The 56755-nt window shown below is 60.6% G+C and carries 52 protein-coding genes, 2 tRNA genes and 1 other RNA gene (1 of these 55 cut by a window edge); 20 read left to right on the top strand and 35 right to left on the bottom strand.

What is annotated here, in order from left to right; genetic code table 11:
• Positions 1–774: the 3' end of a DEAD/DEAH box helicase gene (locus HMPREF3148_RS02970; protein WP_049063054.1), read on the top strand. 1830 nt of this gene lie to the left of the window's left edge; only the last 774 of its 2604 coding nucleotides appear in the window; the start codon falls outside the window, past its left edge; the stop codon is at positions 772–774.
• 129 nt (positions 775–903) lie between these two features.
• The gene (locus tag HMPREF3148_RS02965; protein WP_049152498.1) at positions 904–1701 is read left to right on the top strand and encodes a TIGR02391 family protein; all 798 of its coding nucleotides are present in this window, start codon (positions 904–906) and stop codon (positions 1699–1701) included.
• A 133-nt stretch (positions 1702–1834) separates the two neighbouring features.
• On the opposite strand, the gene HMPREF3148_RS02960 is transcribed toward HMPREF3148_RS02965, so the two are convergent.
• Entirely contained in the window at positions 1835–2503 is a 669-nt protein-coding gene (locus HMPREF3148_RS02960; RefSeq protein WP_049147642.1) for a hypothetical protein, read from the bottom strand.
• Positions 2504–2934: 431 nt separating this feature from the next.
• Between HMPREF3148_RS02960 and HMPREF3148_RS02955 the strand changes: the two genes are divergently transcribed.
• Positions 2935–3297: a hypothetical protein gene (locus HMPREF3148_RS02955; RefSeq protein WP_129721063.1), complete on the top strand. Its 363-nt coding sequence runs from the start codon at positions 2935–2937 to the stop codon at positions 3295–3297.
• 155 nt (positions 3298–3452) lie between these two features.
• On the opposite strand, the gene HMPREF3148_RS02950 is transcribed toward HMPREF3148_RS02955, so the two are convergent.
• The 5 genes from HMPREF3148_RS02950 to thrC all read right to left on the bottom strand — a co-directional run bounded on the left by HMPREF3148_RS02950 (position 3453) and on the right by thrC (position 8395).
• The gene (locus HMPREF3148_RS02950) at positions 3453–5087 is read right to left on the bottom strand and encodes a CTP synthase (RefSeq protein ID WP_049062571.1); all 1635 of its coding nucleotides are present in this window, start codon (positions 5085–5087) and stop codon (positions 3453–3455) included.
• Between the two features lie 194 nt (positions 5088–5281).
• Positions 5282–5812, bottom strand: coding sequence for an NUDIX hydrolase (locus HMPREF3148_RS02945; RefSeq protein ID WP_049062570.1), 531 nt, complete (start codon positions 5810–5812; stop codon positions 5282–5284).
• Positions 5813–5859: 47 nt separating this feature from the next.
• Complete coding sequence (locus HMPREF3148_RS02940; protein ID WP_236081506.1) at positions 5860–6741, bottom strand: trypsin-like serine protease; 882 nt, start codon at positions 6739–6741, stop codon at positions 5860–5862.
• Between the two features lie 28 nt (positions 6742–6769).
• On the bottom strand, positions 6770–6937 hold the full coding sequence (locus HMPREF3148_RS13640; protein ID WP_165033296.1) for a hypothetical protein: 168 nt from the start codon (positions 6935–6937) through the stop codon (positions 6770–6772).
• Positions 6938–6946: 9 nt separating this feature from the next.
• The gene (gene thrC / locus HMPREF3148_RS02935) at positions 6947–8395 is read right to left on the bottom strand and encodes a threonine synthase (protein ID WP_034656791.1); all 1449 of its coding nucleotides are present in this window, start codon (positions 8393–8395) and stop codon (positions 6947–6949) included.
• A 38-nt stretch (positions 8396–8433) separates the two neighbouring features.
• Here thrC and HMPREF3148_RS02930 point away from each other — a divergent pair, with 38 nt between their 5' ends.
• Positions 8434–9735 (top strand): MFS transporter, encoded by a 1302-nt coding sequence (locus HMPREF3148_RS02930; protein WP_049152493.1) that lies wholly within the window; start codon positions 8434–8436, stop codon positions 9733–9735.
• Here HMPREF3148_RS02930 and HMPREF3148_RS02925 read toward each other — a convergent pair.
• From HMPREF3148_RS02925 to HMPREF3148_RS02900, 6 genes are all read right to left on the bottom strand, one after another.
• Positions 9732–10451 (bottom strand): AAA family ATPase, encoded by a 720-nt coding sequence (locus HMPREF3148_RS02925; RefSeq protein WP_049062568.1) that lies wholly within the window; start codon positions 10449–10451, stop codon positions 9732–9734. The genes HMPREF3148_RS02930 and HMPREF3148_RS02925 overlap by 4 nt on opposite strands.
• Positions 10452–10502: 51 nt before the next feature.
• Entirely contained in the window at positions 10503–10712 is a 210-nt protein-coding gene (locus HMPREF3148_RS02920) for a hypothetical protein (protein WP_049062567.1), read from the bottom strand.
• 171 nt (positions 10713–10883) lie between these two features.
• A complete protein-coding gene (locus tag HMPREF3148_RS02915) occupies positions 10884–11324 on the bottom strand; it encodes a hypothetical protein (RefSeq protein WP_049062566.1) in 441 nt (146 codons plus the stop codon).
• Between the two features lie 21 nt (positions 11325–11345).
• Positions 11346–11663: a hypothetical protein gene (locus tag HMPREF3148_RS02910; protein WP_005528589.1), complete on the bottom strand. Its 318-nt coding sequence runs from the start codon at positions 11661–11663 to the stop codon at positions 11346–11348.
• A gap of 112 nt (positions 11664–11775) precedes the next feature.
• Positions 11776–14874, bottom strand: a complete 3099-nt coding sequence (locus HMPREF3148_RS02905) for a bifunctional [glutamine synthetase] adenylyltransferase/[glutamine synthetase]-adenylyl-L-tyrosine phosphorylase (protein ID WP_049062565.1) — start codon at positions 14872–14874, stop codon at positions 11776–11778.
• A gap of 24 nt (positions 14875–14898) precedes the next feature.
• On the bottom strand, positions 14899–16230 hold the full coding sequence (locus HMPREF3148_RS02900) for a glutamine synthetase family protein (RefSeq protein WP_005528586.1): 1332 nt from the start codon (positions 16228–16230) through the stop codon (positions 14899–14901).
• Between the two features lie 186 nt (positions 16231–16416).
• Between HMPREF3148_RS02900 and HMPREF3148_RS02895 the strand changes: the two genes are divergently transcribed.
• Both HMPREF3148_RS02895 and HMPREF3148_RS02890 read left to right on the top strand, forming a co-directional pair.
• Positions 16417–17514 (top strand): DUF2786 domain-containing protein, encoded by a 1098-nt coding sequence (locus tag HMPREF3148_RS02895; RefSeq protein ID WP_049062564.1) that lies wholly within the window; start codon positions 16417–16419, stop codon positions 17512–17514.
• Between the two features lie 92 nt (positions 17515–17606).
• Complete coding sequence (locus tag HMPREF3148_RS02890; protein ID WP_005528582.1) at positions 17607–19307, top strand: CYTH and CHAD domain-containing protein; 1701 nt, start codon at positions 17607–17609, stop codon at positions 19305–19307.
• 87 nt (positions 19308–19394) lie between these two features.
• Here the strand turns inward: HMPREF3148_RS02890 and HMPREF3148_RS02885 are convergent, their stop codons facing one another.
• The gene (locus tag HMPREF3148_RS02885) at positions 19395–19577 is read right to left on the bottom strand and encodes a hypothetical protein (protein ID WP_049062562.1); all 183 of its coding nucleotides are present in this window, start codon (positions 19575–19577) and stop codon (positions 19395–19397) included.
• Positions 19578–19774: 197 nt separating this feature from the next.
• Between HMPREF3148_RS02885 and HMPREF3148_RS02880 the strand changes: the two genes are divergently transcribed.
• Positions 19775–21043: a galactokinase family protein gene (locus HMPREF3148_RS02880; RefSeq protein WP_049062561.1), complete on the top strand. Its 1269-nt coding sequence runs from the start codon at positions 19775–19777 to the stop codon at positions 21041–21043.
• A gap of 50 nt (positions 21044–21093) precedes the next feature.
• Here HMPREF3148_RS02880 and HMPREF3148_RS02875 read toward each other — a convergent pair whose 3' ends face one another.
• The 5 genes from HMPREF3148_RS02875 to HMPREF3148_RS02855 form a co-directional block, all read right to left on the bottom strand.
• Entirely contained in the window at positions 21094–22497 is a 1404-nt protein-coding gene (locus HMPREF3148_RS02875) for an RNB domain-containing ribonuclease (RefSeq protein WP_049062560.1), read from the bottom strand.
• Between the two features lie 27 nt (positions 22498–22524).
• Positions 22525–22964, bottom strand: an RNA gene (gene rnpB / locus HMPREF3148_RS02870) — RNase P RNA component class A.
• A gap of 15 nt (positions 22965–22979) precedes the next feature.
• A complete protein-coding gene (locus HMPREF3148_RS02865; protein ID WP_046646290.1) occupies positions 22980–24155 on the bottom strand; it encodes a bifunctional RNase H/acid phosphatase in 1176 nt (391 codons plus the stop codon).
• Positions 24155–24868: a zinc ribbon domain-containing protein gene (locus HMPREF3148_RS02860; RefSeq protein ID WP_005528570.1), complete on the bottom strand. Its 714-nt coding sequence runs from the start codon at positions 24866–24868 to the stop codon at positions 24155–24157. The genes HMPREF3148_RS02865 and HMPREF3148_RS02860 overlap by 1 nt, the downstream gene beginning before the upstream one ends.
• On the bottom strand, positions 24869–25729 hold the full coding sequence (locus tag HMPREF3148_RS02855; protein ID WP_049062559.1) for a Nif3-like dinuclear metal center hexameric protein: 861 nt from the start codon (positions 25727–25729) through the stop codon (positions 24869–24871).
• A gap of 110 nt (positions 25730–25839) precedes the next feature.
• On the opposite strand from HMPREF3148_RS02855, the gene HMPREF3148_RS02850 reads away from it, so the two are divergent.
• Genes HMPREF3148_RS02850 through HMPREF3148_RS02840 form a run of 3 tightly spaced genes read left to right on the top strand, consistent with a single transcriptional unit; the run spans position 25840 to position 27955 of the window.
• A complete protein-coding gene (locus tag HMPREF3148_RS02850) occupies positions 25840–26328 on the top strand; it encodes a low molecular weight protein-tyrosine-phosphatase (protein ID WP_005528566.1) in 489 nt (162 codons plus the stop codon).
• Between the two features lie 10 nt (positions 26329–26338).
• A complete protein-coding gene (locus HMPREF3148_RS02845) occupies positions 26339–27286 on the top strand; it encodes an SURF1 family cytochrome oxidase biogenesis protein (protein WP_049062558.1) in 948 nt (315 codons plus the stop codon).
• 27 nt (positions 27287–27313) lie between these two features.
• Positions 27314–27955, top strand: coding sequence for an HAD hydrolase-like protein (locus tag HMPREF3148_RS02840; protein WP_049147671.1), 642 nt, complete (start codon positions 27314–27316; stop codon positions 27953–27955).
• 348 nt (positions 27956–28303) lie between these two features.
• On the opposite strand, the gene HMPREF3148_RS02835 is transcribed toward HMPREF3148_RS02840, so the two are convergent.
• Both HMPREF3148_RS02835 and HMPREF3148_RS02830 read right to left on the bottom strand, forming a co-directional pair.
• Positions 28304–28376: transfer RNA gene (locus HMPREF3148_RS02835), tRNA-Val, on the bottom strand.
• A 67-nt stretch (positions 28377–28443) separates the two neighbouring features.
• Positions 28444–28881, bottom strand: a complete 438-nt coding sequence (locus HMPREF3148_RS02830) for a DUF3052 domain-containing protein (protein ID WP_223197441.1) — start codon at positions 28879–28881, stop codon at positions 28444–28446.
• Between the two features lie 184 nt (positions 28882–29065).
• Here HMPREF3148_RS02830 and aceE point away from each other — a divergent pair, with 184 nt between their 5' ends.
• On the top strand, positions 29066–31822 hold the full coding sequence (aceE, locus tag HMPREF3148_RS02825; protein ID WP_049152386.1) for a pyruvate dehydrogenase (acetyl-transferring), homodimeric type: 2757 nt from the start codon (positions 29066–29068) through the stop codon (positions 31820–31822).
• 381 nt (positions 31823–32203) lie between these two features.
• Here aceE and HMPREF3148_RS02820 read toward each other — a convergent pair whose 3' ends face one another.
• Complete coding sequence (locus tag HMPREF3148_RS02820) at positions 32204–33214, bottom strand: alpha/beta fold hydrolase (protein WP_049062874.1); 1011 nt, start codon at positions 33212–33214, stop codon at positions 32204–32206.
• 53 nt (positions 33215–33267) lie between these two features.
• Here HMPREF3148_RS02820 and HMPREF3148_RS02815 point away from each other — a divergent pair, with 53 nt between their 5' ends.
• Together HMPREF3148_RS02815 and HMPREF3148_RS02810 are read left to right on the top strand one after the other, a co-directional pair.
• Positions 33268–33573 carry an acyl carrier protein gene (locus HMPREF3148_RS02815; protein WP_005528551.1) on the top strand — a complete coding sequence of 102 codons (306 nt, stop codon included), beginning with the start codon at positions 33268–33270 and terminating at the stop codon, positions 33571–33573.
• A complete protein-coding gene (locus HMPREF3148_RS02810) occupies positions 33570–34355 on the top strand; it encodes an HAD-IIA family hydrolase (RefSeq protein WP_046646281.1) in 786 nt (261 codons plus the stop codon). Before HMPREF3148_RS02815 ends, HMPREF3148_RS02810 begins: the two co-directional genes overlap by 4 nt.
• Here HMPREF3148_RS02810 and HMPREF3148_RS02805 read toward each other — a convergent pair.
• On the bottom strand, positions 34352–34750 hold the full coding sequence (locus HMPREF3148_RS02805) for a hypothetical protein (RefSeq protein ID WP_046646280.1): 399 nt from the start codon (positions 34748–34750) through the stop codon (positions 34352–34354). The two genes, HMPREF3148_RS02810 and HMPREF3148_RS02805, sit on opposite strands and share 4 nt — an antisense overlap.
• A 302-nt stretch (positions 34751–35052) precedes the next feature.
• Between HMPREF3148_RS02805 and HMPREF3148_RS02800 the strand changes: the two genes are divergently transcribed.
• Positions 35053–35997 (top strand): CE1 family esterase, encoded by a 945-nt coding sequence (locus HMPREF3148_RS02800; protein ID WP_049152385.1) that lies wholly within the window; start codon positions 35053–35055, stop codon positions 35995–35997.
• Between the two features lie 23 nt (positions 35998–36020).
• Here HMPREF3148_RS02800 and HMPREF3148_RS02795 read toward each other — a convergent pair whose 3' ends face one another.
• From HMPREF3148_RS02795 to HMPREF3148_RS02760, 8 genes are all read right to left on the bottom strand, one after another.
• Complete coding sequence (locus HMPREF3148_RS02795) at positions 36021–36821, bottom strand: serine hydrolase domain-containing protein (RefSeq protein WP_049152382.1); 801 nt, start codon at positions 36819–36821, stop codon at positions 36021–36023.
• A gap of 63 nt (positions 36822–36884) precedes the next feature.
• Positions 36885–38564, bottom strand: a complete 1680-nt coding sequence (locus HMPREF3148_RS02790; protein WP_070508640.1) for a mechanosensitive ion channel domain-containing protein — start codon at positions 38562–38564, stop codon at positions 36885–36887.
• Between the two features lie 66 nt (positions 38565–38630).
• Positions 38631–39734, bottom strand: coding sequence for a trimeric intracellular cation channel family protein (locus HMPREF3148_RS02785; RefSeq protein ID WP_049147686.1), 1104 nt, complete (start codon positions 39732–39734; stop codon positions 38631–38633).
• Between the two features lie 158 nt (positions 39735–39892).
• Positions 39893–41470 (bottom strand): phospho-sugar mutase, encoded by a 1578-nt coding sequence (locus HMPREF3148_RS02780; protein WP_049147688.1) that lies wholly within the window; start codon positions 41468–41470, stop codon positions 39893–39895.
• 27 nt (positions 41471–41497) lie between these two features.
• Positions 41498–42145, bottom strand: a complete 648-nt coding sequence (gene deoC / locus HMPREF3148_RS02775; RefSeq protein ID WP_034656786.1) for a deoxyribose-phosphate aldolase — start codon at positions 42143–42145, stop codon at positions 41498–41500.
• Between the two features lie 10 nt (positions 42146–42155).
• Positions 42156–43577: an MFS transporter gene (locus tag HMPREF3148_RS02770; RefSeq protein WP_005528510.1), complete on the bottom strand. Its 1422-nt coding sequence runs from the start codon at positions 43575–43577 to the stop codon at positions 42156–42158.
• 20 nt (positions 43578–43597) lie between these two features.
• Positions 43598–44347: a purine-nucleoside phosphorylase gene (deoD, locus tag HMPREF3148_RS02765; protein ID WP_049062880.1), complete on the bottom strand. Its 750-nt coding sequence runs from the start codon at positions 44345–44347 to the stop codon at positions 43598–43600.
• 104 nt (positions 44348–44451) lie between these two features.
• A complete protein-coding gene (locus tag HMPREF3148_RS02760) occupies positions 44452–45387 on the bottom strand; it encodes a sugar-binding transcriptional regulator (RefSeq protein WP_049152377.1) in 936 nt (311 codons plus the stop codon).
• 220 nt (positions 45388–45607) lie between these two features.
• On the opposite strand from HMPREF3148_RS02760, the gene HMPREF3148_RS02755 reads away from it, so the two are divergent.
• Complete coding sequence (locus tag HMPREF3148_RS02755) at positions 45608–46969, top strand: lipase family protein (RefSeq protein ID WP_049062883.1); 1362 nt, start codon at positions 45608–45610, stop codon at positions 46967–46969.
• Between the two features lie 45 nt (positions 46970–47014).
• Here HMPREF3148_RS02755 and HMPREF3148_RS13980 read toward each other — a convergent pair whose 3' ends face one another.
• The 5 genes from HMPREF3148_RS13980 to HMPREF3148_RS02730 form a co-directional block, all read right to left on the bottom strand.
• On the bottom strand, positions 47015–47893 hold the full coding sequence (locus tag HMPREF3148_RS13980; RefSeq protein WP_223197443.1) for a trimeric intracellular cation channel family protein: 879 nt from the start codon (positions 47891–47893) through the stop codon (positions 47015–47017).
• A 101-nt stretch (positions 47894–47994) separates the two neighbouring features.
• The gene (locus HMPREF3148_RS02745; protein WP_049062887.1) at positions 47995–48351 is read right to left on the bottom strand and encodes a hypothetical protein; all 357 of its coding nucleotides are present in this window, start codon (positions 48349–48351) and stop codon (positions 47995–47997) included.
• A 74-nt stretch (positions 48352–48425) separates the two neighbouring features.
• The gene (locus HMPREF3148_RS02740; RefSeq protein ID WP_049062888.1) at positions 48426–48875 is read right to left on the bottom strand and encodes a Panacea domain-containing protein; all 450 of its coding nucleotides are present in this window, start codon (positions 48873–48875) and stop codon (positions 48426–48428) included.
• A gap of 152 nt (positions 48876–49027) precedes the next feature.
• Positions 49028–49101, bottom strand: a tRNA-Ile gene (locus HMPREF3148_RS02735).
• A gap of 219 nt (positions 49102–49320) precedes the next feature.
• Complete coding sequence (locus tag HMPREF3148_RS02730; RefSeq protein WP_049062890.1) at positions 49321–49746, bottom strand: hypothetical protein; 426 nt, start codon at positions 49744–49746, stop codon at positions 49321–49323.
• A gap of 153 nt (positions 49747–49899) precedes the next feature.
• Between HMPREF3148_RS02730 and HMPREF3148_RS14115 the strand changes: the two genes are divergently transcribed.
• From HMPREF3148_RS14115 to HMPREF3148_RS02710, 5 genes are all read left to right on the top strand, one after another.
• Positions 49900–50415, top strand: a complete 516-nt coding sequence (locus HMPREF3148_RS14115; protein WP_253687851.1) for an AAA family ATPase — start codon at positions 49900–49902, stop codon at positions 50413–50415.
• 98 nt (positions 50416–50513) lie between these two features.
• Positions 50514–51233, top strand: coding sequence for an AAA family ATPase (locus HMPREF3148_RS14110; RefSeq protein ID WP_253687849.1), 720 nt, complete (start codon positions 50514–50516; stop codon positions 51231–51233).
• A 345-nt stretch (positions 51234–51578) separates the two neighbouring features.
• Entirely contained in the window at positions 51579–53051 is a 1473-nt protein-coding gene (locus tag HMPREF3148_RS02720) for a DUF3375 domain-containing protein (protein ID WP_049062892.1), read from the top strand.
• The gene (locus HMPREF3148_RS02715) at positions 53048–53686 is read left to right on the top strand and encodes a DUF4194 domain-containing protein (protein WP_049062893.1); all 639 of its coding nucleotides are present in this window, start codon (positions 53048–53050) and stop codon (positions 53684–53686) included. The genes HMPREF3148_RS02720 and HMPREF3148_RS02715 overlap by 4 nt, the downstream gene beginning before the upstream one ends.
• Before the next feature lie 20 nt (positions 53687–53706).
• The coding region (locus HMPREF3148_RS02710; RefSeq protein WP_246818798.1) for an ATP-binding protein at positions 53707–56755 on the top strand (3049 nt) is incomplete at its 3' end.

Below are 56755 nucleotides of genomic sequence, written 5' to 3'. Positions count from 1 at the left end.
GAGAGTGAGCTGACGAATAGGCTCATGCGAACGGGGCTTTTCCAGGCGACGAAAGAAAATGACGCGGTGCTGCGCCGTAGCATTGTCCCGACGTTTATGAAAGCCTCCGGGGTTGAGAAGTGGACTGTCAAGGCCAAGGAGTCCGCAGTGGTGAGTCTGCTGGACATGGTAAAGCAGGAAGCGAAGGCTGCGGTTGCGAAGAACACGTTCACTGAGGTCACTGTCCACCCAGTAACTCTGCCGGTGCAGACCTCCTACATCCTTCCCGTTGGCCGGACGGTACAGAAACCGCTGGAGAACGTGAACCAGAAGACGCGCACCAAGGACGCTGGGTTTGCAGCCAAGCAGTACTACGGACCATGGGACAAAGGCTTGTTCGACGCCGCCGCCTTCGACTCGTTTACTGCCGAGTACCAACTCGCCCGGCTACTCAACTTCGACCCGAACGTGACGTGGTGGACGCGTATCTATGAGGACAACGGGGCGAAGGTCGCCTACACCACGCGCAACGACTATATTCCTGATTTCGTCGTGCTGGGCACAGACGGAACCTATTGGATTATTGAAGGTAAGGCCGACGACAAGCGCGAGGACGAGATCGTTTTACGCAAGCGTGAAGCCACCGAGCGTCTATTACGTTCCCTGGTGGCTCACCCGGACTACCAGGACGCCACCTGGGCGTACCTGATTGCGTTCGAGAGCGACATTCGCAACAGCGACTCGTTTGCAGAGCTCATTAGTATTGGCTGCGTGGAGAGGATGCTGCCGAGTTAAGAATCAAGTCGCCTAGGTTTGAGGCCCCTGCTGCATGAGCGCCCACTCAGGCACTCGTGCAGCAGGGGTTTTGTCCGTCCTCCCGTGAGGTGTCTTGCCAACGCAATCAAGGAAATAGACTCTAAGTCTATGAGCACACCGTCATTCCCATCTGCAACGCTTACCTCACTAGCCAAAGCTATCGGCGACACGGAAAATGGTCTCACCGGCCGCGAGATCGAGCAACTCCTTCACCAGCTCAACATGTACGACCCTGGCGAAATTACAAAGTGGAAGCGACTGGTAGCCGCTTTTGACCACTCCCAACGCACCCGCGGCAACGCCGACCGCGTAATCACGTTCCTCGCACGCGCCTTCGCTCCGGCCCGCTACGTCCACAACTCAGAACTGTTTGACATCAGGCGACGCCTCATCAACCCAGTTCTTGTGCTCCACGGTCTCAAGGTAAACGATGAGGGTGGAATAGCACGGACAAAGGGCGCATCGACCCCAATGGAAGCCCAGCGACTCACCAACACAGTGCGGGAGGAGCTAAACCGACGTGGTACCCACAAGGAGGTCCTGGCCTACTGCGAGGAAGAGATTCTGCGCCACGGTTACCTTCACGCGGTCTTGGAAGCCTCAAAGTCCGTGTTTCAGCGCTTGCGGGACATGACGGGTTTGGGCATCGACGGTTCGGCATTAGCAGACGCGGCACTGTCTACAAAGAGTGGCATCTTAGCCATCAACAGTCTTAACACCGAGACTGAGCAAAACGAACAAAATGGGCTGTGTAATCTCGTGAAGTCGATTGGTGGCTTGTATCGAAACCCGACCGCACACGACCCGAGACTGAACCGAATAGTGACAGAAACGGAACTCTACGAGGCATTGTCGCTGCTGTCGTATGTTCACCGGCGCCTCGACGACGCTACTTTAAGAGCTTAGCCACGGACACAGCCGGTTTCGCAATGGGAATTAGTGGAACATTTTCGTGGGAAACTGAGACTCGGGGCCTGCATTAGCACAGTTCAGGAAGTTATTTATAAATGCCCAGCGGGGTCCGTGTTCAGTTTTTCTGTTATTGCAGTCGCTTCTTGCCGATGAAACTTAGCCTACGAGCTTGTCGAAGTTCCCATGGCTGAGTCAGCGGACCAACGGATGGTCTTGGGGTTTTGCGTGGTTTCCATCGCCCTGGATTGACGAACGGCAGTTTGGAAACGAAGCGATTCCTCCACACCCACTCCTCTAAGTCCCCGTTCAAGTCGAAGCGGATGGCTCCAGGTTTCAGACCGACTCCATCAGGTTGAAGCCACGCCACACCAAATCTGATCCCATCAATGAGTTCCTTCTGGATCATTGAAACTACACTGACCCTCTCATCTTCACATGTGAGCTTAGGGATGGGCTCTTCAAATCCAGTCCGATCACTCACTCCGTCCTTCCCCCAAGTGTATGGGATCACCTGGTAGTACTCGGCTGGCCCCGTAACCTCGAAGGACACCATGAACGGAACATACTCGTGCCTCATTCCCGCGAGCGCCTCGTCTATTTTCACGGCATCTTCTGAGCTGACATCTTCACGAGAGATGTGCTTAACACTGATATTCATTCCACGACCGCCGTTGGAAGTTGTCGCTTCGTGAAGCTGACGCCAGGACAGAAGCAGCGCAACAAGCGAAACAAACAGCGCCGCTGCTGCGACGAATAATGAAAGAGTATCGAATGGTAGATGTTCCACATTTCCCATCTAATCAGTTTCAGCGGGAAAGCCACGCGGTCTTTCGGGAAGGTTTTCCTTGATGCCCCGTTCGCTTGCACGCCAAATAGAAACGCAGCGACACCGTGCGACACTAACCTGACTCGCCCTTCTGACGCTTGCAGCGTGAGCACTTTCGGTTGGGGTAACCGCGTGAACTTAACCTGGTTGACCTGCGTAAAGCTCCGGCGCCGTGAAATCAGAGGGGGTTTCGTCGTGAAGGGTCACTGTGGGGGTGTGTTCGCACTGGTCAAAGAGAAACGCAAATGTCCCCCTCTGTTTAGAGCTACCACCCGCGCTTCTGGGCGCGGGTTCTGGCGTTTTAGCAGGCTTTCGACTCCGATTCTTTGCGAGCGTACAATCAGCGGCGTCGGCCCCCTCATCTCAGTAGAAAATGAATGCAGCGCGTTAAGGTGAAGGTTATGCCTTTAACCTTTGTTTCCTTGGCCCAAGCAAACATGCCTGCGATCAGGGAGATTCTCGTGCCTTTGCCGCGCGATGGCATCTTTCTTCTAACCTCAACGCTGCTACTGGAGACCTCCTTCCCCGGCGCGCGTGACTTCTATGCCACCGCTTGGCGCTACGCCTATTCCGACTGCGAACTCTTCTTTGCGCTCGCTTCCCGCGGTGAACTGCTCATCACCGTCGACGACGCCGTCCTAGTCTGCGTTGACTCTTCGCATCCGTGGACCTCCTACGAGGAGGTCTTCGACTCCATCGCCTCCGGCCGCATCTTCGTGGTCGAGGACGCAGACACGCTTCGCGACGTCGTCAAGCACCACTAAGCTCCGCATCGGCTACCAACCTGCGTCCGCACCACGGCATCCCCAACGCACCCCTGCATTCGAAGCATCTTTCCGCCCCAAACACCCCATCGAGGCAGCACAAGATGGTCAAAGTGCACATCAACCGCTGACGCTGAGCGCACTTTCGGCTGTTTTTAGCTCAGCGCAGCAGCAACCAGCCCGTTAAACAGCGGGTGCGGACGCGTCGGGCGCGACTTGTACTCCGGGTGCGCCTGGGTAGCCACCATGAATGGGTGCTCAGGGTACTCAACAAACTCCACCAGCTTTCCATCGGGCGAAGTGCCGGAGAATACGAGGCCGGAGCCCTCAGTAATCTGCTCGCGGTAGGCGTTGTTGACCTCGTAGCGGTGGCGGTGACGCTCAGAGACCTCGGTGGCTCCATAGGCCGCAGCCACAACGGAGCCTTCCTGCAACGTCGCCGGGTATGCGCCCAAGCGCATGGTGCCACCCAAATCGGCTTCGCCGGCTACTGCCGCCTGCTGCTCCTCCATCGTCGCAATAACCGGCGATGGCGTATTCGGGTCGAACTCCGTCGAGGACGCATCCGAAATACCCGCCCGTCGCGCCGCCTCAAGCACCGTGCACTGCAGCCCCAAACACAAGCCCAGGAACGGAACCTTCTTCTCACGGGCATAAGACACCGCCGCAATCTTGCCCTCAATCCCGCGCACGCCAAATCCGCCCGGCACCACAATCGCATCGAGCTCGCCCAGCTGGCCGGCTGCGTCGGTCTCGCAGTCATCTGAGGTAATCCACTTAATGTTTGCCTTCGCATGGTGGGCAAATGCGGCGTGGCGGATAGCCTCCGCCACCGACAGATACGCATCCTGCAGGTCAATGTACTTGCCTACGATGCCCACGGTGACCTCGCGCTGCGGGTTGTGCACGCGATCGAGCAGATCGCCCCACTGCGTCCAATCCACATCACGGAATGGCAGCCCCAGCTTGCGAATCACAAAGGTATCCAGGTGCTCCCTGTAGAGCACCTCCGGAATGTCATAAATGGACGGCGAGTCTGGGCAGGACACTACGCCTTCCTCGTCTACGTCGGTCATCAGCGCGATCTTGTGCTTCAGGCCATCTGGCACCACGCGGTCGCAGCGCAGCACCACCGCATCCGGCACAATGCCGATGGAGCGCAGCTCAGCCACCGAGTGCTGGGTCGGCTTAGTCTTCAGCTCCCCCGACGTGCCCAGGTACGGCACCAGCGAGCAGTGAATGAAGAAGATGTTCTCGCGTCCTACCGCGTGGCGCACCTGGCGGGCGGCTTCGAGGAAGGGCTGAGATTCGATGTCGCCGACCGTGCCACCGATTTCAGAAATAACCACGTCCGGCACGTTGCCCTCAGCATCCGGTTCGGCCATGGCTAACACACGGTCCTTGATTTCATCCGTGATATGCGGGATGACCTGCACGGTCTTGCCCAAGTATTCACCGCGGCGCTCCTTGGCGATCACCGAGGAGTACACCTTGCCCGTGGTCACGTTGGCGTTCTTGGTCAGGTTGCGGTCGAGGAAACGCTCATAGTGGCCGAGGTCGAGGTCGGTCTCAGCGCCGTCCTCCGTAACGAAGACCTCGCCATGCTCAAACGGATTCATCGTTCCTGGATCTACGTTGAGGTATGGGTCGAGCTTCTGCATGGTCACGGAGAGCCCGCGGGCGATGAGCAGTTGACCCAGCGACGCCGCCGTCAGGCCCTTACCCAGGGAGGACACGACGCCTCCGGTGACAAAAATGAACTTGGTCTGCTGACTGGAGCGCGATGGCATGATATGCGCCTTTCGGGAGTTTTGACTGCGAATGCGGCAGGCAATGCGCAACGTTATGACCCCACGATCAAAAAAATCCGCGGGCGCCTCACGCGGCGACCTACGGATCTTCAGGCTATCACCGAATCAGCCCAGAAAACAATCAGACGACAGATATGCAGCTAGGAGGGCATTTTTCACTGCGGCAGGAAACGCTAATTTCGCTTCACAAATCCCATACGCGGGCGGAAGCCCTGCGGGTGCTTCATTTGGGCAACTGCATCACCGATGATCATGCGATTGCGCGCGCTTAGCGACGCCGGCATCTGCGCCACCGAGAACCACTGCGCCGCCAAGTTTTCCTCGTCAGAGACAACCGGCTCCGCCCCATCCGGAACACTCAAACGCAGGGCGGTGGACATGAACATGCACTCGTCGCCATTGCCGTAAACAACCGGCCCAACCTGACCTACTCCGAGCAGCGCCTCAGCCTTCGCATCGAGGCCAATTTCCTCTTTGACCTCGCGAATCGCTGTGGTGGTGATTTCCTCTCCTGGCTCGCAGATGCCTTCCACCGGCGCCCACGTCTCATTGTCCGCGCGCTGCACGAGAAGCACCGACGGCACTTCCCACAGCGCAGCGTTCATGGGCACGTCACGAATGATGACCGCCGTGCAAGCCGGCAGGAAGAGTTGGTCGTGGCCAATTTTTTCACGCAATGTGAGGATGTAGTCAGGAGTCGCCATAGCATCTACTCTATCCCGCCTCATTCTTTGTGGTTTATCCACAAGGTCTACTGAGCCTGGGCCACTTCGCTGCCAAGTACCTGCGGGATGAGTTTAAAGATGTCCGCGGCCGGGGTAAAGGACAGTTCCATGTCTGGATGGTCGGAACAATCATGGTTTTCCTGGATTTGCTTGGTCGTGCCAGAGACCACTCCGATAACAGCGTTGCCCCCTGGCAGCGATGCGTATATGGGTCCTCCCGAATCCCCTTGCGTACCGCAGATTCGGGCACGCGCGGCGGTGGTCTCAAGGCGAGTATCCCCTGCGTTGAGCCCACTCTTTTCCGGCCCATGGGTCAGCTCCCCGCAAGTCTCCCCAGTGATGCGCCCTAGCTTGCACAACTGCTGCGGCAATTCCTCAGTAGTGGCAAGATTCGCCTCCATATACTTCGGCGTGTAGTAGCCTACGTCGCCATGCAGCTCGATGAACGCCACGTCTAGGCCGTGCCCATCCTCAGCAAAAAGATCGGAGTAGACCACCTCACCAACAGGTTCGGCTGGATAAGTAAACGTGCGATGAGCGTTGCCAGCCCATACTCGGTCCCCGACCTGGCCACAGTGTGACGCCGTGACCGCGAAGGTACGGCCATCTTCCAGAGTGAAAGACCACGCGGCGGTACACATCTGGAAATCAAAGTACTCACCTGGTTGTGGATCTTGGGAGGAGATATCAAGAGCCGTACCAGGCGGCATCGGCGATACCGCCGGTTTGATCGTTCCAGGGTTAGAAGCGCTGAGTCTATCCGGGGCAGTACTTGCGAGAGGGGTAGCCGCTGCCGCATCTTCTGGTGGGGATGAAGCGGTGAGGGCATTCGCGGCGTCGCCAAGCGCGTGCTGCAGAGTCTCCACAGGAATGAGCGAACAGCCGCCGAGGCCAATTGCGAGCGCCACGGCGGCTAGTGGTGTGAAAAAGCGCGGTCTAAACCGCTGCATCACCATCGGTGTTCTTTCCCGGGGTCTCGCCCGTCTTGTTTTCCTTTTCCCTGTTTTCCTTTTCCATCTCGGCCATCTGCTTCATGTCGCGAATGAACTTCTCTGGGTCAAACTCGGTGAAGTATTCCGGGCCGGAGAATTGCTCTTGTGCCATGTCTTCTTCCTACTTGACGTCGGTGTTCGCGATGGAGGTGCGGATGAAGTCCTGCACCGCCGCCGCGTCGTTGGGCAGATCCGTGACGTGGCGGTCTGCGTCCATGATGCCAGCGAAACGCTCCGGAGTGGCAGGCTCGGTGCCGATCGCCTCGACAATGGTCTCGGAGAACTTGACCGGAAGGGCCGTCTCCAAGCAGATGATCGGGGTGGTGATGTTGGTCTCTTGCTGAGCGTCACGCGCGACCTTAATGCCGTCCGCGGTGTGCGGATCCACCAGATAGTTGTACGTGTCGTTGACGTCCTTAATGGTGGCCAGGCGGTCGGCGTGGGTGGAGCTGCCGGAGACGAAGCCGTACTGCTCACGGGCCTTTTCCAGCTCCTCTTTACTCAGCACGAAGCCGCCCTCTTTGAGCTTGGGACCAAAGAGCTCCGCGGTGCGCTCCGCGTCGCGGCCCACGAGGTCGAAGATGAAGCGCTCGAAGTTCGATGCGCGGGAGATATCCATCGATGGCGAGGAGGTCTTGTAGGTCTCAGCCGAGGGGCGCGGGCGGTAGTTGCCAGTGCGGAAAAATTCATCGAGAACGTCGTTCTCGTTGGTGGCCACGATGAGTTTGTCGATGGGAAGCCCCATCGAACGTGCGATATGGCCTGCGCAGATGTCGCCGAAGTTGCCGGTAGGAACGCTGAAGGAGACCTTCTGCTCATTGTCCGTGGTGATCTTAAGGTAGCAGTTGATGTAGTAGACAACCTGCGCCATTAGACGTGCCCAGTTGATGGAGTTGACCGCACCGATGCGGTACTCCTTCTTGAAAGCGGCGTCGTTTGAGGTGGCCTTGACCACGTCCTGGCAGTCGTCGAAGACGCCGTCGAGGGCAATGTTGAAGATGTTCGGGTCATCCAAGCCGAACATCTGAGCCTGCTGGAACGGGGTCATGCGCCCGGCTGGGGTGAGCATGAAGACGCGAATGCCCTTGCGGCCGCGCATGGCGTACTCGGCGGAGGAGCCGGTATCGCCGGAGGTGGCGCCCAGGATGTTCAGGGTCTCATCACGGCGCGCGAGTTCGTACTCGAAGAGCTCGCCGAGCAGCTGCATGGCCATGTCCTTGAAGGCAGCGGTGGGGCCTTCGGAGAGGTGGCCCACGAAGAGGCCGTCGCCCAGCTCAGTCACGGGGACAATTTCCTCGCTGCTGAACTTCGGATAGGTGTACGCGCGCTTGGCGATGCCCTCGAGATCATCAGTGGGTATATCATCCACGAAGAGCTTGAGCACCTCCGCGGCCAAGGCCGCATACCCCTGTTCGGCAAGCAGCTGGCGCCACTCGTTAAGCACGGCACCGGAAAGCTGCGGATAGGATTCCGGCAGGTAAAGACCTCCATCAGGGGCTAGGCCTCCGAGGAGGATATCCGTAAAGGAGGCGGGCTGGCGGGCTGCATCACGCGTAGAAATGAACTTCACCCCCTGCATCTTAGTAGGGCGGGCGTAAAGTATCAGCCATGTCTGCGCCAAATCCACGGGAAGTTGTGACCACCAAGGCCTTATCCATTTGGGTTGCCGCGATGCTTGTCTACATCGTGGCGATTACCGGGCGTACCTCTTTTGGTGTGGCGGGGCTGGAAGCGATGGCGCGTTTCGACGTCGATGCCTCTCGCATTGCGGTCTTCACCTCGGTGCAGTTGGGCATCTATGCGTTTGCACAGATTCCTACGGGTGTGCTCATTGATAAGTATGGCCCTCGCAAACTGCTCGTTATCGGCGCTGTCATCATGGGCGTGGGACAGGTAGCACTGGGCTTAACCACAAATTATTGGATGGCTATTGCCGCTCGGCTTTTGATTGGAGCGGGCGACGCCACGGCTTTCTTATCCGTGATGCGCATCCTGCCATATTGGTTCCCTTTGCACCGCACGCCAATGTTTACCCAGGTGACCTCGTCGTTGGGTCAGCTCGGCCAGTTCGTCTCCGCTATTCCTTTCGCTGCGCTTTTGGGGTGGACTGGATGGACCACGGCCTTTGTAGCTTTGGGTGCGGCGGGCATCCTCATCGCATTAGCTGCGGCGGTTGCCGTAGCAGACACGCCTGAATCTCTAGGCATCATCGAAACTCCCGCCGAGCAGCCCAATTCGCAGGCGCATTCCTTGGCCGCCAGCCTGGCCATGGTGCTGCGTTCCCCCGTTGCATGGCAAGGATTTTTCATCCACTTCTGTGGCCTTTTGGGTGCGACTGTATTTGTCATGTTGTGGGGAATGCCGTTCATGACGGAGGGACTAGGAATCTCCAAGGTGCAGGCCGGAACGGTGCTGACCTTTTATACGATCTGCATGATTACGTTAGGGCCAATTCACGGCAAGATTTCCTCGCGCGCACAGGGTTTCCGCGACTGGATGGCACTGTTTTTCACGACACTCAACATAATGTCGTGGACGGCTTTCTTCCTCTGGGGCAACAGCTTCTTAAGCCTTTTCATCCTCATGGTGGCTATTTCCTTGTGCTCTCCGTGCTCGAACTATGGCTTCGACATCGTGCGCGAGAACATGGAACGCAGCGTGGTGGCCACGGCAACAGGCTTGGCCAACATGGGTGGATTCATCTCTTCGATGGTGGCAGCGCAAATTTTTGGCATGGTGCTCGATAGCCGTGGCCACGCGCCGCACTACGAACTGGGCGACTTCCACGCGGCCGCTGTAACTTCCCTCATCATTTGGCTTGCGGGCATGCTCGGCATAGTTGTCACGCACTTCCTGCGCAAGCGCGGCGGCGGCTACCGCCCAAAGGTGACCGTGGTCAGCGTTTCCTAGTTGATGAGGAAGTTAATGGTCTCCTCGGGGGCGTCGAGAAGCTCCCGCGTGGCGACCACGGGCTCGGCTTGGTCGAAGGGAATTTTTTCGAAGCCGGACTCCCCTAGCTCGACGATGTCGGCGCCTGGCGCGGCCAGCAGAATCGGTGAGTGCGTTGCGATGATGAACTGCGCACCACGCTGCGCTGCTTGGTGAATCTCGGCGATGAGTGCCATCTGTCGAATCACTGACAGTCCGGCTTCGGGTTCGTCAAGGATATAAAGGCCACGTCCATCGACGTATTCGCCGAGAACGTCAAAGACGGACTCGCCATGAGAGCGGCTGAGAAGATCGACGTCGATGGGCAGGTGGCTGCGGCCGCCACGCTCCTTTGGTTGATTCGCGGCCTTGAGCACTGATTCGTGGGTCTCGGCGCGCAAGAAATAACCGCGGTGGAGGTTGCCGTTAAGGGAGCACTTCAACACGCGTGCCAGACCGCGCAGTGGCGCGCGCTCGCGGTCTGGGTCGTCGTACCGTCCGCCCAAGGGCGAGAAACGCAGTGCCACAGCGATCGCTTCTAAAAGCGTGGACTTACCCGCGCCATTCTCCCCCACCAAGCAGGTCACCGGCGCTGTGAACTCGAAGTAGGGCAGGTCGATGAGGTATTGCACGCTGGGCAGCTCCAGCAGATAGTCTTCGAAAGGAGGCTCGGAAATGCTAATCGATTGCAGCAGCATAGCCCCTACTATATTTGCTGACGGTATGCGCGGCGCGTTGATACCGAGCAGCTAATGCGACTTATCTTCTACACCTCGCAACGCCGCGCCCAGGTTTTCGCCCGGACGGTGCGCACTTGGGTCTTTGCTCGTGGGGATTTCCACGCTGGATTCAAGCGGCATCGCATTGACCGCATAAGAAATACCGAATCCGCCGCTAATGGGGATGGCAATCGCTAAGCCAATGCCACCGATTGTGCCGAGTTTTTCGCGCCAAGTCATGTTCCTCCTCCACACGAAGTGCGTTATGCATTCGTTACCTTTATGACCTTTATGACATTGAGGTTAAGGTCCTGGGCTGGAGAAAACTTCGAGCCGCCCTGCACGGCGACTGTGTATTGATGGGAAGTCTTACAGGTAGAGGTTGCCAGGTGGAGGTCTAGAGCCCAACGATCAGCGGAACCATTGAGCCGGTGAGCTTTCCGCAACGATGGTGTCCACGGCGGGGTTGATGAGGCCTGCGTCAAAAGCGGCAAGCACTGCCTCAGCCTCAGTGCGATTGAGGGTGCCCTGCTCTTGGGCCTTTTTGAGAATCTGCACCATCGTCAAACGCGCTTCAGTACGATTCGAAGCAGACTCGAATATTTCCCGGGGCATCGACTCAATAGGAATTCCCAGCGCTTCCGCAAGGGAATACATCCGGTCCTCATCATCTACGTTGGTGGGAGAATAAGGATTCTCGATCTGCAGCACACCACCGGCGATTGCCTCTTCTACCGTCTGGGCATTCGCTGGCGGGTGATGGCGCGTCGTGGCGAACCACCCAACCGCTACGGCGATGACTGACATAGTAATGACAAGCGCCCAGACTGCGGCAATCTTGTTTTTCTGCACGGTGATGAGTCTACTTCCCTGTTAAATACTCGGACCAAAGGTACCAAAAGAGCTGCCTCCGCGTGGCGGGTCGAGTCGCTCAGAGAGAATATCGATAATGGAACGGATAGCGTTATCGCCCAGTGGCCGCTCAACGCTATGCCGCGGATGCGCGGTGGCCTGTGGGTTTTCCGCTTGCGGCTTTTCGGCGCGCGGGGAGGACACATCTACCCGCAGGTGGGTGCCGTCAAGGACCAGGTCGGCGTCGTCAGTAGCGCTCGCAGCACGCGCGGCGGCGAGGAATGCCTCAAGGTCAGCGAGGGTGGCGGTGGTGATGTCAAGGGACAGGTTCAAGGACATGGTGAGCTCCTTCTGGTGCGCTGGACAGTGTTTTCGCTTTCCAAGCCTAGGCACTACACGGCGCTACCGACAGGGCCCAGCGCACAATTCGGGGATAAATCAGGGTGAACCCTTAGCGCTCGTCGTGCTCGAAGGTTTCCGCTTCGCCCCAGAAGACCTCGTCGACTACCTTGCGGGCGTGGCGCGTTGTCTTGAGATAGACGTCCAAGAACTCCTGGTTTTCCTCCGGCGCCCATCCGGCAGCGCCCGCCACCTGGGCCAGCTGCGGGCCTGGAGTGGGTAGCTGATCCACGCGTTTGCCACGCACCAGCACAAGGGCGTTGCGGGCATCGGTGGCCATGAGCCATGCTTCGCGCAGTATCTGTGCCTGGTGCGCAGGGACAAGCTCATGCTTTTCGACGGCGTCCAGAACCCGCAGCGTCGAGGGATCATGCAGGTCCTCGAATTCGTGGGCATGCATCATCGTGAGCAACTGCACGGTCCACTCGATATCTGTAAGCCCACCGCGCCCCAGCTTGGTGTGGGTATTGCGGTCCGCGCCACGTGGCAGGCGTTCGTTGTCCACGCGTGCTTTCATGCGGCGAATCTCGCGGATGGTTTTCTCGCTCACGCCGTCGGTTGGGTAGCGGAACTTGTCCACCATGGCGAGGAATTCGTCGCCGACACTGCGGTCACCGGCCACGAACGCAGCGCGCAGCAGCGCCTGCATCTCCCAGGCCTCGCCCCATTCGCGGTAGTAACGCTCATAAGAGGCGATGGTGCGCACGACGGCGCCGGAGCGCCCCTCTGGGCGCAGCCCCAGGTCGACATCGAGTGGCGGATCGCCGGAGGGCTTCGACAGGCGCCTGCGCAGCTTGTCGATGATCCCGATCGCCCACTTCACAGCCTCAGTTTCATCGTTTCCGGTGGCCGGCTCCGCAACGACTATCACGTCCGCGTCAGATCCGAATCCGAGTTCCATGCCGCCTAGGCGGCCCATGCCGATGACGGCGATGCGCGCGGGCGGGTTCTTCTCTCCTACCTCGTTGAGCCATACGCGAACCTCGGCGCGCAGGGCGGCTTCCAGAACGGCATTCCAAATCGTGGACAACTCATAACAAACCTGCTGCACAGGCATAAACCCCAGAAGGTCAGCTGCAGCGATGCGGGCTAGCTCCACGCGGCGCAGGGAACGCGCAACGCGCACGGCCTTGTCGGGGTCGGCGTGGCGCTTGGTGGAATTGACCAGAGACTTCGAGACTTGCTCGGGCTTGGTCTCCAGGAGCTTCGGGCCGGAGGCGCCGTCGGAGAGCTGCTTGACGACGTCGGGAGCGCTAATGATGAGATCCGCAGCAAACGGGGAGGTGCCCAGGATAATCATGAGCCTTTGGCCCACGATTCCCTCGTCACGCAGCATGCGCAGGAACCATTGGCGGTCATACGCAGCTTCAGAAAGCTTGCGGTAGTTAAGCAGGCCCATATCCGGGTCAGCAGTCGAGGACAACCAGCCCATGAGCGTAGGCAGCAAGATAGCCTGGATCTTGGCCTTGCGGGTGGTGCCCGCAGCCAGGGAGGTCAGGTGCTCAAAAGCGCGGTCTGGGTAGGCGTAGCCAAGGGCGCCCAGCTGCAGCTTTGCTGCCTCTGGGGAAAGCTTGAGCTCGTCTGCAGACATGGCCACCACGGAGTTGAGCAGTGGGCGGTAGAACAAGCGCGAGTGTAGGTCTTGGATGCGCAAACGCGTTTCCTTCAGGTACTTGTTCATGCGCTCGGCAGCGGACTTATTGCCCTGCGGGTTGAAGCCGGCAATGATGGCCAGCCACTTGAGGGCGGCCGTGTCATCCGGCTCTGGCAGCACGTGGGTGCGGCGGAAACGCTCGAGTTGGAGGCGGTGCTCAAGCAAGCGCAGGAACTCGTAGGCGTCAATCAGCTGGTTGCCGTCTTCGCGTCCCACGTATCCGGCAGCGACCAATGCGGTAAGGGCATCAACGGTGGACAAGACGCGCAGCGTTTCGTCAGAGCGGCCGTGTACCAGCTGGAGCAGCTGGACAGCGAACTCGACGTCGCGCAGGCCGCCCTCGCCCAGCTTAAGCTCGCGCTGGCGCAGCTCCTTGGGCACGTTCTCCAGTACTCGGCGACGCATGGCTTGGACGTCTTCGACGAAGGAGTCGCGCTGCGATGCGGTCCAGACCATCGGGCCAATCTGGGCAAGGTACTCCTGCGCCAAAGGCAGGTAGCCGGTCTGCGGGCGAGCCTTGAGAAGGGCCTGGAACTCCCAGGTCTCGGCCCACCGCTTGTAGTAGGCAACGTGGGATTCGAGGGTGCGAACGAGCGCACCAGACTTGCCTTCGGGCCGCAGGTTCGCATCGACTTCGAAAAAGCATGCGGAGCCTACGCGATTGAATTCGGAGGCGACCCTGGTGATTTTCGGGGTGACGACGTCGCTGACAAAGATGACATCGACGTCCGAGATGTAGTTCAGTTCGCCCGCTCCGCACTTGCCCATCGCCATGATGGCCAGCTTGGCGTCGAGGGGGTCCTCGCCAAACACGGTGCGGACGGCGACGGCGAGCGCTGCGGTCAGGGCGGCGTCGGCAAGCGCAGTCAGCAAATGCGTAACTTCCTGAAACTTCACACGTGGCTGCGGATGCGCCTGGCCTTTGCGAGAGTAGAACGTACCGGCTACATCGTGTGCGGCGATGCGCATCATAAGCGTGCGATACGTGGATTTGAGGGCGACTTTGTGGTCCCCTTCCGCGGCCCGGTAGGTGCCCGCCGTACTGAGGTCGGAAGAGGCGGTATCCGGTGTGGATTCCGATTCCGAGCCAGTGGACTCTGCGGAGTCTTCTGACTGCGCGAACTCAGCCGGAGTAGCGCTGACGCAGCCCAGCATTTCCTGCAGCATCTCAGTGGGTGTGGGCAAGGGCTTTGCAAGCTCAGACCACAGGTGAGGATTGGCCGCCAGGTGGTCGCCAAATGCGGAGGAGGCGCCCAACAACGCCAGAGTGCGCACGCGCAATGCTTCGTCTGCGCGCAGCTCGGCATCAAGCTCAGGAGCTGCCTCGTAGATCCGGATCAGCGTATTGAGCGTAAGGTCTGGGTCTCCGGAGGCGGCCAAGGTCCACAGCAGATCAAGGGACTCTGGATTGTTCCATCCCAATTGCTCAAGATCTGCCAACGCGGTGGAACGCGTCAGGCCAAGGGTGGCTGGTGATGGAACGGCAATGGGGCGCATGAAATTCCTTGAAGGTTTCCCGTTTTAGTAGTTAAGGTTCAACTCGAAGTTAGTGATCTGCTGCTGGTAGGAGTGCCATTCGTCCCACTTGGCGCGCAGGAAGTACTCGAAGACATGCTCGCCCAAGACCTCTGCCATGAACTCCGACTTCTCGAACTCACGCAGCGCTTGGTCCAGGCTGACCGGCAGGTCACGGTAGCCCATTGCGCGGCGCTCTCGGCGAGTGAGCTGATGGACATCGTCCTCAGCGGGATCACCGAGCTCGTAGCCTTCTTTGATGCCACGCAAGCCGGCTGCCAAAAGCACCGCGTAGCCCAAATATGGGTTCATTGCCGAATCCAGGGAGCGGATCTCTACGCGGCGTGACTCCGCCTTCCCCAAACGGTAGGTAGGCACGCGCACCAGCGCGGAGCGGTTGGATACGCCCCAGGTTGCCGAGCCGGGCGCCTCGTTGCCGAACATCAGGCGCTTGTAGGAATTGGTCCACTGGTTGGTAACTGCCGTCATCTCCACGGAGTGCTCTAGGATGCCCGCGATGAACTGCTTGGCCGTGGTGGACAAGGAGAATTCATCGTCTGGATCATGGAATGCATTGTGCTCGCCCTCGAAAAGGCTCAAGTGCGTGTGCATGCCGGAGCCTGGCAAGTGTTCAAAAGGCTTCGGCATGAACGTGGCCTGGACTTTTTGGTCAGCAGCCACCTGTTTAATGACGTGGCGGAAGGTCATGATGTTATCGGCCATGGTCATCACGTCGGCATGGCGCAGATCGATCTCCTGCTGGCCCGGCGCGGTTTCGTGGTGGCTGAACTCGGTGGCGATGCTCATTGCCTCAAGCGCTGACATGGCGCGGCGGCGGAAGCTTGGCGCACGATCGTGGGTGGCTTGGTCAAAGTAGCCGCCGTTATCCGTCGCGATGAGATTGGTATTGTCTAGCGACTGTTCCAACAGGTAGAACTCAATTTCCGGTGCGGCCATGCAGGTAAAGCCCTCATTGGCGCTCTCAGTTACCTGGCGGCGCAGGATATGGCGCGGATCCACCATGGAAGGTTGGCCATCCGGCTGCGCGATATCGCAGAACATTCGCGCTGAGATAATGTCCGGATCATCCTGGTCGAAAGGCATGATCTGGAAGGTCGACGGATCTGGCAGCGCCAAAGTGTCCGACTCAGAAATACGAGAAAAGCCTTCAATTGATGAACCATCGAAGCCCACGCCCTCTTCAAAAGCAGACTCCAGCTCAGAAGGGCTCATGACCACGGACTTGAGTGCACCCAAAATGTCAGTGAACCACAGGCGAATGAAACGAATATCGCGTTCTTCGACCGTGCGCAGGACGAATTCATGTTGGCTGTTCATGTTCTAAACCTTACCTTCGAATCGAACGAGCGTTGTGCACTCTATCGGACACTTTTAGGGCACTTCTTTGCCCAGTTCAGCAAAGCATCGCGGGGGCGAAGAACGGGGGCGAAAGCATGCAGTGGTGTCCGTTCGCCGTGCTTTCCTATTGGCACATACGAACACACGTACTAAAGGGAGGAAAGTATGTACCGCTCACACAACCAGACCCAGGACCGCGCCCAGCAGGCACTAACTAACCAAGCAATAGACCTTGTAGTCGCCGCCGCGGGGAAAGGATGGTCACCCTACGACCTACTGCACGTATTAGGAACCGCAAGCCACCCCATCCTCTTCCGGGCGGCCCCACGCATCCCGGCACGCATTACTTCACCTGCGTTGAGAAAAGATTGGCTGATGTTAGCCCCTCCCAAGCGTGCATCAATTTCCGTTCCGAAGACAAAGCTGCGTGCGATAGTCGATCAACTGGCAAAGCTTCCCCTGCTCCGCGATACTGAGCTACTCGCTGGTGCGCCGGGCACGAAGTCTGCAGGTGGCGGCTCCAAGCAAGAAAAGATTCGGGAAAAGGTGGCCAATTTGCTGCGTAAAGCCGAGTCCACACCTTTCGAAGATGAGGCGGATGCGTTGATAGCCAAAGCCCAATCCTTGCAACAGCGCTATCGCATTGACGAGGTTTTGGACGCAGACCAGGTGGATTGCCTTGCCCGGCGCGTGTATATCCATACGCCGTATGTGAAGCATCAAGCCACTCTGCTCGGCGTCATTGCCCACCACAACGGGTGCGCCACGGTACTCGTGCATGGCAAAGGCCTAGCGAGCGTCATTGGATCCGCAACAGATACGGCACACGTAGCCCAGCTCTTTGATTCACTTAACCGCCAGTGTGACTGGTACATGCGCTCGGGCAACGGAGCCGCGGAAGCGCGACGTCGCGGCGACACCGCCGCATATCGGCGTAGCTTCTTACTGGCCTATGCCGCTCGCATTGGTGAGCTACTTGATGAAGCCAACTTCGAAGGTCTCGCAGACGCCGCTAATGAACACAGCGCAGAGAATGGAAACGATGCAGCCGGCCGTGAACTTGCGCGCCGCGCTATTCCGGCTCTATATGGCCGACAAGTCAAGTCTGAGGAAACACGCAATCGACTCTTTCCGCACCTTTCCTCAATGTCCTTATCAGCTTCTAGTTGGGCAGGCGTCAATGACGGCGTGAACGCGGCCGAAAAGTCCCATCTTTCAGGCGATTCGCGGGGATTAGATGGCCCCCGTGAGGTTGCTAGTTAATGGCTGCAAATGCAAACACATTTGCTCCGCGGGCCAGGTAGGCTACTGATAAGTAATCCAGATTATTAATACGTACTGACAAAGGTGTGTGCATGTCCACCAAGACTTTCCTCGAAGTCGAAGCAAAGTTCGCCGTTGCTGAGTCCATCCAGTTGCCAGAGCTGACTCGACTCAGCGGCGTCAATCACATCGCTGAAACCCGCAAACACGCACTTTCCGCCATCTACTACGACACTGAGGATCTGCGCCTGACCCACGCCAAGATCACTCTCCGTCGCCGCACTGGTGGAAACGATGATGGCTGGCACCTCAAGATTCCGGAGGCCAAGGGCCGCACCGAAATCCATGCGGAGCTAGGTGAGCCAGTTGATGGCCGCTACGAGGTCCCGGCTGAGCTCCTCCGCGAAGTTCGTTCCGTTGTTCGCAACCACGCTCTCGAGCCCATCGCCCAGGTCGACAACAACCGCACCGAGCTTGTCCTCGCGGATGCACAGGGCAAGGCTGTCGCGGAGTTCTGCGACGACCATGTCACGGCATTCTCTTTCCTTCCCGGCGGCGGCCAGCAGTCTTGGCGCGAGTGGGAAGTTGAACTCGCAGGTGATCTGCCAGGCACCAAGGATGGTTCCTGCTTCATCCGTGAGGCAACCTCCCTTCTCATCGGAGCTGGTGCTCGCGTATCGGCATCCCCGTCCAAGCTGAAGACTGCCCTGGGCGATTCCATCGACAGCGCTCCCCTTCCCCCAGCGTTAGCGAATTCCAACGTGGAACCAGACTCTGCGGCTGCGGCAGTGGTCACTGCTTTGAAGGCAAACCGCGACAAGCTTGTTGACTACGACCCACGCGTTCGCCGCAATGAGTGGGATTCCGTTCACCAGATGCGCGTTGCGACCCGCGAGTTGCGCAGCCACATTCAGACCTTCCACGGCATCGTTGTTGGTCCTGAGATTGAGCGCATCGAAGCGGAGTTGAAGCAGCTCGCCAGCATCCTCGGCGTGGCGCGTGACGCCGAGGTTGTTGAGGAACGTTGGCTCAACCTCCTCGCTTCCGAGGACTCCAACACGTTGGACGATGCAACGCGCGAGCACATCTCTCGTGACATGGGGACGGCCTTCCGCAGGGCACACCGCCACGTAGTTGCCGCACTGGATTCTGACCGCTACCTGGCGCTGCTCGATTCTCTCGACCAATTCTTGGCTAACCCACCAGTGGCTGAAGACTCCGAACTCGAGCTTTCTGAAGCTGACGACGCAGCTGTAATCTCGAGCGTCACCCCAGCCGAGCCAACTGCCGAATCCGCAGCCGAGGATTCCCAAAAGCCTTCGAAGAAGGATGAAGAGCCGCATGACATGGACACTGTCATGGCGCTGCACCTGAATGAGGCCTACAAGAAGCTGGTCAAGCGCCACGAGAAGGCAGTTAAGAACTGGGATAACCTAGAGCTGACTCTGCACGAGCGCGAGAACTACTTCCACGACATGCGCAAGGCTGCCAAGAAGCTGCGTTATGCCGCTGAGGCCGCTGGTTCTGCAACTAACTTGAAGACCAAGAACCTGTACAAGGCTTGCAAGGACATGCAATCTGTCTTGGGCGACTTCCAGGATTCAGTGACTTCGCGTGACAAGCTGCTTGAGCTGGCCAATACCGCTCGTCGCCGTGGCGAAGACACCTTTGGCTACGGTCTGCTCTACCAGCGTGAGCGCGCGATTGGCTTGGAAGCACTCGATGACTACGCGGAGTCTTTCAAGGCTATCAAGTCCGCATTCAAGCCTTTGAGCAAAAAGCTGAAGAAGTAGGCCTAAGCATGGGTGTTTGCTGACAAGGCAAACGAAAACGGCGCCGCTTCCTACATGGTGATGTGGGAAGCGGCGCCGTTTTGGTGTTTAGTCCTCAGCCTCGTCGTAAGCATCTGCTGCCTCATTGCGGGCCTTGGCAATCTCGATGGCGCGCTCGGCCTCTTCGCGGGTGGCGTACGGGCCCATGCGGTTATCCCAACCGCTTTCGGTGCCCTGGGTTACCTGGCCGGTGGAAGTGTCGTAGTACCACTGCTTATCTGAATCAGTCATTGTCAGACTCCTTATCGCTTGAGCCCCATGTTTCCACCCGGTCAGCCGACATCGCAGGTGGCGGTGGCCGGCGGCCACCCTAGGGCGATGAGGGTTGCCACCACCTTACAGACAGATCCCCGGCAGCGTCCGGCGGGCATCACGCTAGACTATGAAGGTCCCGAGTCCCAGCAGCATTACAAGGAGATCCGCCCACCATGCCCATGTGGTCCACGCCTTCTACCCCAGCCGCGGAGCGAATCCGCGCTGCCCACCTCGAACTAGTAGGCACGGAACCTGCGCATATTGCCAGCGCACCAGCAACTTGGTCGCTCATCGGCGAGCACATCGATCACTTCGGCGGTGTAACAGTAATGGGCGTTGCGGATCTCAACGCGGCTGCTGCAGTCAGCCCCCGCGACGACGGCACCATCGCCGTCCACATCGTGCCCGCCCACGGCGAGACCATCCATGACTCCATCAGCTTCAGCGAGCTGACCAAACGCGCCGCTGAGCAGCTTCCTTCCGTCGACTCCGAAGGTCAGCCCGTCATTCCCCCGGCACCCGTCGGCGGCATCGCTGCCCGCTGGGGCGGCATCGCACACACCATGATCAACCGTCAGCTGCTCTCCCGCGAGACCGCCGGCGTCGACATCACCGTGGTCGACGACATTCCATTCGAGTCCGGCCTCGGCGCGCTGGCCGCTGGTGACGTCGCCGTTGCCCTCGCATTGCTCGGCGACGCTGAGGAGCTCCACGACGCTCCCCTGCGCGCCCGCATCGCTGACGTGTGCTCCCAGTCCGTGGGCACCTTCGCCGAATACCCCGCGCTGCGTGCCCGCCACACCGCGGCCCTGCGCGGCGTCGGCGAGACCGTGACCATCGTCGATTACGCCGACGGCTCCGTCACCCAAGCCCCGCACCCAGTCACCCGCGAAATCGCCGCCTTCGCTGTCACCGTCCCCGGCGACTTTGACGCCACCCCCGGCGTCGCCGCCATCCGCCAGCGCGAGCGCTTCATCGACGACGCCTGCCACGCCTTCGGCGCTGAATCGCTACGCCTGCTTCCCGACGCCTCCCAGCGCGTCCTCGACTGGCTCAAAGCCGTGCACAAGGTCCATGGCTCGCAGAACCAGCCTTCCCTCGCTGAAGCCGCAGAGTGGCTGACCTTCTACACCGAAGAAAACGAGCGCGCCCAAGAACTAGCCCGCGCCCTGCGCTCCCGTCGCGGAGCTGACCTCTTCCCACTGCTCAACCAGTCCCAGACTGCCCTGGCCACCGTCTACGGCCTACACACCACCGAGAAGATCGCCGAGCTCGTCACCGTCCGCGGCGCCCGCTCCGCGCGCTCTGCGCACGCCGGAACCTCGCAGGCAGTCATCGCCTTCGTCCCCGCCACCAAGGCAGAGAACTTCGCCGCCGACCTAGCCGAGGATGGCCTCCTCGTGGTGCCGCTGCATGGCGGCGAGCCAGCCACCACGCACTAGGCCACGCTAGAACTGGCCACGCTAGAACCGTGCTAAAGAGTCCTTACTGTCTAGTCTGCTGGCCAAGCAAAGAGCACTTCCCTCGTCTGGACATCGGCCTTAACCAGGGAAACAGTGACCTGACCGCCCGTCTCTGGGTTGCCCACCGCCTCCGCAAACACCGGCGGCTGGGTCACAAAGAGTCGGGCCTTCTCACGCTTGGCCCCGCCTTGCACCACAATGGCCTCGAAATTGCTCCCCACCCACGGCGCCAGCACCGTCGCTTCGGTCAAGTTGAGACATGCCTTGTCCACCTGGGAAGCCAAGCGGGACGTGCTGCTCATCGTCTCCACCAAGTCACCTGCTCGCGCACTGACCCACTCCGGAACCTCTTGTTCATTGGCAAGCGCCAAGCACACCTCAGTGGCAAAGCGATCAGCCAGACGGCGCAGCGGCGCCGTCACGTGGGCATAGTATCCACCGATTCCAGCGTGGACCTCCGCCTCATCATCCTGCAGCCACACGTAGCCGGCACCGCGCAACAAGCGCTGCGCCTCGCGCATCGCGGCCATGCCACGCGGCGAATCGGCATCGAGGCCCTGCAGGAACTCGGTAATCGAGCCTTCGCCAAGCGCAAAGCCCAATTCCTCGACCTCGCTGCGGAACTCCTCCTCCGCCTCCCGAGTTGCGGCAGGCAACGTGCGCAGCAGACCAATCCCCTTCGACTCCATCAGCTGGCCCGCGCACATGCCGGTGAGCAGTGAAATCTCCGAGTTGTAGTCCATCACCTCGTAGCGCGGCTCGATGACCAGCTCATAGCGGTGCTGACCGTCCTCCTCGAATTCCTCCACGCTTTGGGAAGGCAAACGCAGGTTAATCGCCTCTCGGTGCAGCGAAGACGCCTGGCGCAGCTTGCCCACCTGCGGCAAAAGCGCAATCGAGGAATGCAGGCGGCCTGCCGCCAGATCCTCGTGCACCCCCTCGTAGTCCAATCGCGCCCGCGAGCGCACCAGCGCGCGCTCCACGGTGAAGTCCTCGACCTCGCCCGCCGAGTCAAGGTCGATAGTCCAGAGAACGGCGGGGCGGTCGACGTCGGCAAGCAGCGATGCCTTGTCCTCTGAAAGCTGCGGCGGGTGCAGGCGCGCCGGTTCGTCCGGCAGGTAGATGGTCTGCCCGCGACGGAAGGTCTCATCCTCCAGGGCGCTGCCGGGCTCGACGAACGCGGCGACGTCAGCAATAGCGTAAAAGACCCGGTAGCCCCCGTTACGAGCCTCGATGCACACCGCTTGGTCCAAGTCCATGGACCCCTTTGGATCGATGGTCACCAGCGGGATATCGCGCGCGTCGCGGCGCTGCGTGACATAGCGATCCTGCGCAGCCTGGGCCTCATCGAGGACCTCCTGGCTGAAGTCGGTGGGAACAGAGCACTCCTCGGCAATCGTGCGGAAGTTTAAAGGAGCTGCATAAAGCTTCATGCTGCCCCATTGTTCCAGAAAAATGGGCGAATGAGCCGGCCTATAAGCCGGATTCTGTCTTCCCGCACGCACATAGCGTGCGGCGGTGAACATCCATCTAGACCAACCGTTGCCAGTTGGTTCAAGCAGCTACCTTCAGGCTAAAGCGAGCAGCCTTCAAACGCCTGATCAAGCCCGCAGTGTGCCGGCCATGATGCCTTGCTCCCAGTGGGGTTTACCCAGCCACCGCCATCACTGACGGTGCTGGTGAGCTCTTAACTCACCGTTTCACCCTTACCTCACGGATCTTCGTACGACGAGGCGTAGCGAAGCCGTGCGGCGGTCTACTTTCTGTTGCACTTGCCCGCGGGTCGCCCCGGGTTGCCGTTAGCAACCACTGTGCTCTGTGGAGTCCGGACTTTCCTCGTCCCCCGCCTTACCCCTCGTGGAGGTTGGTTCGGAAAAGACGCGTTCACCCGGTCGGCTCATTCGCGGGTTACAGTCTAGCCCAGAGCCCGCAAATGCCCCACATCGTTGAAGCCGCGCAGCATAGAGCCGCCGTCCCAGAATTCCGCAATGCTTATCGACGCCAAGTCCAAGAACAAGCGATTAAATGTCACCGGCCCTGCGTCCAAGCTCTGCCTGATAAAGGACTTGATCGGATTGACATGCGAGACCACAACCACGGTCTTGCCCGCGTACTTTTCCTGCAACTCCTGGCGGGTCTTGCGCACCCGGCGGTGAACCTGCTGCAAGGACTCGCCGCCGGGGCAGGCCACGGAAGGATCCTCGAGCCACTGGCTGTGCAGCTCCTCGTCCGTGGCATGCGCTTGCGCGAAAGTCTTGCCCTCCCAGAGACCAAAGTCGACTTCGATAAGACCCTCGACTGTCTCAATGCTCAACTTTTCGCCCTCGGTACCGTCGGGATGAGCGGGGCGCACGCTGGCCGCGATGGCTTGGGCGGTCTGCTGGCAGCGCTTGAGCGGCGAGCAGACGATGGCGTCGGCCTGTGTCTCGGCGAGCGCCTGCGCGGCTGCGAGCGCCTGCTTCTTGCCCAGCTCGGTCAGCTCTGGGTCAGCATGGCCGGAGTACTGCTTGGCAGCGGACATCTCGGTCTGGCCGTGGCGCACGAGGATAAAGCGCGTGACTGGGCCTTGCTCGGTCATCCAGTCGCTGGGCTGCGGCGCTGCGGTATCTGCCGCGGGCTCGGTGGCGCTGTTGGGGCTGTCTGCGGTCTCTTCCCCCGCGCCCACGATTCCCACCGGGGCACCCGCAGCGGCAGCATCCATCGCCACGTTGGACAGGGCGTCGGCAGCCTTGTTCTTGGCACGCGGCACCCAGGTCAGCGTGAAGCTGCCAATCTGGTCGATGAGTTTGCGTGCCTCCAACGCCAAGGCCTGCATGTCGGGGTGCTTGATCTTCCAGCGCCCATTCATCTGCTCGACCACGAGCTTGGAGTCCATGTAGAAGTCGACATCGTCCGCGCCCATCTCCACGGCGGCCTCCAAACCGCGCAGCAAGCCGTGATACTCAGCCACGTTGTTGGTGGACTTTGTGCCCACCACATACGCGATTTCCCGCAGCAGCTGCTTGCGGTCAGCGGAGTAGACAGCCGTGCCAGAACCCGCGATGCCCGGGTTGCCACGGGAGCCACCGTCAGCAAAAATAACCAGCTTCATTAGGCAGGACGCACCAAGAAGGAGCCGCAGTCGCTGCACTGCGGGAGGACGTCGGCAGGCGCATTGCGCACGGCGTTTTGCTCAGCCGGCGGCAACACGATGAAGCAGCCGCCACAGGCGCGGCCCTTGAACGCGGCAGCGCCCACCCCGTTCTCGTGGCGCACGGTGTCGTAGTCTGCGAGGACGTCGGCAGGCAGCTGCGCGCGCAGCTCACCGATGCGGATAGCCGGGTCCGCCTGCTTCGCGGCGGCGTCGTTAGCTGCCTCCGCGGCACGTGCGAGAACCTCCAGCTGACGCTGCGACTCGTCCACGCGCGCACCGTGTACGTCACGGTTGGAACGCAGGGCGTGAATCTCGTTGTGGGCTTCCTGCAGCTCACTCATCAGATCCGCAATGCGGGACTTCGCAGCGTACAGGTCATGCTCCAGGTCCTTGCGGCGCTCCGGATCGACCTCGGCGCCCAGCTGGGCCTTGTCATCGCGCTCGCGCTGACGCAGCTTGCGCTCATCGGCCTGGATGCGCAGGATTTCCAGCTCCATGTCGTCGACTGCGAGCTGGGCGGAACCGGCGGCGTCGACAAGCCGCTTGTGCTTTGCTTGAGCCTGCTCGTACTCCTGCTGTTCTGGGACGACCTTCTCGCCGCCCACGCCTTGGGAGCGCTCCAGGTTGGCAAGTTCCAGTAGGACAGGCTGCAGTTGCTGTGTCAGTTTCATTTAGTTCTCCTTTGGCTGCTCATGATTTTCCCCATGCGCAGAGATAGTCCATGGGTCGGTGCGCAGCTCGATGATTTCAGTATCCACCTTTAATGCTTCCACCACGATATCGCGCGCCTGCGAGGTCCACGGAAACTCGCTGGCCCAGTGGGCCGTATCGATGACGGCAGGTCCCCCGGCGCGTAGGTGCTCGTCCACGGGGTGGTGGCGCAGATCCGAGGTGACATAGACGTCCACGCCCAGCTCGCGCGCGGTGTCCAGGAACGAATCCCCGGAGCCGCTGGATACGGCAACTCGCTTGACGACGTCCTCCGGGTCACCCGCCGCGCGAATCCCCCAGGCGGTTTCCGGCAGCGCGTTCGCCACCTGCTGTGTGAACTCGCGCAGGGTCAATGGCTCGGGCAGCTCGCCGATGCGGCCAAGACCCAGCGCATCCGCGGGAACCTCGCCGTCAAAGCGCTCGTGCGGCACGACGGGGCGGCCTGGCTCGATTCCCACCAGCTCCGCGAGCTTGTCATTGACGCCGGGGCGCGCCTTGTCCGCATTGGTGTGCGCAGCAAACAGCGCAACGCCGCCCTTGAGCAGGGTGTGGATGACCTTGCCTTTGGGGGTATCAGCCGCCACGGAGGTCACTCCGCGCAAAAGAAGCGGGTGGTGAACGACGAGCATCTGCACCCCGCTGGCGACGGCCTGCTCCGCGACGGACTGGGTGCAGTCCAAGGCGAAGGCGACTTTGGTAACGGAATCGTCTGGGTCGCCGCAAATGAGACCGACCGCATCCCAGCTCTCAGCCAAGTGCGGTGGATATGCCTCTTCAAGGACGCGGCGGACCTCGCCAACGGTGGTGGAAGTGTGGGCCATAGCGGGCCTCCTTCGTGCTTGTATCACTGTGTTTTTCGCTCTCTGCGCGCTGCTGCACTATCCTAGCTTTCGTTCAGAAATCGTTCTATTTGCTCTAAGGTCGTAGCCTGATGACTTCTGAGGACAATCCCTCCGCATTGCACCTCGTGTTTGTATGCACGGGCAATATTTGCCGCTCCCCCATGGCGGAAATCATCGTTCGCGATGCCATGGAGAACGACATGCTCGACCTCATCGCGCGCACGTCCTCCTGCGGCCTTGGCGGCTGGCACGTGGGCCAAGGCGCTGACGAGCGCGCCATCGCCGAGCTGCGCAGCGGCGGCCACGACGGCGCAACGCACCGCGCGGCACAGCTGGGCCCCGAGCACATGGACGCGGACCTTTTCATCGCAATGGACTCCGGCCACCGCGACGCCCTCATCAAGCGCGGCATCGACACAGAGCGTGTGCGCTTGATGCGCAGCTTCGACCCGAACGCCGAGGACCAGAACATCGAGGATCCTTATTACGGCACTGCCGAGGACTTCGCGCGCACCCGCAAGGAAATTGAAGCCGCCGTCCCTGGCCTGCTGGATTGGATTCGCCAAGAGCGGGTCTAGGATAAAAGGCATGCTGAAGACGTTCCTCAAGCCTGGGTGGGTACTGCTGCTCATCTTTGTTGTTGCCTTCTCCTACTTTGCGTTCACGGTTCTAGCGCCGTGGCAGCTAGGCAAGGATGACCAGATTGTGGAGCGCAATCACCTCATTGCGGAGGCCTACGAGGCGGATCCGCGTCCGCTTAATGAGGTGGTGACTAAGGACGGCGCCATCAAGGACGACGAGTGGTCCCGCGCCACGCTCACCGGCCACTACCTCGCCGACGACGAGGTGCTGCTGCGTTTGCGCCCCGTCTCCTCGGGCGCGGTGTACCAGTCCTTGGTCCCGTTCCAGACAGATTCCGGTCTCACAATGTTAGTCAATCGCGGATGGATTGCCGCAGGCGAAGGCAACACCGTTCCGGAGATTCCCCCGGCTCCCGCTGAGGACGTCACCATCACGGGCATGATCCGCGCCGACGAGCCGCAGCACTCTTCCGCACCGATTGACCAGGAGGGCTACCAGCAGGTCTACTCCATTCATACGGAGGAAGTCGCGTCGCTCACGGATACGAAGCTGGGCAAGGACTACATCCAGCTCTCCCCAGAGCAGCCGGGCGAGTTGACCGCGCTGGAGGTCCCGCAGCTCGACCGCGGTAACCACCTTTCCTACGGCTACCAGTGGATTGCCTTCGGCATCATGGCGCCGCTGGGCTTGGGTTACTTCGTATGGTCTGAGATCCGCGAGCGCCGCCGCGCCCGCGAGGAGGAGGCGGCTTTGCACGCCCCGCTTGACGACGCCTCCCCTTTCGAGCCCCTCCAATCCCCCGCCGCGGCGGCCCCTGCTCCGGCGCCTTCTGCTGAGGCCCCTTCTGCCGAGGCCCAGGCAGCCCCTCAATCACGCCGCGCGCGCTCCCGCTACGGCGACTCGAAGCCAGACTTCTATGAGAAGATTCGCGAACGCGGCCAGGAGCGCTTTTAAGCCGTACGCTGTCCTAGAGTTGATCGCGTGAATATCTTTCTCGATGTCGACGGCACTTTGGTCAACTCTTTTCCAGGGATTTCCCGCTGTGCGCAGCTAACTTTTGCCGACTTGGGCTACCCCGTTCCCACGCTCGAGCAGCTGCATTCTTTTCCCGGCCCGCCGCTGGAGATAACGCTTGGGCTGTTCGGCATGAAGGCTGAGGACATCCCACGCGGAGTGGCGACTTTCCGAGGCTACTACCACGACTTTGGGTGGCAGGAAGCGGAGCTCTTCCCTGGCTGGGCCGAAGCACTACCTCGGTGGAAGGCGGCGGGGCACACCATTTGTACGGCCACGAGCAAAGGCGAGGACATGGCGCGGCAGATGCTCACACACCTTGGGGTTGCAGGCTACTTCGACTTCATTGGCGGTGCCGACGACGCCACCGGCTCCCGCCCCACCAAGCGCCACGTCATCGAGTGGGTGCTCGACTCGATGAACCTGCGTGGCCACGAGGAACGAATCCTAATGGTGGGCGACCGCCACCACGACGTCGAGGGCGCGCGTCCACTGGGCATCCGCACTGCTCTCGTAGCTTGGGGCCACGGCAGCCAGGCCGAGTTCGACGACGCCGACTTCTTCGTCAGCTCCATCGAGGACATCGACGCGCTGCTCGCTGCGCTCTAGCGCCGCTGCAGTTTTGGGCCGCGGAACGGTCGGGTCGGCGGCCAAACGTGCACAACTGCCAACGAAGCCCACCGGTTCTGCTCAGGACGCGGCTTCCTCGTCAGTTACGCAGATCCAGCGGGCAAAGCAGGACACCGCGGAGCCGGCACCGACCACAAACACGACGCAAGGCCCTGCGCATTGCACCGAGGACCGACGACAGAAGCTGAAACGTGCACAACTGCCAACGAAGCCCACCGGTTCTGCTCAGGACGCGGCTTCCTCGTCAGTTACGCAGATCAGGGGCTAAGTAGCAAAACGAAAAGTCCCGCGACACCGATAGGAACGATGTCGCGAGACTTCACATTGTGCGGCCTGAGGGGATCGAACCCCCGACCTACTGGGTGTAAACCAGTTGCTCTTCCAGCTGAGCTAAAGCCGCAGTGCGCTTTGACGCTTGCACAAGGTTAGCCCATTCAAGCGCCAAGCTACAAATCCGCAGGTTATTGCTACTTCTTGGTGTTTCCGCGGGCAACAAGACAGGAACCTTGCCATTCGCCCAAACGCTCTGCTTTGGTCTGCACCAAGCCAGCCAATTGGGCTGATTCGGAGATTTCACCTGGCTCGAGGTTGCCCGGCTTGCCCGCACCTGGGGTCAGCAGCCACACTCGGCCGGCGTCGCCAAGCGGGCGGGAGGCGTCAACGAGCCCGTCGACAAGGTCGCCATCCTCGGCTCGCCACCAGAGAAGCACGACGTCGCAAAGCTCGTCGCTCTCCTCCTCGAGAAAGTCCTCGCCGAGAACGTCCTCAATAGATTCGGAGATGCTGGCATCGCAATCCTCATCCCATCCCAATTCAAGGGCGATCTGCCCTTCACGGATGCCGAGTTTGCTGGCCGCATCAGCCACTACTTGATTCCTTCCTTTTTCTGGCATGGAAAAGATCATAACGCCTTCTGCCCCACTTTTCGCGATTGCACTGCAGATTTACCGCACAATCACCTTTTGCAAAGTTCGCAAATAATCGACTTCACCGGCAGTGAAGCTGCCTATGCCCCCTTCACACACACAGATGATCGGGGGAGGCGTATTCTGGTATGCAAACTGTGTAAATCCAATCTAGGAGGTTTAAATGGCTGACCAGGACGCCGTAAAGGGTGACTCCAACTTCCCGATCGTCCGTGACGGAGTTGCTTCATACCTGCATGACAGCGATCCCGAGGAAACCCGCGAGTGGATGGACTCACTCGATGGCCTGCTGGATAACTCCGATCCAGAGCGCGCCCGCTACCTGATGCTCCGCCTGCTGGAGCGTGCGACCGCGAAACGCGTCCCTCTGCCTTCCTTGACCTCCACCGACTTTGTCAACACCATTCCAACCAATTTGGAGCCAGAATTCCCTGGCGACGAGGAACTCGAAAAGCGCTACCGCCGCTGGATCCGCTGGAACGCGGCCATCATGGTGCACCGCGCACAGCGCCCAGGCATCGGCGTCGGCGGCCATATCTCCACCTACGCTGGTGCGGCCCCGCTCTACGAGGTCGGCCTGAACCACTTCTTCAAGGGCAAGGATGATCCGTCTGGCGGTGACCAGATCTTCTTCCAGGGCCACGCCTCCCCGGGCATGTACGCCCGTGCCTTCATGGAAGGCCGCCTGAGTGAGGAAGACCTAGACGGCTTCCGCCAGGAGGTTTCCCGCGGCGAGGGCAAGGGCCTACCTTCCTACCCGCACCCGCGTCTGATGCCTGATTTCTGGGAGTTCCCAACCGTTTCCATGGGCATCGGCCCGATGAACGCTATCTACCAGGCACGCTTTAACAAGTACCTGGAGACCCGCGGCATCAAGGACACCTCCGAGCAGCACGTCTGGGCCTTCCTGGGTGACGGCGAGATGGACGAGCCAGAGTCCCGCGGCCTCCTGCAGACCGCTGCCCTCTACGAACTGGACAACCTGACCTTCGTCATCAACTGCAACTTGCAGCGTCTCGACGGCCCGGTTCGCGGTAACACTCAGATCATTCAGGAGCTGGAGTCCTTCTTCCGCGGTGCTGGCTGGAACGTCATCAAGGTCATCTGGGGCCGCGGCTGGGACAGGCTGCTCAATGCCGACAAGGACGGCGCCCTGGTCAACATCATGAACACCACTTCTGATGGTGACTACCAGACCTTCAAGGCTAACGACGGCGCGTATGTCCGCGAGCACTTCTTCGGCCGCGACGAACGCACCCTCAAGCTGGTTGAGGACCTCTCCGACGATGAGATTTGGGCACTGCGCCGCGGTGGCCACGACTACCGCAAGATCTACGCTGCGTATGCGAAGGCCTTGGATAACAAGGGTACTGGCAAGCCGACCGTCATCCTGGCTCACACCATCAAGGGCTACGGCTTGGGCCACAACTTCGAGGGCCGCAACGCTACCCACCAGATGAAGAAGCTGACGCTGGAAGACCTCAAGCTCTTCCGCGACAAGCAGGGTATCCCGCTCGAGGACGAGGTCCTGGAGAAGGATCCTTACGCACCGCCGTACTACCACCCGGGTAACGATGCGCCGGAAATCAAGTACATGCTGGAGCGCCGTAAAGAACTCGGCGGCTTCCTGCCGGAGCGCCGTGAGAAGTTCACTCCGCTGGTCACCCCGGACATCGATAAGCTGCGCTCCGTGCGTAAGGGCTCGGGCAAGCAGAACGTGGCTACCACCATGGCGCTTGTGCGTACCTTTAAGGAGCTCATGCGCGACAAGGAGCTGGGTAAGCGCATCGTGCCGATTATCCCGGATGAGGCTCGTACCTTCGGTATGGACTCTTGGTTCCCGACTCTGAAGATTTGGAACCCGCGTGGCCAGAACTACGTGCCGGTGGACAACGACCTGATGCTGTCTTACCGCGAGGCTACCGACGGCCAGATCATGCACGAGGGTATCTCCGAGGCAGGCGCGACTGCGTCCTTCACCGCGGCCGCAACTTCTTATGCAACTCACGGCGAAGCGATGATTCCGCTGTACATCTTCTATTCGATGTTCGGCTTCCAGCGCACCGGCGACTCCTTCTGGGCTGCCGGCGACCAGCTGGGCCGCGGCTTCATCATCGGTGCAACTGCTGGCCGCACCACCCTGACCGGTGAGGGCCTGCAGCACATGGACGGTCACTCCCCGGTTCTGGCTTCCACGAACCCTGCCGTCATCAGCTACGACCCAGCCTTCGGCTACGAGGTGGCTCACCTGATTCACCGCGGTATCAACCGCATGTACGGCGAGAACTCCGAGGCAGTCATGTACTACCTGACCGTGTACAACGAGCCAGTTAGCCAGCCTGCTGAGCCGGAGAACCTCGACGTCGACGGTCTACACAAGGGTATCTACCACTACAACACCGCTGAGGGCGGCTCCATCCCTGCCAACATCCTGGCTTCCGGTGTGGGTGTGCACGAGGCGCTGCGTGCACAGAAGATCCTGGCTGACGACTACGACGTCAAGGCTTCCCTGTTCTCTGTGACCTCCTGGGTTGAGCTGGCTCGCGACGGCGCGCGCCGCAACAAGGAGGCACTGCAGAAGGGCGTTGAGCCGACCGAGGCGTTTGCTACCAAGCAGCTCAAGGGCTTCGACGGCCCGTTCGTTGGTGTCTCCGACTTCACCACGGACCTGCAGGAACAGATTCGTCCTTACGTTCCGGGTACCTACGTCGTGCTGGGCGCGGACGGCTTTGGCTTCTCCGATACCCGTGAGGGCGCTCGTCGCTACTTCAACATCGACGCTGAGTCCATCGTCGTAGCAACCCTTGAGGGTCTGGCACGCGAGGGCAAGGTTGAGCGCTCGGTCGTCGAGGAGGCAGCTGCCAAGCTGAAGCTCGATGACCCTACCGCCACCGAGTCCACCTCCAGCGACGAGGAGTAATAACTCGCTCTAGGACGGTTTAGGCCGCTCCTCGGTTGCCCGCTTAGCAGGGCGCCGAGGGGCGGTCTTCTCGTTTTGCGGTGCGGCCGGGGGCACAGAGGGGCGCAAAAGGGCGCAAAAGGGCGCAGAAGGGCGCAGGCTTGTCGTACAACGAGCTCGCTGGCCGACCGGCCAACCGGTCCCATTGGTTGGGTCCCCTACTAAGGGTAGTTTTACGAGTAACCGGTTCCGGGCAGAAGCCGCTAGTGGTCCCTTTACCCCACAAAGGGACCAAACGAATGGGGCCAAACCAGCCGGGGGCTCTGGGAAACAAGCGGAGGCGCGCGGTGGTCGGCAAAGGTCCGGCAAAGGGCCGGCAAAGGGCCGGCGGCCGCGGCAACGCTAGTCCACCAACGGAACCAAGAGGCGACCAAGCGCCTCCGAGATGGCCTCGGGCTCCTCGAGGATGACCATGTGGCCTGCGCCGTCCACCTCAGTCAGCCGGGCGGCCGGCCAGTGCTCCAAGATGACGTCCGACTGGCTGCGCGGAGTCACGATGTCCGCAGATCCCACAATAACCTCACCACGCAAGCGGGCCAGGCGGTCGGCGGCGGCGTACTCGGAGTGGTCGAGAAGGTCGTCAAAGAAGCCCGTGTAACTGGACAGCGGCGTGTCCATCAGCATGGCTACATGGAACTGCAGCTTCTCCATCTGCGGAAAGCCCGCCAGCAAAGCAGCAAACAGCGGCGCGACCCACTGCGCGACCTCAAAGCGGATGCGGTCCATCCGCCTCGGCAGCCGCATGCACGCGTGATACAAACTACCCAGCGCCTTCGACTCGAGAATCTGCGCCACGCCCTTCGCCGCAAAGCGGCGCATCGACGTCGCAATCAACAGCGCCGAGTCAATGCGCTGGTACACCTCGTCCGGCGCGCGGCGAATCACATTGAGCGCCACCATTCCGCCCAAAGAGTGCCCCACGACCACGATCTTGCCCCGGGAGGCACGCTCGGAAAGGACAGCGAGGACGTCGTCAGCCGCGGCGTCCACCGTGCACTGCGCAGGGGCGACTTCGGTGGAAAGGCCGTGGCCGCGGATGTCGACAAGCAGGCAGCGTACCTCCGGGAAATGCCGGCGCATGTAGTCCACCTGACTGTAGTAGGCCTCCGCGGACAGGCAGTAGCCGTGGATGAACACCACAGTGATGTCCGAGTCCTGCGGGCCGACCTCGTACCACGCGATGTCCAGGCCATCGTTGCGCACGGTGCCCAAGGAATCGATTCCAGTCAGCCCGGGCTCGTCCGTGTGATTGTGCAGGGACTCGTAGATGAGGTGCTGTTCGTTGCGACGCGTCGGCCGCAAACGGCGCGCCCAACTGTGCACAATCGTCTTTGCTCGAGCCCTATTAATCATGACCTTCTGATAATAGCCGCACCTACTGATATGACCCTATTAGACTGGACCGCATGGCAAACGACCTCTCCGCGCAATTGCAAGCCCGCTTCAACCAGACCCCGCAAAAGGAGGAGCCCGCAGAAGACACCTACAGCGAAATCACCGCGCTGATTACCAAGGTCACCGGCAGCGCGGAAGGCTTGGAGCGCGACGCCAAGCTCGCCGACTTAGGCGTGGAATCGCTTGAGCGCATCGAGCTGGCCGTGCGAGCCGAGGAGCGCTTCAAGGTGCGCTTCAATGAGGAGACAATGCTAGGCATCGAAACCATCGGCCAACTTGCCGAATACGTGGACAAGCACTTGGAGGAGCAGAAGTGATTTCTTACCTTTCCGATATGGACGGCGTCCTCATCAAAGAGGGCGAGATGATTCCCGGCGCGGACAAGTTCATCCAGTCCCTGTATGACAACGACATCGAGTTCATGGTCCTCACCAACAACTCCATGTCCACCCCGCGCGACCTATCCGCTCGCCTCAAAAACACGGGCCTCGACATCCCCGCGGAGCGCATTTGGACCTCCGCCACGGCCACTGCCGCTTTCCTCACCACCCAAGCGGGCGAGAGCAAGGCTTATGTGGTGGGCGAATCGGGCTTGACGACGTCCCTTCACGAGGCAGGGTGGGTTCTGACCGACAACGACCCAGATTTCGTGGTCTTGGGCGAAACCCGCACCTATTCTTTTGAGGCAATCACAACGGCCATCAACCTGATTCGCGGGGGCGCGCGTTTTATAGCGACCAACCCGGACGTCACTGGCCCAGCCCCACAGGGCGTACTGCCTGCCACGGGTGCCGTTGCCGCACTCATCACCGCGGCCACGAACCGCGAGCCCTATTACGTGGGTAAGCCCAACCCGGTCATGATGCGTTCGGCACTCAACCACATCGGTGCGCACTCGGAGAACACGGTCATGATTGGTGACCGCATGGACACCGATGTGAAGTCGGGCCTTGAGGCGGGCCTGCAGACCATCCTCGTGCGCACGGGCATCAGCGACGATGCCGAGATTCAGCGCTACCCCTACCGACCGAACCAGGTCATCGATTCGGTGGCCGAGTTGGCCGACCGCGTGACGCAGCCCTTCCCCAAGGCCGATTAAGCCACGTCAACGCGGGCGTTGAACCCGTATTCCCCTGCTAAGAGCTCGACTGCCCTTCCGAGGGCGGCGAGCTCTTCGTGCGTTCCGGTGAGCACCTGGCGGCAGCCGATGCCTACCGGGAGGGTTCCGGTGGCAGCGCGGGCGAGCTCGGCGTCGCCGGGCATGTCGCGGTACCACCGCGTGCACCATTGGGCGGTGAGCGGATCGTCGCCGGGGACGATGAATTCCGATTCTGTGGTGATGCAGCGTGCCATGGCACGCTCGATTGCCGGGCGCAGCGTGCGGGGCATTCCCGCAATTGTGAGCACGGCGGTGCGCACCTGTCCGACATTGCGGTGCGGCCAGGCGCTTGGCGACGTCGCGCAAGCGACGACTTCGTGAACGCGAGTATTCACGCCGATTCTCCTTCGACATGTTTAAAGCGCACTGAAGCTACCCCCGCGAGGGGGCAGCTGGAGCGCGCCAGACGAGCTTCGTCTTCCCCAACGAACTGTCTTCGCGTTTGGGCCGATTCTTCCCCGTCACATAAACCCCATCAACCCTAAACAACCACTTCAACCCCCATTTGCTCAATCTCAACCAAAGGTTGAAAATTCACATGCGGCACACTAGTTTACTTGCGTCGCATGCGTTACAGAATCTGCTATAAATCACACTCCTTTGTCGCCCGAAAGTTTCGCCGCTATCGTTTAACCTCATGCGCCTCAACAAGCTCGTTGCCGCCGCGGGGGCGGCCACTCTTTCCCTCGCCGTCCTCAGCCCGGTCGCCACGGCACAGTCCGTCTCAGGCTCTTCGTTGGACGAAGCTTTTGGCTTGTCCCCTCAGCTGACTGACGTTCTCGGCCAGCTCACCAGCTCGACTGGCTCCACCGGCGTCGGCGGGACCAGTACCACTGAGTCCGTTAACGTTGCCGGCCAAGGAAACCGCTCTTACATCCTGCAGCTGCCGGAAGGCTTTGACCCCGCCAAGTCCTATGACTTGGTCTTCGGATTCGGTGGCATGGACCACGAAGCTCCGCGCGCCCAGGAGATCATCCGTCTCTCGGAGGCGGCTAACGGCGAAGCCATCGTGGTCTACCCGCAGCCCACCTTCCAGAACGGCCACTTTGGCTGGGAGGGCCCCCACTACGGCGGCGCCCGCGGCAAGGACGTAGCCTTCGTGCGCGCGATTTCCGATTCCCTCCACGCTCGCTACAACATCAACAGCACCTACGCCACGGGCCTATCCAACGGCGGTGGAATGGCCATGAACTTGGCATGCCAAGCGCCGGACCTCGTTGATGCGGTAGCTGGAGTCGCAACCGCAAACTATGGCCCCATCTACACGGGCTGCTCTGGCTCGGTTCCGACTCTGTTCCTGCACGGAACTGAGGACAAGACCGCTCCGTACTATGAATCCGGCTCCAACCCGCACGGCGGAACCTACCTCTCCGTTGTCCAGGCCTTCCGCGCCGTGGGCGAACGCAACGGCTGCGATATCAACAGCAAGTCCATCGAGTCACGCGGAAGCTTCAACGCTGAGCAGATGCAAGGATGCGCTGCTGACACAGTGCTCTACACGGTTCCAGGCGGCGAGCACACGTGGTTCCCGAACAACCCGACCGCCACTCGTGAGGTTTGGGACTTCCTCAACTCCCACTAAGCAAAGGCACCGCTGTCTCCACGCTAGGAGCTTATTTCTTTCCAAATCGCTGAATTGGACTCTGCCCACAGGGGCTTAGCCCAGCTGCCAAAATCGCGGTCAGTCAATGCGACCATGGCCCAGTCCCCGGCCACCCAGAGGTAGGTGCCAGACATGCCGAAGTGGCCGACGGCGTCGGCAGGCAGGGCGCCCATCCACTGTTCCTTCTTCGCGTGGATTTCAAAACCTAGGCCCCAGGCACAATCCTTGAAGCTGCCGTATCCGGGAACAATACCCCGCAGCCCTGGGAACTGGACTGTGCGCATCTCAGCCACAGTGCTCGGATGCAGCAAACGCGGTTTGAGGACCTCTTGTGCAAAGACCGTGAGATCGTCGACTGTGGAGATCAAGCCATGGCCCGCAGAGCCATTGAGAAAAGTAGCGTTCATTCCCAGCGGCTTGCACACCCCCTCGCTGAGATAGTCCGGAAACGCCATCCCTGTGGCTTCCTCTACCACTTGCGCAGCCCACTCATAACCAGCCGATGAGTAGATGCGCCGCTGCCCTACTGGGCGCTGCAGCTGCCGAGAATCAAAGGCCACCCCCGACGCATGGGAGAGCAAGTGCCGAAGCGTCGACCCCTCAGGACCCGCTGCCTGATCCAGCTCGACTGCCCCCTCTTCGACCGCTAGAAGCACAGCATAAGCCGAGACCAGTTTCGTCACTGAAGCCACGGGAAACTGCCGCGAGGTATCGCCTAAGGATTCCACAACGCAATCGCCTTTAATCAGCGCTGCTGAAACTGTTTCTACCGGCCAGGCCTCGAGGTGCGATAACGAACTCATACTTTGCAACTTTACCCATCGAAAACGAAAGAGCCTCCCATTCTTTCCAGAATCCGACCAGAATTAGTTAGCCACGCTCGGCTGCTCCGTTTCCTCCCCAGCCGGGGTGTCCGTGGCTCCCGCGTCGTCGCCAGGCGTAGCCCCAGCCGTGTCTTGCGGGGTCGGGGCAGCCGGCGCCGTGCTCTCTTGGCCGCCTAGGGTATCCTCCCGCACGCGGCGCTCGTCGCGATTCTTTTTCGAGTCATCAGAATTTTCGCCTGCCGCGGCTCCATCCGAATTCGCGTCATTCGGCTCACTGGATGGAGCGTAGGCATCGGCAGATTCCTCCGTTACGTTGTCTGCGCCTGGGTTTTCAGTGGCCGAGACCTCTGGTTCCGCGGTCGGGACGGGGGCGCTGGTGGTGGCCGGCGCTTTACGCTCCGTCCAGTAGGCGGGGTTGAGCCAGCCTGTACCGGCATCTTCGGGGTCCCACGACGCAAAGAGAAGCAACCCGGTAACCAAGAGCCCCACCAAGAGGCTGGTGGTTGAAGAACGTACGCGTCCACCCAGGGTCCATAGCCTGCGGAACTTTCCCGAGGGAGCGTCCTGCCGCCAGATGCTGGTGTGTGCGTCAGCGTCTTCTAAATCTGAATCAGCATCGGCGGTAGCGGGGCGGCCGGGCCCGTGGTCCTTGGATTCCACCGCATCGCTTTCCAGATGCGCGCTATCGCCCGCATTGCTAAAAGACTTCGTGGCGTTGTTGCTAGCGCTTTCCGACGCCGCCATTGCCGCGGCAGCAGACTCCTCCGGGCCTTCTGCGCTCACCGGTTGCTGCGCAGACGGCTTCGCACCCCCAGGCGCATCAGTGTCTGGGGAGGCTGCGCCAGTGATCCTATCCATAGGAAATGGGACAGCCCCAGCGGCATCGGCTGGCAAATTGTAGTGATCCCAAAAAGCTGACAGCAGTGCCGAGCGAATAGCGCGTTCAACGGCCCACTGCCGCGAGGGGTTCACCTGCACCAGCACGCGGTACTTGACCTGCCATGGTTGGCCTGCCACGGTGGGTTCCACGATGCCCGTGGCGGAGAGGATTTCCAGCTCGCCGGCGACGTCGTCCGCAATTGTGGGGTCTTGAATAGCTTGTTCCGAAATGGAACGGACCCGGGTGGTTATTTCTTCCAAGGTCTCACCCTCGTGGAGCGGCACAGCCAAATCCACGACGGCACGGGAGCAGTCCTGCGAGTAGTTGGTCACTACTCCAGCGGAACCGTTGGGCACCATGACCACTTCGCCGGTAGGGGTACGCACCTTGGTTGTGCGCAGGGTCAATGCAACGACTGTGCCCTCGACTCCGGTAGCACCGTCGAAACTGACGTAATCTCCCACGCCGAATTGTTTCTCGGAGAGGATGAAAAAGCCCGCTAGGAAATCACCGATAATCTTCTGGGCACCGAAGCCCAAGGCAGCGGAAACCACAGTCGCAGGGATCGCAGCGCCCAGCGCAGGCACACCCAGGTTGGAAAGAGCGGCCAAAACCAACAAAAAATAGGCCACCGCTTGCAGCACGTAGACCAGAGCGCCGCCCAAGGCCAATCTGGCTTTGGTCGATTCTTCGCTTTCATCGAGCCTCGATTCGAGGACGCGAATGGCGAGCCGGCCCAAACGCGGGACCAACATGCCCAGCAGCAACAATGCTAAAAGGGGCAACACGTGGTCGATGCCAACCTGCCACAACCGAATGAAGAAGTAGCTAATCAGGTTCATGTATTCCACAGTAGCTAGCCCACCGCGTAAAAAGCTCGGCCTCGACGCTGGGAATGTCCTGGGAAATCAGCCCTGATTCCGTTCCTCATAGCGCTTAACGAGTCTTTCAACCAGCTCATCTGTCAGTTTCTCGTCGGCGAGAATCATGTCGAGTATATCTCGCTGCACTTTACTGCCATCAAGACTTAACTGCTGGCTTTCCTCGTCATAATTTTCGTAGGAATCGCCGCTGATATCCACACCAATTCCATCCAGGAAGCCATGACTTTCGGCCGCATCCGGAGTGGGATCCTGGTGCATCTCAGCGACGTCTTCAGCAAATGCCTCCATAAAGTCCGAGACATCCGAGGCCGCCTCCGTACGGCGCCTGCCGGCCCGCACCTGTTTCTCAATCCTGCGCTGCAGTGCTTTTTCCATCTGCTGGTGCCGCCACGCGCGCAGCTTTGTGGGCTCTAGACGACGCCCCACTGCCCGGCTTTTATCTTCAGCTTTACGGGCGAGCACCATGACCTGCGCGGCGGTGTCATTAAGCGGTGCCCACTCTTGACGCGCGGGGACCCGCCATCCCGCCCAGATTCCCAGCATGGTAAGGACAAAGGATGCCACTGGGCCAACGAGCATGCCCCACGCCAGGCTATCGAGCGAATTGGCAACCAGCACCACGGCCGAACAAGCCACGGCGGGAATGACGGTGGGCTGATTGTCCCCAAAGACAGCAGGCTCGCGCCCCATACAGATGTCACGAATCATGGAACCGCCGGTGGCGGTGAACACACCCATCATGACGCAGGGAATAAGGGGCAGGCCGTAGGTCAGCGCTTTCACTGTTCCGGTTGCCGCCCACAGTGCGGAGACTACGGCATCCCCGTGAGATTGGATATAGTCCCAGGTTCTGCCTTTGAAGTAGATGAATCGTGCAATCAGCGCGCCTGCGAACGCAAGGTAAAGGTACTCCGGCTGCGACATCGCAGCGACCGTCCCCCGATTGATGAGGACGTCGCGAATCATGCCGCCGCCCAAAGAGGAGAACATCGCAATGAAGAAAAAGCCCACAATGTCATAGCCGCGCTGGCGCGCAAGCGTGCCACCGATGATCCCCATCAATAACACGCCGCTGACGTCGGACCAGTAGTACAGCGCCTCAATCAGCGGATCCACTTCAACATTCATGATTCCAGTCTATGAGCAGAGGCGGCCTACGGCGGGGAAGCCCCTAGTCTTTTCCACCGGCTCATCGCGCTCGCGGGCGATGAGCCCACCGAGCAACGCCATAAAGACAAATAGACCGCCGGCAATACTGCCAGCGGCCTAGGGTAAAGAACTTGCAGTTACATATCGAAGAAGACCCGCAGATCCTCTGCAATGGCATCCAGGCGGGCCGGATCCGGGGACTCCAAGTAGCACTTGAGCTTCGGCTCGGTGCCAGACGGGCGCACGATGACGCGGTCATCGTCCACGGTGTAGAGCTTCATGCCTTGGGCAAACTTCTCTGCCTTTGCAATCTCCGAGCCCGCCAGTTGAGTCGGTGGGGTCGAGGTGATCTTTTCCATGCCGCGGGTAATCAGCGAAAGGTCTTCCACACGGAAGGTCAGCGGAGCGGTGGCCAGGCGGCCCACGGTGGAGTAAATCTCCGCGAGACGGTCCTGCAGGGTGATGCCTGCATCCTTGCACTCCGAGGCCAGGCTGGCCAGAACCACCGAGGTGGCCACGCCGTCTTTGTCGCGCACGGCCTGCGGGTCGGGGCAAAAGCCGATGGCTTCCTCGTAGCCAAAGCTCAAGTCATGGGTGCGGGCGATCCACTTAAAACCAGTGAGCGTTTCCTCATGCGGCAGGCCGTAGTGCGCGGCAATGCGGCCCAGCAGGCGCGAGGACACGAGCGAGTTTGCAAACGTTCCGCCCACGCCCCGGCGCGCCAGGTAGTCACCCAGCAGGGCGCCGGTCTCGTCACCGGTGAGCTGACGCCAGACGACGCCGCCTTCCGCACCGTGCGTCGGGATAGCGGCCGCACAACGGTCAGCATCCGGATCGTATGCGATGAGGATGTCTGCGCCGATCTTTTCCGCGTGTGCCTTGCCCAGGTCCAGAGCGCCGGGCTCTTCCGGGTTGGGAAAGGAAACGGTTGGGAAATCCGGGTCCGGCTCGGCCTGTTCCGGTACGAGGGAAACCTCGAAGCCGACCTTCTCGAGCAGCGTGGTGCCTAGCTTTGCACCCACGCCGTGCATGGCGGTCAAAGCGATCTTGGCGCTGGTGGACTGCCCCACCAGCTTCGCGGCGCGCTCGAGGTACTGCGCGCGGGTATCGACTTCCTCGATGTTGTCGGCGGAACGCGGCACCTCGTCGGCAGGCGGCGCCGCAGCAATCGCCGCTGCGATCTCTGCGTCCGCCGGGGAGACAAGCTGCACGCCGTTGGCATCGCCGGTGGCCACGCGGCCGCCCAGGTAAACCTTGTAGCCGTTATCGGCCGGCGGATTATGCGAGGCGGTGACCATGATGCCGGCGTCGGCGCCGAGCTCGCGCACGCTATAAGCGGTCAGCGGCGTCGGGTTCTGCTTCGGCAGCACCAATGCACGGCCGCCGGCAGCGGAGATGACCTCCGCAGCATCCTGGTAGAAATCGGCCGAGCCGTAGCGGGCATCGCAGCCGATGACCACGACTGGGTTTTCAACCTGCTGCTTTAGCCACGAAACCAAGCCATAGGTGGTACGGATGACCACTGCACGGTTCATGCGGGACTCGCCTGCCCCAACGGCGGCGCGCAGGCCGGCGGTGCCGAAGGCCAGCGGGCCTGCGAAGGCGGCGGACAGCGCGGCTTCGTTGCCAGCCTCGATCCACCCCAAGACCTCGTCACGGGTTAACGGGTCTGGGTCGTGTTCGGCCCATGTGCGAGCGTATTCGACAAGTGACATTGTTTCCTCGATTCAGCTTCTAAGCCACTAGTTTTCTAGGTCCGCCAGCACCGTAGCGGAGGAAGACAGGCCGAGGCGGGTGGCCCCGGCGTCGATCATCGCCTGCGCGTCCGCGCCAGTACGGATGCCGCCGGAGGCCTTCACGCCGAGACGGCCGCCCACGGTATCTGCCATGAGCTTTACCGCATGCACGCTGGCGCCGCCGGCTGGGTGGAAACCGGTGGAGGTCTTGACGAAGTCAGCACCGGCAGCCTCAGCGGCGCGGCAGGCGGCAACAATCGCGTCGTCGGAAAGCGCGGCGGACTCGATGATGACCTTCAGGACCTTGCCCTGGCAGGCACTGCGCACGGTGCGGATCTCTTCCTCAAGTGCGTCGAAGCGGCCCTCAATGGCCAGCGCGATGTTGATGACCATGTCGATTTCTTCGGCGCCGTTGTTCACGGCAAGGCCTGCCTCGGCGGCCTTGATCTCCGGCTTGACGGCGCCGGAGGGAAAGCCCACGACGGTTGCCACGTGTAGGCCCTCGGGAACCTCGACCGGCAGCTGGGACGGGGAAATGCACACCGAGTAGGTGCCCAGGCGATGTGCTTCCTCGATGAGTGCGGCGACGTCCTGCGCGGTGGCTTCCGGCTTGAGCAGGGTGTGGTCGATCATAGATGCGACGTTGGATGACATTTCTTCTCCTTTAAGCGAGTGTTTCGGAAGCGTCGACGGAATCCGCGCGAGACGCCGATCGCGCCTCGCGCGCTTCCTTGCGGGCCATAACGCGGTCGGCCACGACGTAGAGGACGGCGCCACATGCGCCAACGGCGGTCAGTACGCCGAGGGCGAGGTTGAAGCCATCGCTTACATCAATGAGTTTTGCGGTGTACGCGATACCGAGCGGGATGGCGATGTTGATGGTCAGGTTGTAGAAGCCGATGGCAATGCCGGACTTCGCGGCCGGGATGTTTTGCAGCGCAGTGTTGACCAGCGGTGCATACATCAGCGCGAAGCCAGAGGCGAAGGTCACGATGGTCACGGCCAGCACAGCGACGTGCACCTGCACGAAGAGAGCAGCTACGGCCAGGGAGCCGACGATCATGACCAGCGCGGTGTAGATGGTCTGGCGGGAGTTCAGGACTTTGCCGATCTTGCCGGAGAAGACACCGACCAAGATGGCACAGACGTAGCCCGGAATCATCAGCAGGCTGGCGCGGTCAATGCTCATGCCGTGCAGCTCGTTGGCCGCAAATGGCAGCAGGAAGATGTAGCCCAGCTGCGTGGAGTAGATGAAGAACACCAGGGTGATGGCCCACACGTAGCGGCCGTCGGTGAAAAACTCCGGGCGCACCACGGGCGCCTTAGCGGAGCGGATGTGCAGAGTAAATCCAATCACTGCCACGACGGCCAGGATGAACCACATCCAGTTGAACGCCTGCATGAACATGGTCAGCGCGGTGGCAAAGAGTCCCACCAGGAAGAGGCCGAGCGCGTCCAGGTTTGCCTCGACGGCTTCGTCCTCGGGCACCATCTTGTGGATGGCGGGGATGCACAGCACGAGGATGAGCGGCACGAGGAACATCGCGGTCCACGAGATGTAGGTGGAGATAAAGCCGGAGGTCAGCGCGCCAATCAGCAGGCCGGCTTGGAAGGCGGCGGTGGAAAAGCCGAGGTAGGTCTTTTGGTCTGCTTCAGATAGGTGCTTGGTCACGTAGATGACGTACAGGGTTTCCGCAGCGGCCAGGCCGGTGGTCTGGATTAGGCGGGCGGCCAGCACGATGGGCCAGGAGCCCGAGCCCACGAAACCAATAACCGAGCCGACCGCCACGAACAGCACACCGGTGATCATGAGCTTGCGGATGGACACGGAGTCCGCCAGCGCCGCGTAGACCACGGCGCCGATGCCGATGATGACGCCGGCAAGGGATGCCTGCAGCGAAGCAGTGTTGTCATCAATGCCCAAGCCTTGTGCAATCGGCATGGTCATGGTCTTAAAACCATTATCCACCACGAGGGAGAAAACGAAGCAGAATAGCAACACCGGCACGGCTGCCTTGGGGTTGAGGGCTGCATCGACGCCGCGCTTTACGACGCCCGACGGCTTAGCGTTTGTAGCTTTTGACATGGCTTTTTAAGCCATCCTTCCTAGTCCAGGCCTGCCAGCGGCAGTGCGAGCTTCATCATGGTGTGGAATGCAGTCTGGCGTTCCTCGGCCGAAAGGTGGGTATCGGCAGCGATGTTGTCAGAGACGGTGAACAGACCGAGGGCGTTCACGCCGGCCTCAGCAGCGATGGCATAAAGCGCAGCGGATTCCATCTCGACGCCGAGCACGCCCATGTGTGCCCAGCGGTCATTGACGGTCTGGTCGAAGTTGTAGAAGACATCGGAGCTCAAGATATTGCCGACGTGGATGTGGGCATCCTGCTTTTCTGCTTCATCGACGAGTGCCTTGAGCAGCTTCCACGAAGCCGTCGGAGAGTACTGGCCCGGCAGGTTGTACTGGCTCAGGAAGTTGGAGTCGGTGGAAGCGGCGGAGGCGACGATGACATCGTGCAGGTTGATGTTTTCCTGCAGTGCACCGATGGAGCCGACGCGGATCAGGTTCTTCACGCCGTAGTTATGGATGAGCTCCCAGGAGTAGATACCGATGGAAGGCATGCCCATGCCAGTGCCCATGACGGAAACGCGGTGGCCCTGGTAGGTGCCAGTGAATCCGAGAATATTGCGGACCTCGTTGAACTGGACGACATCTTCCAAGAAGGTATCGGCGATGAACTTTGCACGCAGTGGGTCACCTGGCAGCAGGATGGTCTCTGCGATTTCTGCACCCTTGGGGTTGATGTGCGGGGTGGCGATTTCGGTGGAAAATTCGGTTGCGTGTACGGCTTCAGACACGGTGAACTCCTATCGGAATGATAATGACTTTCAAGCATTAGCCTACCGCAGGTAGCACAAATGTCAATGGCACTATTTACATTTGTTCACGATTATGTTACGGCTCACACTCCTGTCAGAACACGCTGCGCCGTGTTGTGATCGATGACCAAATGCGTGGCCAATCCTTTCTCGAGTACCACCCGAATGGCGTCGGTCTTTTCCGACCCGCCGGCAACGAGGACGCGTGTCGGCCGCGCCGCCAGGGCGTCGAAAGTAATGCCCACCGTTCGCGCGTCCACCTCGGGCACGGCCACGCAGCCTTCAGCATCAAAGAAACGGGAGCAGACATCGCCTACCGCGCGCTCCAGGATAAGCTGCGTTTCCTCCTCGCTGAGATAGCCCAGGTTCAGCGCCAAAGACTCGCGCGCGGCCGCGCCCACCGTGAACACCGCGACGTCGACGTGGGAGCCCATCTCCACGATGTGGGCAATGTGGCGATCTTTTTCCACCCATTGTTTCGTCTCGGCCGAATCGAAAATGACAGGCAGCGGCAGCATAAAGGTCTCCGCATTAAACGCGCGAGCAAAGCCCTGGAGGGTGGCGAAGTCTTTGGTGGAGCGTTGCGTGTGCGAGTGCCCGCCCTTTAGCTGCACCACCTTTACCCCTTCGAGTGGCAGCTGGCGCAGGTGCTCCGCCACGGCGGACATGGTCTGGCCCCAGGACACGCCGACGCTGGAGCCGTCGTGGACGAGCTCTTCTAGCAGTGCGGCGCCGGCCGCGCCCAGGTCCTGCATGAGGTTGCCGCCGCGTGGGGTGGTGACCACGCGGGCGTCGGTAAGCGCGAAGCGCTCCTTTAGCTCACGCACCAGCTCATCGGAGTGCTCGCGCGGATCGTTGATACTGATGACCACGAAGCCCTGGTCGTGCGCATGCTGCAAAAGCTTGGAGACCGTGGGGCGCGAAATACCCAGACACTTCGCTACCTCCGCTTGGGATAGGTGCGAGTTGTAGTACAGCTTCGCCACATCGAGGGCCTGACTATCGCGCGCATCAATCATGATTCCATTCAAGCACGCCCGCCCAGAAACGTAATGCTAACGGCGTACACCCCTATACGGGCCTGTACAAACGGATTAAATTCATTTCCCCATTGTTAGTTAGCAAAATTAAACCAATAATAATCAGTGTCAGCTCCACCGCGCAGCGCTCTCCCCGCCCCCCTAACGGCGTAGCCAGACAAACACTAAGACTCCTCCGATCTCTAGAAAGGACGTTGCCGTGCAAAAATCACTGCGCACCTACCTGCCACTGCTTGCTTCTGCTTGCCTGACCTTCAGCATCTGCCCCGCCGCCGTCGCTGCCGATGCTCCGAACACCGAGCTGCCTGAAAGCGCCCTCATTGAAAAGGCCCTCGAAGATCCAGTCGCTGACGAGAGCCCGGCTGAGGCCTCCGACATCGCAACCGACGCCAAGGAGCTTGACGACGCCGCGCCAAGCACCGACGCCGCAGCCCCCTCCGAAAACAAGGTCGGCGACGAGTACAAGGCCTTCTACCACGACCCAGTCGAGCTCGAAGGCTCTGAGCCAGGCCAGCTCTTCCGCTCCGATGCCGTGCGCAATCCCGCCAACACGCTGGACATTACCAACGTGGGCCCGTACAAGGCACAGCGCATCCTATACTCCTCCACCAACCGCAAGGGTGAGAAGATTCCGGTCAGCGGCATCGTGATTGAGCCGAAGGCGGAGTGGACCGGCAACGGTCCGCGCCCGCTCATCGCCTTCGCACCGGGCACCCAGGGTGTGGCCGACCGCTGCGCACCTTCGCGCAAGATTGCCGACGGCGTGGGTGACTACGAGCAGTTCTTCTTTGAGCAGTACCTGAAGAAGGGCTACGCAGTCGTGGTCACCGATTACGAGGGTCTGGGCACCCCGGGCATGCATACCTACATGGACCGTGTCTCGCAGGCACACGCCGTGCTCGATAGCGCCCGCGCTGCCCGCCAGCTAGAAGGCTGGGATATCAACGCCGATAACCCGGTCATCATCAACGGTTATTCGCAGGGTGGGGGCGCCGCAGGAGCTGCCGCTGAGCTTTACGACGACTACGCTCCGGAGCTCAACATCAAGCTCGCCACCATCGGCGCCGCACCCGCTGATCTGACCTTGCTGCCGCCGGCTCTCGACGGCACGCTTTACTTCCTCTTCGAGTCCTTCGCTCTACTGGGCCTTAGTAACTCCTACGACGAGGACCTCTACTCCCACCTCAATGAGAAAGGCAAGACCGTTCTGGAAAATGCCGCCAACACCTGCACCCTGGGTCTGATCGGCTTCGCGGGCAAGAAGATTGAAGACGTCAGCATCGATGGCAAGAACGTCGACGAGTTCATCGCTGAGGCACCTTACGACAAGATCCTGGCCGACCAGCACATTGGCTACGACGCTCCGTCCATCCCGGTGGTCATCACCCACGGCCGCGGCGACGATGTGATTCCTTTCTCCACTGCTGAGCAGCTGGCCAAAGAGTGGTCTGAGCGCGGCGGCGACGTCACCTTCATCCCGAACGACGCCGGCTCGCATGTGGCAGGCACCATCCCGCACATCAAGGAATCCCTGAAAGCAATCGAGTCCGCTTTGCAATAAGACGGCAGCTAGAAGCCAGCTCGACCACAGAAACGCTTCCTAACATCACCCGTGGTCCGAAAGACCGCAACGATAGAAAGGATTTATCCTATGCGTTCCATGAACGCCCTGCGCCGCGCAACCATTGCCGCCGCACTTCCCGCAGTTGTAATCGCCGGTGCCGCCAACGCCACCGCCGCTGAGACCACAGCCGGAACCCCGGCTGCTGACGCCACCACCACCGACACCGCCGCAACCGCCCCGGCTGCCGACGGCGCCGCAACCACCAACACCGGTGCTACCACCAACGGCGAAACCGACTCCGGTATCACCGCGGACACCCCGCTGAACCAGCTGTCCTCTGCCGACCCTGCTGCCCTCCTGCAGCTCGGCAGCTCCCTGCTCGGCGGCAACCGCCCGGACTTCTCCGATCTCCTCGGCGGCAACACCGACTCCAACAAGGAGAACCTGCCAACCGGCATCAACGCCTTGAAGCACGAGGCTGCACAGCTGGAGCAAGAATGATCCGCCCGTGGCCGTGAACACGCCCATCATGATGCAGGGAATCAGCGGCAGGCCATAGGCAATGGCCTTGAGCGCGCCTGTCGACGCCCACAGCGCCGTGACCACCGCATCCCCATGTGATTGCACATAATCCCACGTTTTGCCCTTGAAGTAGACGAAGCGGGCAATAATGGCACCAGTAAACGCCAGGTAGAGGTACTCCGGCTGGCTCATCGCGGCAACGGTTCCGCGGTTGATGAGCACGTCGCGGATCATGCCGCCGCCGAGGGAAGAGAACATCGCGATGAAGAAGAAGCCCACGATGTCATAGCCGCGCTGCCGCGCCATCGTTCCGCCAATCATGCCCATGAGGAGGACACCAATGATGTCGGACCAGTAGTACAGCGACTCGATCAATGGGTCCATCTCGACAACGCTCATGGTGGTCATCGTATCGGGTGCTGAGCAATCTCTCGCATTAAGGTGCTTTTGCTTTAGGCGGACCGCCTGGTTGGTGGGCCACTAAGGCTTAAGAAAAGGAGCTAATGCACGTAGAGCTCGTTGTAGGCTTTCTCAATCCAAAGGACATAAAACACTTCCCCGTCTTTCCAGCCGGCAAAAGGGAGATTCCCTTTGTGGCGGTAAACCCGGAATTTTTCGACGTCCTTAAATTGCCTTGGTATACGAGGAATGATCGCGGTTGCCGGAATAAACTCTGAGCCGAGTCCGTGCTTGGGATGCTGTGCCAGCTCTTTCCATGAAAGCACTGACCGCTTGTGCCACTTTTCCAGAAACTCTGCGCGCATCGAATCATCTAGTTCTTCGAAGCCCCACCCCTTCTGAAGAAACCGCGTTGACAGGAGCGGATAGGCAGCCCGAGAGCTGCGAAGCTCCTCCACGACGCTTGATTCTGGGGCGCTCCTCGCCTCTCTGGTTGGCCTACTCCCCCGTCGTTTACTTTTCTTGCCCACGGCTAGCAGAAATAGTTCTTCAGATCGGCATCCGTTATTTCCAGCCCTCGTTTCCCCTCGACGAAGTTCTTTTTCCAAGGAGACTCAGTGTGGGTTTTATTCCGCAATGCCCATGCGGAATAGGGGCCATATTTGTCCCACACCTCAATCAAATCCCGCTCAACATCGCGGTAATCATCCCAGTCGAAATCATCCGAGATGAACTCATCGGGGTCGATGGGAAGCTTTCCATAGTGTTTAACGTCATGGTAGACGTCCACGACTACTGGGCCATGTGCCCATGCTTCCATGCGTTCAGGAAAAAGCGGCAGGCCATCAGAATTGCGCATATGCAGCCCTTTGGCGTAGTAAAGAAGCTTTTGAAGCTTGAGCTGCGTTATTTCAGCGTCATCATTTTCATCAGCCCACGCTACAAACCATTCGGCTATTTGCCGCGCCTTAAATTGTTCCATGTCTGCCCTCCTTCCAGTTTCCACCAAGCGTACAACAGGCCCAAGACATGACACCATCCCGACGTTCGAAAAGACGTAAAACGCCCTCTAAAAGGACAGCCTAAGACCAAAAGGACGGCGTAAAAGGAGTAAGCAACAGAAGCTTTGCGCTGTGGGGCCACCGGGGCTCGAACCTGGGACCAACGGATTATGAGTCCGTAGCTCTAACCGACTGAGCTATAGCCCCGCGTATTCCCTGCCTGCATTCCGCACCAACACTGAGCCAGCACTCTCGCGCACAGCGAATCCGCTCCCAGCAACATTAATCGGCAGGCCCGGCAAACAGCAATTTAGGCCCCAGCCTGCCCCAAGTTTTCGGGGTATGAACTGTGAATCCACCCTCAGCCACGGACACCCCAGCAGACCCACTGCACAAGGACTTTAAACGCTGGCTTAGCTGCCAGAGCTATTCTTTCTTTGTCATTTTCCTAGCTTGCCTGCGCTCGCGCCTTCGAGCACGTTTTGCTTTGCGGATGTCCACAACCCAACGCGGAACAAAAGGCCATGGAAGCGGAATCCCGAACGCGCCCGTCAACCCAATGAGTGCGATGAGCATGGCCACCATGAACGGAGCACCCAGCACCTTTTCGACAGGCTCGGGAAGGCCCATACTTACGACCAACCCCAAGGCACCGCCAGCGCCCATCAAGAGCGTGCCAAAAGGATAAATGAAGAGGAGGCCATCACTTTCTGCGCCTTCCGGTTCGGCTGAGTCGTACCATTCTTCCGATCCTGGAATCCGCCGCACGTACCGGATGTAGAAGGTCCAGTAGGCCACCATGACCAACACTAAACCGATGTATAAGAGCAGATCAGTAATAGGACTGTCCATAGGATGTGGCCTCCCATGATTGCTTTTGCGGTATGTAATAAAACGCTACCAGCGTCGGCTGGGTTAAGGCATGGGGCGAGAACGAATTCTCAGCGCCCGAACCTAAGACAGATTTATCTGATGAAGAATCTGTGAGCCTGTAGTGTCGCGACCATGAGGCTCCTTTCCTTTAGCGTGTCCAACTTCCGCAGCATCCGCGCCACGCAAACACTTTCGGTCTATCATCACTGGCAGCACTCCACCGCCCCGAAGGAAGGCTGGGAGCAGGTCAGCGACCCCATCACCGTGCTCATCGGCCCCACCGCCTCCGGAAAGAGCAGCGTCCTCAACGCCCTAGCCTTCGCGCTGCTTGCCATCGAATCCTCCGCCACCGCCTGGCTTGCCGACGCCCCACCCAATCAACTCCCCCACGCCCCTTACCGCCTCAACCCCCGCACGCAACGCCTGCCCAGCACTTTTGAGCTGGAATTCGAGCTCGATGGCGTGCGCTATCTCTACGGCTTCCAGTGGAGCTTTACCAGCGTGCATGCCGAGTGGCTCAGCCGCGTGCCCTCAACCCGCTGGAGCCCTTGCTTCGTGCGCACCCGCGGTGAGGAAGTGCAGTGGACTAAGTCCTTTATGGGCAAGGGGGATGTAGCCAAGCTCGGCCCGTCGGAGACACCGAGCTGATCCTCTCCGCTGGCCTGCGCGATGAGCACCCCATCCTCGCCCCACTAGCCCGCGCCTTGGTGCACGACGTGGCCTACCTGCCGCACGGAAATGCCTCAATGAGCACCGCCTCCCGCATCACCGCCCTCATCCGCACGGGCAAGCTGCACCTACATGAGGCTGCCGCGCTGCTGCGCGCGGCCGATGCCGGGATCCACTCCGTGCGGCTTAACCAGGACCACATCCCGGAGCACGTCTTCCGCCAGATGCGCCCAGTGATCGATGCACTCAGCCGCAATAACGGCACCATCCACCGCCCCAATGAGTTCAGCGCCTACTCCGATGCGGAAATCGAATCCCTGCTGCACGCCATCATCGTGGAGCACAAAACCAATGATTCCTTCTACGAGCTAAAACTGACCGACGAATCCGGCGGCACCCAGAACTGGATGGCCACCGCTCCCCTAGTGCTGGATACCCTGCGCCGCGGCGGCATCCTAGTTGCCGATGAGCTGGATTCCGCCCTGCGCCCAGCACTGCTCGACTTCCTCATCCACGCCTTTAGCGAGCCCAGCATCAACGTCAACGGCGCGCAGCTCATCTTTGCCTCCCACGCCTTCAGCGCCCTCGAACGCACCGGCGAGCTGGGCCTTAGCCCAGAAAGCTTCTGGTCCGTGGAGAAGACCGATGCCGGCGAATCGGAGCTGCACAACCTCAGCGGCACAGACTTGTCACTGGACAACCCCGACGCCACCCATCACTTCCTGCGCGAGCGCTACGGCACCGCCTCCCGCGAGGCCCTCGACGCCCTCAAGGAGCTCGTCGCGGACGGCGCATAAAAGAGCGGGCGCTTGGCGACGACTCCCGCCAACGGGTAGATGCGCTCTCAGCGTCTGTGCTTAGACACGAAGAGAACTCCCTAGGTCCAAGGCCCCTAGAAAGAGCTCTGGAGCCTACGCGGCTCCAGGCGACAACGTTCCGGTGACCGGCTCGTCGTGCCTATATTCTAAACAATTCAGCAGCTCTAATTCAAGAGCCGAGCCCCCAAAAAATCGTTGTTACAAAGTAGGTTCATTCATTCCAATTAGCTCGGCGCAACCAAAACTCAAGCACCTACCGCAGGACTTCGAATATTTGAGCCAGTCTTCGCTGCGCATGTCCGGCACACCTGTCAGAATCAAGGCATGTCTGTTGAAGCACGCGCCCTATCGCTACGGCGTTTGATGCGCGATTCCGCCGCGATCCGGCTCTTGGCCGCGGACAACGCGCCCGTGATTTTGGCGTTGATCGCGGAGTACTTCCCGCGCGGTACCAGGGCGCGCCCGGCGGCGGAGGTCTATGAGCTCATGGTCACCGATTTCGAGGTGCTGGCCAGTGAGTTTTCCATGCCCCGCACTCCACAGAATTACTGCAATGATTGGGTCAAGGCCGGGTGGCTCATCCGAAAATCCGGAAAGAGCTCCCACGGCGAAACGCTCGAACCCAGCGAGGAAGCCCTGTCCGCGCTCGAAGCCATTGAGCGCTGGGAAGCGCCGGTGACCACGGTAACGGCGTCACGTGTGGAATCGATCAGCTCCGCGCTGCAAAGGCTAGCGAGGGATACGAACGAGGACATTGCTAGCCGCGTAGCCAGCTTGGAGGAAGAGCGCGCCCGCATCGACCGTGAGATTGAAAAAGCCCGCAGCGGGCAGTTCGAAAGGCTCACCGCCGCGGAGGCAGAAGAGCGCGTCCAGGACGTGTTGAACATGGCCATGGCTGTGCCGAGTGATTTCGCCCGGGTGCGCCACGAGCTCGAGGCCCTCAACCACCAGCTGCGCCGCCAGCTTTTGGATCCGGAGGGCTATCGGGGCGAGGTGCTCGAGGAGATCTTCAACGGCGTGGACCACATCGCGGAGTCAGACGCCGGGCGCAGTTTCCGCGGCTTCTATTCCCTCTTAATGGATAGGGAGCGCAGCGCCTGGTTGGACCAGTGGATCACGGAGGTTCTCGACAGCGAGGCCGGGCAGGCGCTGGCCCCGGACAGGCGGCAGCAGCTGCGCAGGCTCTTCCGCGATATGGAAGAAACCAGCTTCGAGGTCAACCAGACCATGACGGGGCTGGCACGCAGCCTGCGCAACTATGTCTCCTCCGAGCAGTTCGCGGAGGACCGGCGCATGATTGAACTACTGCGGGAGGCCCGCGGCATGGCTATCGATGCCGCACAGTACTCCGAGCTCAAAGCCTTTCACCGGATGGAGACACCGCTGCAGCGCATCGGTATGTCGATTCATTCGGTCTCCCGTATCCGCCTGGCCAACCCAGGCCGCGAAGTCGTGGAAGAAACACCGGTGGCATACCAGCCGGAGGCAGAAGACCCGCTAGCCTTATATGAGCTGGTGCGCGAATCGGAGATTGATTTCGAGGAATTACACGAGGCGATACGCGCGACAGTCGCCCAGTCCGGCCCCTGCACGGTTGGCCAGGTGCTGCAAGCCCATCCCCCTACCCAGGGCCTTGCCAGCGTGGTGGGGTTGGTGCACATCGCAGACCAACACCCGGTGCCCGTGCTGCGTCAATCGCGCGAGAAGGTCACATGGACCGAGGAAGACGGCACGGTGCGCTCCGCCCATATCCCTACTCTGTATTTCGATCACACAACCGTTAAGGAGCTACAGTGACGGCCGCACACACTCCCCGCGTCGATTCCGCCCACGAACCACCGCTGTGGGAGCACGATAAAGGCTCGCTGACCTACCACTCGCGGCGCGCATTAGTACAGCTCTTGCAGGGGCCGCTCATTCGCGCACAGAAGGAACCGGTGCTGTGGGCCGCCATCATCTCGGATGAGGAGAACCTCCGCGCCCGGCTGCATGACGTATTCCTAGAACTCGTCGTGGACGAAACCGAGGGCTTCGCGTTTACTCGGATGGTGGAAGAAGAAACCTTGACCATCCCGCAGGTGCTGCGCACGGACAAGCTCAAGCACATCGACACCGCCATCCTTCTGAACCTGCGCCAAGAGCTGGGGCTTGCGCTGCCCGGCGAGCGGGTCATCGTGGATGTGGAGGACCTTCGGGAGGGAATCGGTTACGTCCGCGCGGTGGACAACCGCGATGAAGCCGGTTTCAACCGCCGCTTCAACGCCGCCATCAAGCGTATTCAGAACGACTACTCACTGCTGAGCGCTACCGAGACCGAAGGGCGCTTGGAGGTCTCGCCGGTGCTCCGCCAGCTTTTCGACGCCTCCACCGTCACCGCCATCCGTGACGAATACGCCCGCCTGGCACAGGCCGAGGAAGAGCAAGGTAGATGAGGAGAAGGAGGAAGCTTCCGATGACTAGCAACACCAGCGTGTACCCCGGCCAGTTCCGCATCAGCCGCATTCAGCTGATTAACTGGGGTACCTTCCACGGCTACTTTTCCATCCCGGTGGCGCGCAAAGGTTTCCTTATCACCGGAGGTTCGGGCTCCGGCAAGTCCACGCTGTTGGATGCGATGTCGGCGGTCTTGGTTCCACAAAGCCACCTGAAGTTCAACGCGGCTTCGCAGCAGGACCTCGGCCGGCACAATGGACGCAGCCTGGTTTCCTACGTGCGCGGCGCATGGCGGCAGCAAGAAAACGCGCAGACCGGTGAAATCGCCCCGGAGTACCTGCGGGAGGGCGCCACCAACTCGGTGGTCGCCCTGACCTATGACAACGGAGCGGGCAAGCAACACACGCTCATTGCTATCTTCCGCCTCAACGGTGGTGAGAACGCAGTAGGCCAGATCAAGAAGTTGTATGGGCTGGTGCCGGGTGATGAGGACGTCGATAAGCTCAGCCCTTTGCTATCCCGTAGCCTGGACACCCGCAAGATCAAAGCCCTGTATAAGGGTCCCGGCGCGTCCTTTACGCCGACGTATGCCACGTTTGCGGATCGTTTCCGCAAACGCCTTGGCATCAAGAACGTGGAGGGCCAGCTGTTGCTCCACCGCACGCAGTCCGCGAAGTCGCTGTCCAGCCTGGATCAGCTCTTCCGGGACTACATGCTGGACCGGCCCTCGACCTTTTCTAGGGCGGAGGAAGCCGTGGAACAATTTGAGGATCTGCGCCAAGCGTACCTGCGGGTGGAGGACGTCAAGGCCCAGATTGATACGCTCGCTCCCCTGCCCCAGCTGCATGCTCAGCGCGCCACCGCGGAGGCAGATAAGCACAAGGCGGAGGCCATGAGCGAGGCGCTGCCTGCCGTGCGCGCCCGCATGGTGGCAGAGGAACTGGACTCTTTAATCCGCGCGCTGGGTGCCCAAGAGGTAGAGGCCCAGTCGGAAGTGGCATCCCTTGAGGCCGATGTTGCGCACCTCGATGATGCGGAGCGCCGCGCCGCGATGGCCGTCTCTCAGCTCAGCGCCGGCGAGCTCGATGCCCTGTGCGCCAAGATGGAGACAGCGGACAAGGAGATTGAACACCGCTTAAAAGAATTCCAGCGTCTTGCTGCTGCCGCGGGCCAGTGGACCGAGCACTATGAGCTCAGCCCGCAAGGTTTCGCCGAGCTGCAGGCCAACGCCCAGCTGCGCCTCTCCGACTTTGAGATCGACTCCGCCGATCTGACGAACCAGCAGCAAGAAGCCGGCGTGGCCGCCCGCGACGCAGCCACCGCGTGCGCGCGGCTGGACAGCGAATTGCGCTCTTTTAGTTCGCGGCGCACCAACATCGACAAGGCTTTAGTGGAGCTGCGTTCCCAACTCGCCCGCGATACCGGCTATGCCGAATCCGAGCTTCCCTTCGCCGGCGAACTCATCGACATCAGCCCGCAGCAGGCGGACTGGGAACCGGTCATCCAAAAGCTGCTGCACGGCTTCGCCGCCACGCTCCTCGTCCCGGAGGAAGCTCGGAAAGCTATTAACCAGTGGGTCAATTCCCGCAACGTGGGCACCCGCCTGGAATACCGCACCATCCCGGAGTTCACGTCAGCGCCCGCCTCCGCGCGCAGCCCACGGCAGCTCATTCACAAGCTGGAATTCCAGGATCACCCCATGACGGCGTGGGTACGCCAGCACATTTCCCGCCGCTTCAACTATGAATGCGTGGAGTCGGTTACGGAACTGGACAAGGTCACCACAACTCCGGCCGTTACCCGCGATGGCCTGGAAAGCCGCCCCAAGGACAAGGACGGCTCCACGCGTTTCATCAAGGATGACCGCTCGCGCTTTTCCGGCACAGCGTGGTACCGGGTAGGTTCCACCAACACTGCCAAAATTGAGCTGCTGCGTTCGCAGCTAGCGCAGGCCAAAGCCACCGCCAGCGCCACGGCTAGGCAAGTCCACGACCTCAACCGGAAGATGGACATCCTGCGCACCCAGCGCGATAAAGCCCAGCAGGTGCTGGACACGCAGTTCCAAGACATTGACACCGCCTCCGCGAAGGCCCGCAAGCAAGACCTTCAAGCACAATACGATGCCCTGGCATCCTCCCCAGAGGCCCAGGCTTTGGCAACCACCCATCAGCACGCGAAGGAAAAACTGGATGCGGCTCGCGCCCGGCTTACCCAGGCACAGAAGCACCTCGGCGACGTCGAAGGCGAGCTGAAGCGTTCCACCGAGCGCCGCCGCGCCATCGGCACCGTGCCGGAGATCGCGGATAGGGACATCGCGAAAGCCGTCGAGGAGGCCTTGCACAAGGGCAAACGCACGCTCACTATCGATAACATCGACGCCCGGCGCGATGAAGTCCAGGCTGACCTACAGGACGCTGCCCGCGCAGCCGCGCGCCGCATCGAGGAGGCCAACGGCACGATCGTCTCCGTCCTCCACGCCTATCTGTCCCAGTGGCCGTCAGAAGCCGCCGACCTGGAACCGCAGGCCAGCTTCGCCGGCGAAGGCATTGAGAAGCTGAAGTACCTCCGGGCCGACCGCTTGGCGGATTTCCGTGCTCGCTTCCTGGAGTTGCTCAACGGCACGACAGTCCAGAACCTCTCCCACTTGGCTTCCTCCCTGCGCTATGCGCGCAGCGATATTGAAACGCGCATGGAGTTTATCAATAAGTCCCTCGAACGCTCGCCCTTCAACGGTGAGCGCACCCTGCGCATTGATGTCAAGGACGCCCGCGGCCAGGTGGTCCACGACTTCCAACGGGACCTGGATGCCGCCACCTCCCACAGCCTGGCCGAAATCAGCGAGGATGAACACGAAGCCGCCCTGCAGCGCTACCACGCCCTTGACAAGATCTTGAGCCGCCTGGGCTCCAGCCACCCGGAGGATAGCCGCTGGCGCAACGTGGTTTTGGATACCCGCCGCCACGTCAGCTTCATCGGCCGCGAGCTCTACCCGGATGGCACGACGGCCAATACCTACCAGGATTCCGCTTCGCTCTCTGGCGGCCAAGCACAAAAGCTCGTCTTCTTCT

Source organism: Corynebacterium sp. HMSC05D08, from assembly GCF_001807215.1.
Taxonomy (GTDB): Bacteria; Actinomycetota; Actinomycetes; order Mycobacteriales; family Mycobacteriaceae; genus Corynebacterium; species Corynebacterium striatum.
This window is presented reverse-complemented; position numbering and strand designations above follow the sequence as displayed.

What these genes read in the sequence shown, in the direction of transcription:
- HMPREF3148_RS02945 (WP_049062570.1), bottom strand. Translation starts at nt 5,812, where the DNA reads ATGGCGACTCCTGACTACATCCTCACATTGCGTGAAAAAATTGGCCAC.
- HMPREF3148_RS02790 (WP_070508640.1), bottom strand. Translation starts at nt 38,564, where the DNA reads ATGAACCTGATTAGCTACTTCTTCATTCGGTTGTGGCAGGTTGGCATC.
- HMPREF3148_RS02885 (WP_049062562.1), bottom strand. Translation starts at nt 19,577, where the DNA reads ATGACTGATTCAGATAAGCAGTGGTACTACGACACTTCCACCGGCCAG.
- HMPREF3148_RS02910 (WP_005528589.1), bottom strand. Translation starts at nt 11,663, where the DNA reads ATGTCCTTGAACCTGTCCCTTGACATCACCACCGCCACCCTCGCTGAC.
- aceE (WP_049152386.1), top strand. Translation starts at nt 29,066, where the DNA reads ATGGCTGACCAGGACGCCGTAAAGGGTGACTCCAACTTCCCGATCGTC.
- HMPREF3148_RS02785 (WP_049147686.1), bottom strand. Translation starts at nt 39,734, where the DNA reads ATGAATGTTGAAGTGGATCCGCTGATTGAGGCGCTGTACTACTGGTCC.
- HMPREF3148_RS02905 (WP_049062565.1), bottom strand. Translation starts at nt 14,874, where the DNA reads ATGCGCCCCATTGCCGTTCCATCACCAGCCACCCTTGGCCTGACGCGT.
- HMPREF3148_RS02860 (WP_005528570.1), bottom strand. Translation starts at nt 24,868, where the DNA reads ATGAAACTGACACAGCAACTGCAGCCTGTCCTACTGGAACTTGCCAAC.
- HMPREF3148_RS02800 (WP_049152385.1), top strand. Translation starts at nt 35,053, where the DNA reads ATGCGCCTCAACAAGCTCGTTGCCGCCGCGGGGGCGGCCACTCTTTCC.
- HMPREF3148_RS14115 (WP_253687851.1), top strand. Translation starts at nt 49,900, where the DNA reads ATGAGGCTCCTTTCCTTTAGCGTGTCCAACTTCCGCAGCATCCGCGCC.
- HMPREF3148_RS02815 (WP_005528551.1), top strand. Translation starts at nt 33,268, where the DNA reads ATGGCAAACGACCTCTCCGCGCAATTGCAAGCCCGCTTCAACCAGACC.
- HMPREF3148_RS02845 (WP_049062558.1), top strand. Translation starts at nt 26,339, where the DNA reads ATGCTGAAGACGTTCCTCAAGCCTGGGTGGGTACTGCTGCTCATCTTT.
- HMPREF3148_RS13980 (WP_223197443.1), bottom strand. Translation starts at nt 47,893, where the DNA reads ATGAGCGTTGTCGAGATGGACCCATTGATCGAGTCGCTGTACTACTGG.
- HMPREF3148_RS14110 (WP_253687849.1), top strand. Translation starts at nt 50,514, where the DNA reads ATGAGCACCGCCTCCCGCATCACCGCCCTCATCCGCACGGGCAAGCTG.
- HMPREF3148_RS02880 (WP_049062561.1), top strand. Translation starts at nt 19,775, where the DNA reads ATGCCCATGTGGTCCACGCCTTCTACCCCAGCCGCGGAGCGAATCCGC.
- HMPREF3148_RS02780 (WP_049147688.1), bottom strand. Translation starts at nt 41,470, where the DNA reads ATGTCACTTGTCGAATACGCTCGCACATGGGCCGAACACGACCCAGAC.
- HMPREF3148_RS02920 (WP_049062567.1), bottom strand. Translation starts at nt 10,712, where the DNA reads ATGACTTGGCGCGAAAAACTCGGCACAATCGGTGGCATTGGCTTAGCG.
- HMPREF3148_RS02925 (WP_049062568.1), bottom strand. Translation starts at nt 10,451, where the DNA reads ATGCTGCTGCAATCGATTAGCATTTCCGAGCCTCCTTTCGAAGACTAT.
- HMPREF3148_RS02890 (WP_005528582.1), top strand. Translation starts at nt 17,607, where the DNA reads ATGTCCACCAAGACTTTCCTCGAAGTCGAAGCAAAGTTCGCCGTTGCT.
- HMPREF3148_RS02770 (WP_005528510.1), bottom strand. Translation starts at nt 43,577, where the DNA reads ATGTCAAAAGCTACAAACGCTAAGCCGTCGGGCGTCGTAAAGCGCGGC.
- HMPREF3148_RS13640 (WP_165033296.1), bottom strand. Translation starts at nt 6,937, where the DNA reads ATGGCACAAGAGCAATTCTCCGGCCCGGAATACTTCACCGAGTTTGAC.
- HMPREF3148_RS02960 (WP_049147642.1), bottom strand. Translation starts at nt 2,503, where the DNA reads ATGGGAAATGTGGAACATCTACCATTCGATACTCTTTCATTATTCGTC.
- HMPREF3148_RS02850 (WP_005528566.1), top strand. Translation starts at nt 25,840, where the DNA reads ATGACTTCTGAGGACAATCCCTCCGCATTGCACCTCGTGTTTGTATGC.
- HMPREF3148_RS02855 (WP_049062559.1), bottom strand. Translation starts at nt 25,729, where the DNA reads ATGGCCCACACTTCCACCACCGTTGGCGAGGTCCGCCGCGTCCTTGAA.
- HMPREF3148_RS02950 (WP_049062571.1), bottom strand. Translation starts at nt 5,087, where the DNA reads ATGCCATCGCGCTCCAGTCAGCAGACCAAGTTCATTTTTGTCACCGGA.
- HMPREF3148_RS02830 (WP_223197441.1), bottom strand. Translation starts at nt 28,881, where the DNA reads ATGATCTTTTCCATGCCAGAAAAAGGAAGGAATCAAGTAGTGGCTGAT.
- HMPREF3148_RS02740 (WP_049062888.1), bottom strand. Translation starts at nt 48,875, where the DNA reads ATGGAACAATTTAAGGCGCGGCAAATAGCCGAATGGTTTGTAGCGTGG.
- HMPREF3148_RS02930 (WP_049152493.1), top strand. Translation starts at nt 8,434, where the DNA reads ATGTCTGCGCCAAATCCACGGGAAGTTGTGACCACCAAGGCCTTATCC.
- HMPREF3148_RS02820 (WP_049062874.1), bottom strand. Translation starts at nt 33,214, where the DNA reads ATGATTAATAGGGCTCGAGCAAAGACGATTGTGCACAGTTGGGCGCGC.
- HMPREF3148_RS02720 (WP_049062892.1), top strand. Translation starts at nt 51,579, where the DNA reads ATGTCTGTTGAAGCACGCGCCCTATCGCTACGGCGTTTGATGCGCGAT.
- HMPREF3148_RS02895 (WP_049062564.1), top strand. Translation starts at nt 16,417, where the DNA reads ATGTACCGCTCACACAACCAGACCCAGGACCGCGCCCAGCAGGCACTA.
- HMPREF3148_RS02760 (WP_049152377.1), bottom strand. Translation starts at nt 45,387, where the DNA reads ATGATTGATGCGCGCGATAGTCAGGCCCTCGATGTGGCGAAGCTGTAC.
- HMPREF3148_RS02865 (WP_046646290.1), bottom strand. Translation starts at nt 24,155, where the DNA reads ATGAAGCTGGTTATTTTTGCTGACGGTGGCTCCCGTGGCAACCCGGGC.
- HMPREF3148_RS02795 (WP_049152382.1), bottom strand. Translation starts at nt 36,821, where the DNA reads ATGAGTTCGTTATCGCACCTCGAGGCCTGGCCGGTAGAAACAGTTTCA.
- HMPREF3148_RS02965 (WP_049152498.1), top strand. Translation starts at nt 904, where the DNA reads ATGAGCACACCGTCATTCCCATCTGCAACGCTTACCTCACTAGCCAAA.
- HMPREF3148_RS02875 (WP_049062560.1), bottom strand. Translation starts at nt 22,497, where the DNA reads ATGAAGCTTTATGCAGCTCCTTTAAACTTCCGCACGATTGCCGAGGAG.
- HMPREF3148_RS02730 (WP_049062890.1), bottom strand. Translation starts at nt 49,746, where the DNA reads ATGGACAGTCCTATTACTGATCTGCTCTTATACATCGGTTTAGTGTTG.
- HMPREF3148_RS02955 (WP_129721063.1), top strand. Translation starts at nt 2,935, where the DNA reads ATGCCTTTAACCTTTGTTTCCTTGGCCCAAGCAAACATGCCTGCGATC.
- deoC (WP_034656786.1), bottom strand. Translation starts at nt 42,145, where the DNA reads ATGTCATCCAACGTCGCATCTATGATCGACCACACCCTGCTCAAGCCG.
- HMPREF3148_RS02900 (WP_005528586.1), bottom strand. Translation starts at nt 16,230, where the DNA reads ATGAACAGCCAACATGAATTCGTCCTGCGCACGGTCGAAGAACGCGAT.